This is a genomic window from Metallibacterium scheffleri (assembly GCF_002077135.1).
Lineage (GTDB): Bacteria > Pseudomonadota > Gammaproteobacteria > Xanthomonadales > Rhodanobacteraceae > Metallibacterium > Metallibacterium scheffleri.
Genome location: NZ_LDOS01000005.1, coordinates 230,687 through 286,359 on the forward strand (window position 1 = coordinate 230,687; position 55,673 = coordinate 286,359).

At 63.2% G+C, this 55,673-nt stretch carries 57 protein-coding genes and 5 pseudogenes (2 of these 62 running past the window's edge); 29 read left to right on the top strand and 33 right to left on the bottom strand.

The window, feature by feature from the left end:
- From Mschef_RS16275 to Mschef_RS17480, 14 genes and pseudogenes are all read left to right on the top strand, one after another.
- Window positions 1–915, top strand: the end of a protein-coding gene (locus tag Mschef_RS16275; RefSeq protein WP_081130276.1) for a S8 family serine peptidase. Its footprint begins 1,878 nt before the window's first position; the window shows 915 of its 2,793 coding nt (coding positions 1,879–2,793); its start codon lies beyond the left edge, outside the window; its stop codon occupies window positions 913–915.
- 507 nt (window positions 916–1,422) lie between these two features.
- Entirely contained in the window at window positions 1,423–1,758 is a 336-nt protein-coding gene (locus Mschef_RS17475) for a hypothetical protein (RefSeq protein ID WP_136256304.1), read from the top strand.
- A 69-nt stretch (window positions 1,759–1,827) separates the two neighbouring features.
- The gene (locus tag Mschef_RS16285; protein WP_136256305.1) at window positions 1,828–2,637 is read left to right on the top strand and encodes a peptidoglycan-binding protein; all 810 of its coding nucleotides are present in this window, start codon (window positions 1,828–1,830) and stop codon (window positions 2,635–2,637) included.
- A gap of 10 nt (window positions 2,638–2,647) precedes the next feature.
- On the top strand, window positions 2,648–3,238 hold the full coding sequence (locus Mschef_RS16290; RefSeq protein WP_081130278.1) for a hypothetical protein: 591 nt from the start codon (window positions 2,648–2,650) through the stop codon (window positions 3,236–3,238).
- Between the two features lie 12 nt (window positions 3,239–3,250).
- Window positions 3,251–4,078: a thiol:disulfide interchange protein DsbG gene (dsbG, locus tag Mschef_RS16295; RefSeq protein ID WP_081130279.1), complete on the top strand. Its 828-nt coding sequence runs from the start codon at window positions 3,251–3,253 to the stop codon at window positions 4,076–4,078.
- A 5-nt stretch (window positions 4,079–4,083) separates the two neighbouring features.
- Complete coding sequence (locus Mschef_RS16300) at window positions 4,084–4,443, top strand: hypothetical protein (protein ID WP_136256306.1); 360 nt, start codon at window positions 4,084–4,086, stop codon at window positions 4,441–4,443.
- Window positions 4,444–4,512: 69 nt separating this feature from the next.
- Entirely contained in the window at window positions 4,513–4,935 is a 423-nt protein-coding gene (locus tag Mschef_RS16305) for a lytic transglycosylase domain-containing protein (protein ID WP_242426583.1), read from the top strand.
- A 6-nt stretch (window positions 4,936–4,941) separates the two neighbouring features.
- Window positions 4,942–6,003, top strand: coding sequence for an AAA family ATPase (locus tag Mschef_RS16310; protein WP_081130282.1), 1,062 nt, complete (start codon window positions 4,942–4,944; stop codon window positions 6,001–6,003).
- 1 nt (window position 6,004) lies between these two features.
- On the top strand, window positions 6,005–6,211 hold the full coding sequence (locus Mschef_RS16315; protein WP_081130283.1) for a ribosome modulation factor: 207 nt from the start codon (window positions 6,005–6,007) through the stop codon (window positions 6,209–6,211).
- Complete coding sequence (locus Mschef_RS16320) at window positions 6,204–6,560, top strand: DUF192 domain-containing protein (RefSeq protein WP_210772034.1); 357 nt, start codon at window positions 6,204–6,206, stop codon at window positions 6,558–6,560. Before Mschef_RS16315 ends, Mschef_RS16320 begins: the two co-directional genes overlap by 8 nt.
- Window positions 6,557–7,150 (top strand): hypothetical protein, encoded by a 594-nt coding sequence (locus Mschef_RS16325; protein WP_081130284.1) that lies wholly within the window; start codon window positions 6,557–6,559, stop codon window positions 7,148–7,150. The genes Mschef_RS16320 and Mschef_RS16325 overlap by 4 nt, the downstream gene beginning before the upstream one ends.
- A 127-nt stretch (window positions 7,151–7,277) precedes the next feature.
- Window positions 7,278–7,553: pseudogene (locus Mschef_RS16330) on the top strand (HepT-like ribonuclease domain-containing protein); the annotation flags it as partial.
- A 161-nt stretch (window positions 7,554–7,714) separates the two neighbouring features.
- Window positions 7,715–7,948: a hypothetical protein gene (locus tag Mschef_RS16335; RefSeq protein WP_081130286.1), complete on the top strand. Its 234-nt coding sequence runs from the start codon at window positions 7,715–7,717 to the stop codon at window positions 7,946–7,948.
- Between the two features lie 40 nt (window positions 7,949–7,988).
- Window positions 7,989–8,744: a hypothetical protein gene (locus tag Mschef_RS17480; RefSeq protein ID WP_136256308.1), complete on the top strand. Its 756-nt coding sequence runs from the start codon at window positions 7,989–7,991 to the stop codon at window positions 8,742–8,744.
- A gap of 579 nt (window positions 8,745–9,323) precedes the next feature.
- On the opposite strand, the gene Mschef_RS16350 is transcribed toward Mschef_RS17480, so the two are convergent.
- The 6 genes from Mschef_RS16350 to Mschef_RS16375 form a co-directional block, all read right to left on the bottom strand.
- Window positions 9,324–10,070, bottom strand: a complete 747-nt coding sequence (locus Mschef_RS16350) for a hypothetical protein (protein WP_136256309.1) — start codon at window positions 10,068–10,070, stop codon at window positions 9,324–9,326.
- A gap of 182 nt (window positions 10,071–10,252) precedes the next feature.
- A complete protein-coding gene (locus tag Mschef_RS16355; protein WP_081130290.1) occupies window positions 10,253–10,612 on the bottom strand; it encodes a DUF6573 family protein in 360 nt (119 codons plus the stop codon).
- An 11-nt stretch (window positions 10,613–10,623) separates the two neighbouring features.
- Complete coding sequence (locus tag Mschef_RS16360; protein WP_210772035.1) at window positions 10,624–11,130, bottom strand: JAB domain-containing protein; 507 nt, start codon at window positions 11,128–11,130, stop codon at window positions 10,624–10,626.
- A 179-nt stretch (window positions 11,131–11,309) separates the two neighbouring features.
- A complete protein-coding gene (locus Mschef_RS16365; protein ID WP_081130291.1) occupies window positions 11,310–11,615 on the bottom strand; it encodes a hypothetical protein in 306 nt (101 codons plus the stop codon).
- A gap of 50 nt (window positions 11,616–11,665) precedes the next feature.
- A complete protein-coding gene (locus tag Mschef_RS16370) occupies window positions 11,666–12,073 on the bottom strand; it encodes a hypothetical protein (protein WP_081130292.1) in 408 nt (135 codons plus the stop codon).
- Between the two features lie 79 nt (window positions 12,074–12,152).
- Window positions 12,153–12,563: a hypothetical protein gene (locus Mschef_RS16375; RefSeq protein WP_081130293.1), complete on the bottom strand. Its 411-nt coding sequence runs from the start codon at window positions 12,561–12,563 to the stop codon at window positions 12,153–12,155.
- A 474-nt stretch (window positions 12,564–13,037) separates the two neighbouring features.
- Here Mschef_RS16375 and Mschef_RS16380 point away from each other — a divergent pair, with 474 nt between their 5' ends.
- On the top strand, window positions 13,038–16,004 hold the full coding sequence (locus tag Mschef_RS16380; protein ID WP_136256311.1) for a Tn3 family transposase: 2,967 nt from the start codon (window positions 13,038–13,040) through the stop codon (window positions 16,002–16,004).
- 28 nt (window positions 16,005–16,032) lie between these two features.
- On the opposite strand, the pseudogene Mschef_RS16385 reads toward Mschef_RS16380, so the two are convergent.
- The 8 genes and pseudogenes from Mschef_RS16385 to Mschef_RS16425 form a co-directional block, all read right to left on the bottom strand.
- Window positions 16,033–17,001, bottom strand: a pseudogene (locus Mschef_RS16385) (tyrosine-type recombinase/integrase); the annotation flags it as partial.
- Between the two features lie 419 nt (window positions 17,002–17,420).
- Window positions 17,421–18,476, bottom strand: coding sequence for a DMT family transporter (locus Mschef_RS16395; RefSeq protein ID WP_081130296.1), 1,056 nt, complete (start codon window positions 18,474–18,476; stop codon window positions 17,421–17,423).
- A 404-nt stretch (window positions 18,477–18,880) separates the two neighbouring features.
- Window positions 18,881–21,484 carry a heavy metal translocating P-type ATPase gene (locus Mschef_RS16400; RefSeq protein WP_081130297.1) on the bottom strand — a complete coding sequence of 868 codons (2,604 nt, stop codon included), beginning with the start codon at window positions 21,482–21,484 and terminating at the stop codon, window positions 18,881–18,883.
- Window positions 21,484–21,921, bottom strand: coding sequence for a MerR family DNA-binding protein (locus tag Mschef_RS16405; protein ID WP_081130298.1), 438 nt, complete (start codon window positions 21,919–21,921; stop codon window positions 21,484–21,486). The genes Mschef_RS16400 and Mschef_RS16405 overlap by 1 nt, the downstream gene beginning before the upstream one ends.
- 103 nt (window positions 21,922–22,024) lie before the next feature.
- Window positions 22,025–25,216: an efflux RND transporter permease subunit gene (locus Mschef_RS16410; RefSeq protein WP_081130299.1), complete on the bottom strand. Its 3,192-nt coding sequence runs from the start codon at window positions 25,214–25,216 to the stop codon at window positions 22,025–22,027.
- On the bottom strand, window positions 25,213–26,691 hold the full coding sequence (locus Mschef_RS16415) for an efflux RND transporter periplasmic adaptor subunit (protein WP_081130300.1): 1,479 nt from the start codon (window positions 26,689–26,691) through the stop codon (window positions 25,213–25,215). Before Mschef_RS16415 ends, Mschef_RS16410 begins: the two co-directional genes overlap by 4 nt.
- On the bottom strand, window positions 26,688–27,968 hold the full coding sequence (locus tag Mschef_RS16420) for a TolC family protein (RefSeq protein ID WP_081130301.1): 1,281 nt from the start codon (window positions 27,966–27,968) through the stop codon (window positions 26,688–26,690). Before Mschef_RS16420 ends, Mschef_RS16415 begins: the two co-directional genes overlap by 4 nt.
- A 72-nt stretch (window positions 27,969–28,040) precedes the next feature.
- Window positions 28,041–28,445 carry a hypothetical protein gene (locus Mschef_RS16425; RefSeq protein ID WP_081130302.1) on the bottom strand — a complete coding sequence of 135 codons (405 nt, stop codon included), beginning with the start codon at window positions 28,443–28,445 and terminating at the stop codon, window positions 28,041–28,043.
- Between the two features lie 153 nt (window positions 28,446–28,598).
- Here Mschef_RS16425 and Mschef_RS16430 point away from each other — a divergent pair, with 153 nt between their 5' ends.
- Entirely contained in the window at window positions 28,599–29,732 is a 1,134-nt protein-coding gene (locus Mschef_RS16430) for a transposase (protein WP_210772036.1), read from the top strand.
- 138 nt (window positions 29,733–29,870) lie between these two features.
- On the opposite strand, the gene Mschef_RS17860 is transcribed toward Mschef_RS16430, so the two are convergent.
- The gene (locus Mschef_RS17860) at window positions 29,871–30,008 is read right to left on the bottom strand and encodes a hypothetical protein (RefSeq protein WP_168708861.1); all 138 of its coding nucleotides are present in this window, start codon (window positions 30,006–30,008) and stop codon (window positions 29,871–29,873) included.
- 508 nt (window positions 30,009–30,516) lie between these two features.
- Window positions 30,517–31,080: pseudogene (locus Mschef_RS16440) on the bottom strand (Tn3 family transposase); the annotation flags it as partial.
- Between the two features lie 119 nt (window positions 31,081–31,199).
- Here Mschef_RS16440 and Mschef_RS16445 point away from each other — a divergent pair.
- Entirely contained in the window at window positions 31,200–32,390 is a 1,191-nt protein-coding gene (locus Mschef_RS16445; RefSeq protein ID WP_081130305.1) for an IS4 family transposase, read from the top strand.
- 30 nt (window positions 32,391–32,420) lie between these two features.
- Here Mschef_RS16445 and Mschef_RS16450 read toward each other — a convergent pair.
- The 3 genes and pseudogenes from Mschef_RS16450 to merR all read right to left on the bottom strand — a co-directional run.
- Window positions 32,421–34,307: pseudogene (locus tag Mschef_RS16450) on the bottom strand (DUF4158 domain-containing protein); the annotation flags it as partial.
- A gap of 31 nt (window positions 34,308–34,338) precedes the next feature.
- A pseudogene (locus Mschef_RS16455) lies at window positions 34,339–35,283 on the bottom strand (site-specific integrase); the annotation flags it as partial.
- Window position 35,284: 1 nt separating this feature from the next.
- On the bottom strand, window positions 35,285–35,692 hold the full coding sequence (gene merR / locus Mschef_RS16460) for a mercury resistance transcriptional regulator MerR (protein WP_081130306.1): 408 nt from the start codon (window positions 35,690–35,692) through the stop codon (window positions 35,285–35,287).
- Window positions 35,693–35,762: 70 nt separating this feature from the next.
- Here merR and merT point away from each other — a divergent pair, with 70 nt between their 5' ends.
- The 6 genes from merT to Mschef_RS16490 all read left to right on the top strand — a co-directional run bounded on the left by merT (window position 35,763) and on the right by Mschef_RS16490 (window position 40,362).
- Entirely contained in the window at window positions 35,763–36,113 is a 351-nt protein-coding gene (gene merT / locus Mschef_RS16465; RefSeq protein ID WP_081130307.1) for a mercuric ion transporter MerT, read from the top strand.
- Between the two features lie 12 nt (window positions 36,114–36,125).
- Window positions 36,126–36,404: a mercury resistance system periplasmic binding protein MerP gene (merP, locus tag Mschef_RS16470; protein ID WP_081130308.1), complete on the top strand. Its 279-nt coding sequence runs from the start codon at window positions 36,126–36,128 to the stop codon at window positions 36,402–36,404.
- The gene (merC, locus tag Mschef_RS16475) at window positions 36,404–36,817 is read left to right on the top strand and encodes an organomercurial transporter MerC (RefSeq protein WP_081130309.1); all 414 of its coding nucleotides are present in this window, start codon (window positions 36,404–36,406) and stop codon (window positions 36,815–36,817) included. Before merP ends, merC begins: the two co-directional genes overlap by 1 nt.
- Window positions 36,818–36,913: 96 nt before the next feature.
- The gene (gene merA, locus Mschef_RS16480) at window positions 36,914–38,605 is read left to right on the top strand and encodes a mercury(II) reductase (protein ID WP_081130310.1); all 1,692 of its coding nucleotides are present in this window, start codon (window positions 36,914–36,916) and stop codon (window positions 38,603–38,605) included.
- A 13-nt stretch (window positions 38,606–38,618) separates the two neighbouring features.
- Window positions 38,619–38,981, top strand: coding sequence for a MerC family mercury resistance protein (locus Mschef_RS16485; protein WP_081130311.1), 363 nt, complete (start codon window positions 38,619–38,621; stop codon window positions 38,979–38,981).
- Between the two features lie 28 nt (window positions 38,982–39,009).
- Window positions 39,010–40,362 carry a dihydrolipoyl dehydrogenase family protein gene (locus Mschef_RS16490; RefSeq protein ID WP_081130312.1) on the top strand — a complete coding sequence of 451 codons (1,353 nt, stop codon included), beginning with the start codon at window positions 39,010–39,012 and terminating at the stop codon, window positions 40,360–40,362.
- A 113-nt stretch (window positions 40,363–40,475) separates the two neighbouring features.
- Here the strand turns inward: Mschef_RS16490 and Mschef_RS16495 are convergent, their stop codons facing one another.
- The 6 genes from Mschef_RS16495 to Mschef_RS16515 all read right to left on the bottom strand — a co-directional run bounded on the left by Mschef_RS16495 (window position 40,476) and on the right by Mschef_RS16515 (window position 43,497).
- Window positions 40,476–40,988, bottom strand: coding sequence for a hypothetical protein (locus Mschef_RS16495; protein ID WP_081130313.1), 513 nt, complete (start codon window positions 40,986–40,988; stop codon window positions 40,476–40,478).
- Window positions 40,985–41,554: a peroxiredoxin family protein gene (locus Mschef_RS16500; RefSeq protein ID WP_168708862.1), complete on the bottom strand. Its 570-nt coding sequence runs from the start codon at window positions 41,552–41,554 to the stop codon at window positions 40,985–40,987. The genes Mschef_RS16495 and Mschef_RS16500 overlap by 4 nt, the downstream gene beginning before the upstream one ends.
- Window positions 41,554–41,817 carry a hypothetical protein gene (locus Mschef_RS17490; RefSeq protein WP_136256314.1) on the bottom strand — a complete coding sequence of 88 codons (264 nt, stop codon included), beginning with the start codon at window positions 41,815–41,817 and terminating at the stop codon, window positions 41,554–41,556. The genes Mschef_RS16500 and Mschef_RS17490 overlap by 1 nt, the downstream gene beginning before the upstream one ends.
- A 95-nt stretch (window positions 41,818–41,912) precedes the next feature.
- The gene (locus Mschef_RS16505; RefSeq protein WP_081130315.1) at window positions 41,913–42,605 is read right to left on the bottom strand and encodes a glutathione S-transferase family protein; all 693 of its coding nucleotides are present in this window, start codon (window positions 42,603–42,605) and stop codon (window positions 41,913–41,915) included.
- Complete coding sequence (locus tag Mschef_RS16510) at window positions 42,602–43,099, bottom strand: hypothetical protein (protein WP_081130316.1); 498 nt, start codon at window positions 43,097–43,099, stop codon at window positions 42,602–42,604. The genes Mschef_RS16505 and Mschef_RS16510 overlap by 4 nt, the downstream gene beginning before the upstream one ends.
- Window positions 43,096–43,497, bottom strand: a complete 402-nt coding sequence (locus Mschef_RS16515) for an ArsR/SmtB family transcription factor (RefSeq protein WP_168708863.1) — start codon at window positions 43,495–43,497, stop codon at window positions 43,096–43,098. The genes Mschef_RS16510 and Mschef_RS16515 overlap by 4 nt, the downstream gene beginning before the upstream one ends.
- A gap of 222 nt (window positions 43,498–43,719) precedes the next feature.
- Here Mschef_RS16515 and Mschef_RS16520 point away from each other — a divergent pair, with 222 nt between their 5' ends.
- Both Mschef_RS16520 and Mschef_RS16525 read left to right on the top strand, forming a co-directional pair.
- Window positions 43,720–44,280 carry an outer membrane beta-barrel protein gene (locus Mschef_RS16520; protein WP_081130318.1) on the top strand — a complete coding sequence of 187 codons (561 nt, stop codon included), beginning with the start codon at window positions 43,720–43,722 and terminating at the stop codon, window positions 44,278–44,280.
- A gap of 82 nt (window positions 44,281–44,362) precedes the next feature.
- On the top strand, window positions 44,363–44,695 hold the full coding sequence (locus tag Mschef_RS16525) for a YnfA family protein (protein WP_081130319.1): 333 nt from the start codon (window positions 44,363–44,365) through the stop codon (window positions 44,693–44,695).
- Window positions 44,696–45,077: 382 nt separating this feature from the next.
- Here Mschef_RS16525 and Mschef_RS16530 read toward each other — a convergent pair whose 3' ends face one another.
- From Mschef_RS16530 to Mschef_RS16565, 8 genes are all read right to left on the bottom strand, one after another.
- Complete coding sequence (locus Mschef_RS16530) at window positions 45,078–45,851, bottom strand: hypothetical protein (protein WP_242426578.1); 774 nt, start codon at window positions 45,849–45,851, stop codon at window positions 45,078–45,080.
- Between the two features lie 89 nt (window positions 45,852–45,940).
- Entirely contained in the window at window positions 45,941–46,804 is an 864-nt protein-coding gene (locus Mschef_RS16535; RefSeq protein ID WP_081130320.1) for an FTR1 family iron permease, read from the bottom strand.
- Window positions 46,805–46,808: 4 nt separating this feature from the next.
- Window positions 46,809–47,138 (bottom strand): cupredoxin domain-containing protein, encoded by a 330-nt coding sequence (locus Mschef_RS16540; protein WP_081130321.1) that lies wholly within the window; start codon window positions 47,136–47,138, stop codon window positions 46,809–46,811.
- A 241-nt stretch (window positions 47,139–47,379) separates the two neighbouring features.
- On the bottom strand, window positions 47,380–47,613 hold the full coding sequence (locus Mschef_RS16545) for a hypothetical protein (RefSeq protein WP_081130322.1): 234 nt from the start codon (window positions 47,611–47,613) through the stop codon (window positions 47,380–47,382).
- Between the two features lie 27 nt (window positions 47,614–47,640).
- The gene (locus Mschef_RS16550) at window positions 47,641–47,883 is read right to left on the bottom strand and encodes a hypothetical protein (protein WP_081130323.1); all 243 of its coding nucleotides are present in this window, start codon (window positions 47,881–47,883) and stop codon (window positions 47,641–47,643) included.
- 73 nt (window positions 47,884–47,956) lie between these two features.
- A complete protein-coding gene (locus tag Mschef_RS16555; RefSeq protein WP_081130324.1) occupies window positions 47,957–48,436 on the bottom strand; it encodes a hypothetical protein in 480 nt (159 codons plus the stop codon).
- A gap of 11 nt (window positions 48,437–48,447) precedes the next feature.
- On the bottom strand, window positions 48,448–49,563 hold the full coding sequence (locus Mschef_RS16560; RefSeq protein WP_081130325.1) for a HigA family addiction module antitoxin: 1,116 nt from the start codon (window positions 49,561–49,563) through the stop codon (window positions 48,448–48,450).
- A 20-nt stretch (window positions 49,564–49,583) separates the two neighbouring features.
- A complete protein-coding gene (locus Mschef_RS16565; protein ID WP_242426579.1) occupies window positions 49,584–49,904 on the bottom strand; it encodes a type II toxin-antitoxin system RelE/ParE family toxin in 321 nt (106 codons plus the stop codon).
- Window positions 49,905–50,227: 323 nt separating this feature from the next.
- Between Mschef_RS16565 and Mschef_RS16570 the strand changes: the two genes are divergently transcribed.
- The 4 genes from Mschef_RS16570 to Mschef_RS16585 form a co-directional block, all read left to right on the top strand.
- Window positions 50,228–51,253 carry a DNA-binding protein gene (locus tag Mschef_RS16570; protein ID WP_339325997.1) on the top strand — a complete coding sequence of 342 codons (1,026 nt, stop codon included), beginning with the start codon at window positions 50,228–50,230 and terminating at the stop codon, window positions 51,251–51,253.
- 352 nt (window positions 51,254–51,605) lie between these two features.
- Complete coding sequence (locus Mschef_RS16575) at window positions 51,606–51,977, top strand: hypothetical protein (protein ID WP_081130328.1); 372 nt, start codon at window positions 51,606–51,608, stop codon at window positions 51,975–51,977.
- A gap of 5 nt (window positions 51,978–51,982) precedes the next feature.
- On the top strand, window positions 51,983–52,990 hold the full coding sequence (locus Mschef_RS16580; RefSeq protein WP_136256316.1) for a hypothetical protein: 1,008 nt from the start codon (window positions 51,983–51,985) through the stop codon (window positions 52,988–52,990).
- 495 nt (window positions 52,991–53,485) lie between these two features.
- Window positions 53,486–55,673 carry the 5' portion of a DEAD/DEAH box helicase family protein gene (locus Mschef_RS16585; RefSeq protein WP_081130330.1) on the top strand. Its footprint extends 1,958 nt past the window's final position, so the window shows 2,188 of its 4,146 coding nt (coding positions 1–2,188); it begins with the start codon at window positions 53,486–53,488; its stop codon lies beyond the right edge, outside the window.

The window sequence follows — 55,673 nt, forward strand, 5'->3', positions numbered from 1 at the left end:
ATTTACGGGACCACCCGGCTGCTGGAAGTACAGCAGGCCCTCGACACCGATCAGACGCTGGCCGATCGCGTCAATGCGCTGGGCGATGGCACGCGGCCGGGCGTGTGGATTCAGGCCACGGGCGGCTCGGGCACTTCGCGGCAGGCCGGCACGGCCACGGCGCACGACAACCTGGGCGGCGTGATGGCGGGTGTGGATGTTCCCGTCGCCCGCCACATCCAGATCGGCGCCGCGCTGAGCCGCAGCCACCTCGATGCGACGCTGGACGGTCTCGCTGGCCGCATCGATGGCGCACTCGACACCGTGGCGGTCTATGGCCGCGCCGGTCACGCGCAGGGTGTCTATCTGTCGGGCCGCGCCAGCGAAGGCCGACTCACCGCCAACATCGAGCGCACGGCGCTGCTGGGCAACTCCCTGCAGAGCCTGGCCAGCAACCGGCGCGACACGATCACGGCGGGCACGCTGGAGCTGGGCGACGCGCTGGGCCACTGGACGCCGTACGCGGATCTGACAGGCATCCGGCTGCACCAGGCGGCGTTCACAGAAGCGGGCGCATCCGGCTTCGGCCTCACCGCGGCGGCGCAGAGCCACACCGCCAGCTACGCCACGCTCGGCCTGCGCTACGGCACGGGCTTCAACTGGGCGTTGGGCCGCAGCAGCCTGTCCGGCTGGCTGGCCTGGCAGCGCGTGCTGTCGGGCGCGAACCTCGGCTTCACGGCGGCTTTCGCCGGCACGCCGACGGCCACGTTCACGGCGCAAGGCCAGGACCTCGCGCGCAACACACTCGAGGGCGGCGTGGACCTCGACACGCGCTTCAACCATACCTGGTCCGGCTTCATTGACCTGGGTCTGGCACGGGCGCGCGGCAGCAACGTCAGCAAGCTCGCCAACGTCGGCCTCGAGGCGCGGTTCTGATGTCCCCGATGGACGCCAGCATAGCTGGCCTTCGCGCAGCGCCTCGTGGCCTGCGCGAAAGGCTCGGGCCGCGCACGACCATTCCCTTCGGGTACGTTGTGGACGGACCGCATGGACATGCTCATGTGTTCACTCTGGCAGATGTCGAGATCTGCATTGCTGCGCTATGTCGCGACAACGGCGACGACCCCGAGGACTACACGGCCACAGAGGTCTTGGCTCGTGCTGCCTGGTCCGCAGAATGCAAGCTAGGCGCTGCGTTGCACATTGAGCGCGGAAAGTGTCTGGCCATGGCCAGCTGTATCGAATGCGGTTGCGACGATTTGCATGCCTGCGCTGAGGGATGTTCTTGGCTTCGAGTGGACCGCAAAACCGGACTTGGGCTGTGCAGCATGTGCACTAGTCGGTTGGCGGATTGGGACGCCGGGAACAGAACGCTGGCATGGAATACCAGTAACTCGGTTTGAGCTTGCCAAGCCCATCGTAATGACAAAAGGAGATTTCGCAATGCAAATGAAGCGCCTGCTGGCGCCGATCATTCCACTAAGGCTCAAGGCGATAGGGTTCAAGGCGATTGAGACGCTGTGCAACACGCGCGGTAATACTGGTGGACTGATCAAACGAATTGACGAAAACCGCGAGCTCTTGGAGGTGTTGCAGCGCGATGCGCCAGCATTTCTTGCAGATCATCCTTGGGTTGTCGGGTGGATCGCTTCGAATGACGCGTTTTTTGTCCAACTGAATGACGTCATTAGATCGCGACGACCCGGTGTCAACCGGGCTTATCCGCGCCCATGGCCGGAATTGTCTACTGGCAGCGATGCTACTTCAGTGGTGGATTGACAGTGGCGCGAGGCGCATGCCGAAGCGTCTTCATGCCTGGCTTACTGGTGCGAAAAAGGAGATTTAGCAATGCAGATGTTGAAGAACTCGAAGCGCCTGCTGGCGCTGGTCATTCCACTGGCGCTCAGCGCCTGCGCCACCATGCAAATGGGGCAGGGTGGAACCGCCGCATCGGGAACGGCCGCCGGCGCCAGCTCAAGCGGCGCCAATTCGCAACTGGTCCACTGTCCAGCCCCGCTGGGCACCTTGGCGATCGCTGAACACCAGCAGGACTCTTGGTACCAGCTGCTGACGACGACCTACGGCTTGCCTGACCCCGCGCCGGTGCTGGACTTGATTGCCCAACAGTCCAACTGTTTCATGATCGTCAACCGCGGTCAGGGCTTCAATGAGTCCATGGAGGAGCGCCATCTCGCGCAGTCCGGCGCATTGCGCCGTGGCTCAAACTTTCACAGGCACCAGATGGTCGCCGCTGACTACACGATGGTGCCGAGCGTGACGTTCTCCAACAACAACGCCGGCGGCGTAGCGGCAGGCGTGCTGGGCGCGTTCGTGCCCTATGTCGGTCTGCTCGCCGGCGGCATGAACGTGAAGGAAGCCAGCACGATCCTGACGCTTGACGACAATCGCTCCGGCATCCAGGTCGCCGCCGCCAGCGGCAGCGCGCGCAACTTCGACTTTGGCGGCTTTGGCGCCCTGTTCGGTGGCGCCATCGGCGGTCTCGGCGGCTACCAGAACACAGCACAAGGCAAGGTGGTCGTGGCGGCCTTCGTGGACAGCTACAACAACATGGTCAAGTCGCTGCAGAACTATCAGGCACAGCACATCGCCGGCGGACCCGGCAAGGGCGGTGCGCTGAAAGTGCAGGGTGGCGGCTGAGGCTTGATCGATGGCCGACATTGGACATGCGCCTTCCACTGCTGATGAATCGCTGCTTCGAAGCGATGCCTCGGCGGCTGGGCAAGAAACGCAACTCAGTCTTCACCCGCGCACGCGTGAACTGGTCGAACGGTTCGCGCGTGCGCTGATGGAGAAACTCGCGAAGGCCGAGTGGAAGTATGGATACAGCGATGGCTGGGCGTCCGATGGCTGGCTTGACGTCTGTCGCGCGGATCTGATCCTGCACGTCGCCAAAGGAGACCCGCTTGATGTTGCGGCCTACTGCGCATTCTTATGGCACCACGGCATCTCGACACAAGCGCCTGGCGCAGCGCCGCCCTATGAGCTGCAGGCATTGCGTGCCTGCACGGAGGATGCATGTCGCACCGCTCTTGGCGATCCACGTACGCAGGGCGAGGCCATCGACTTCGGCGACTTGCACTGCACATCAGCCGCGCACATGTGCAGCGATGACGGCGTGGTCAACTACAGGGTTGTGATCGAGGAAGCCGACCCTTCCTGCGTTGGTTTGCGATCCATCATTTCAGAACATCTCGATGCCGCAGGATTCAGCGGCGTCGAGGTCGTCATTCAGTGGTGAAAGGAGTAGGTCATGCGGAGTATTCAATCAGTCATGGGTGCGATGATTCTGGTGCTTGCACCATTCGTTGCAGCGACAGCACACCCCCTCACGCAGCAGCAGGCCAATTCAGCGGTGCAGCAGGCCAGCCACAAGCTGGCCAAGGTGTTGCGGACCTTCAAAGGCCCTGGCGGGCTGACTGGTGCGGTGATCGAGGGTCCAGACGGAACACGAAACATTGCGTGGGTCACGGCGGATGGCAAGGCGGTCGTGATCCACGGCGAGCTGGTTGGCCTGCAGGGTCAGGACTACACCCAAGGGGCCATGTACGACGAGCGCCTGTTGCTCTCGCCGGCGGTTGCCCTCGAGGCCGCGGCATCGCCGTCGACACACTCGATCCTGATCGGGTCGAATCCGAAGGCGCCCATTGTGACGGCGTTCTTTGACCCGAACTGCATCTTCTGCCATCTGCTTTACAAGGCGATCGATCCTTACGTGACTGCCGGAAAGGTTCGCGTTCGTTTTGTTCTGGTTGGCGTGATCAAGCCTGATTCGCTGGCGCGCGCCACGTCGATGCTGATGGCTCGTGACCCTGCAAAAGCGCTGGCGGTGGATGAAACAAAGTTCAACCGGGCTCATGAGGAAGGCGGCTACCCAATCGATGGGCTGCTAGATCCTGCGCTCACAAATGCGGTGAAAGCGAATGGCAATCTGATGGCCAAAGCGGATGGTCACGGTACACCGACGCTGCTCTATTGCAGTGCCAGCGCGAAGTCTGTCCAGTTGGCATCCGGTCTGCCGCCGGATATGGCCCGTTTCGTCGCGGATGTCGCTTCGGGCTCTTCCGCAGCCTGCAGGTGAATGCTGTGAAACCCATCACGCTGCCATCGTTCGGTGAAGTCTTGATGCCCAACTGGCTGACGGACGCGCCATTGATTCCGGATGGGCTGGTCCTTGGTTACTACCCGGATGACCTGGATGCGGCCTGTAGCCACATCGACTCGATCCTGACAAAGCGCATGCGCTCCACGGGGCGATTGGTGGTGATTGTCAGCGACGATCTTCGGATCGTCGCTGGGGCAGCCACGACACCCGCCATCACGGCCATCCTGAAGAAGTACGGCGCGGCGAACCAGGCAGGTCGCTATTCGCGCGGGCACGACATGGCGTGCCTGCGCGACGACATCGCAATGACGGCCAAGGCCATCATCGACTCACGTAGCTAGGACTCGCGGAAAGGATCGCAGATGGATCATCAACGGCGGTGCGCAGCGAGGTTTCTGGCGATCTTGATCGTGGCCATCTCTGCCGCGCCGTCCTCGCACGCAGCGCAGCCGAGCGTGATCCCGTATCGCGCGTGTTTCGAGAGTGCGGGGCGCTACTACGGGATCAGCCCGGTGCTGCTGGAGGCGATCGCGTTGAAAGAGTCGCGGATGAATCCTCTGGCCATCGATCACGATGCCGATGGGTCGTATGACATCGGGATCATGCAGATCAATTCGAGCCACTTGGCCGAACTGGCGCGCCTCGGGTATCCGCCCCAGGTGCTGTGGACTCCCTGCGCGAACATTGCCGCTGGCGCATGGGTGCTGGCCAACAACATGCGCCGCATGGGCGTGACGTGGAGCGCCGTCGGCGCCTACAACTCCAGCGATCCTCGGATCGGCGCTCGATACGCCTATGGCGTAGCCCGCTATGTGATGGCACTGGAACGCTGAAGGAGAATGGTCATGGATGGAACCGAAGTGCAGTCAAACGCCCAGCGCCCCGCCGGTGCTGCGGAAGCATCCGCCGCGCAAGCGCCAGCAGTTGCTGTTCGCCGGCGGCGCGCGGCTGGTGCCAATCTGAGCCTGCTGCCGCGTATCTTTGAAAGCTTCGTGTGGAACCAGCGCGACAAGGCGCTGGAGCAGGGCAAGGAACTGGCGAAGCAGATCGAGAACACACACCCTGCCGTGGCGCAGAGGCTGATGACGGTGCTCGCGCGCGCGTTGATGCCAGCGAGGTTGCCGCCTACCTTGCCCGAAGGCCTGGTGGAGATGTCCACACCGCGCCATGCGCTTGATGCCGTAACCCTGACCGATCAGGTCCGTTGCCGATGCCGCGACATCATCACCGAACACGCTCGGCAGCATGACCTCGCCGCTTTCGGTCTCACGCCTCGGCACAAGGTGTTGTTTTACGGGCCGACCGGGAACGGCAAGACAATGCTCGCCGAAGCGCTCGCCTGGGAGCTTGGCCTGCCGTTCCTGGTCGTTCGTTATGGCGGGTTGCTCGACAGTTACCTCGGCTCGACCGGCAAGAACCTGGACAAGGTCTTCGCCTACGCTCGCACCGCACCGTGCGTGCTGTTCATCGACGAATTCGATGGCATTGCCATCAAGCGCGGTAGCGGCGAGGACGTCGGCGAGATCCGACGCGTGACCAACCATCTCATGATCGAGATCGAACGTCTTCCGGCCAGCGTCGTGCTGGTTTGTGCCACGAACGCCTACGGCTTGCTGGATGAGGCGATCAAGCGGCGCTTCGACTTTGCCATCGCGATTCCTTCGCCAACCCGTGATCTGCGCCTGCATCGCGCACGCGATGAACTGCGACCCGAGCTTACGCCCGGCCACGATCTGTCGGCCTACGCGGAGCGGATCGCTGATCTCAACCTCGAGAACCTGCACTTCGTCACGGAGCGCTGCCGCGAACTGAGGCGCGACCTGGTGCTCAACGCTGGCGGCGGGATCGACGAACTGGCCTCAGCTCGGCGAGGCGAATCATTCCTGCTTGATGGAGTGTGAAATGGAGAGGTTCTACAAGAACAAAGCGCACCAGCGCGCGTACGAAAATGGATACAAGGCTGCCCAGAGTGATGCGCCGTTCTGTCCGTACGGAACTGACAACAGGTCATCGCTGGACTTCCGTCGTGCATGGATGCGTGGCTACGATGAGGCGTGTGCTGCAACGTGCGAGCGCGTTGGTGATGCCAAGGTGGTGCGCCATGCGTGACGCCCAGCTACTCGATGCGCGTGGCCGTGTGATCGCGCGGCTGATGATCTGCACCAGCCTGTGGGAACGCATCCGCGGCCTGCTCGGCCGACCCGAGCTCGGCCCCGGCGAGGCATTGCTGTTGGACCCCTGCAAGGCGGTTCACACCATAGGGATGCGTTACCCGATCGACATTGTGTTCCTCGATGCCGACAACCGCGTGGTGCGCATCAAGCCGGCGATGAAGCCCCTGCGCAATACCGAATGCCGCCAGGCGCGGCGCGTCATCGAGTTCAAGGCTGGCGAGGCCGCCAGGCTCGGCATCGACGTCGGCTGCACACTGGACTGGATGGATGGATCGCCTGTATGAGCGGCTACTTCTCTGAAGTTGAGCAAGAGATGGCTGCTCGCCGCGCAGAGATCGGGCTGCCGTTCAATGCCGGCGCAATCGCTACATGGATTGCGAATCAACGCGACGTCGTTGCCGAACTCACCGCGGAGCGTGACAGGGCGCAAGAGGTCGCCGACAGTCTGGATGCAAGCGATGAAGTCAGTCACCTCGAGGATGAGAATTTCGAGCTTGCGACCAGCGTCGATACTCTCAAGGCCGTGGTCCAGTGCCTCAAAGAGGCGATCCGCCAAGATCCAGGCTCCCAGCGGTTACTCGCCACTGCGTCCGACATGCTCGATGACATGCCGATACTGGGCGTGTGTGACACAGACCTCGTGCGGGCCTATCTGGAAGGGGCGGTGTGCGTCACTCTCAGCGGCGACATCGTTCCGCTTTCCGTCCAGGAATTTCTGTATTTGAATACTTCGGTAGCGCATCGACGGCGCGTGACGGTCTATCGGAACGTGCTCCACCACCCTGAGCACGGTGCCGCGCCATGGCTGCTCTGTTATTCGCTTGACATGCCGCTGGTGACCGTCGAGCATTGCCACGCTGCCGACCCGGCCTAGCCTTCCGCGGGACATGGCCTTGTGCAAATCGCCCTGCATGGTACTGATGGATTCACGACGCTGAGGCCCCATGACCCCCTGAAATTCGGTTCTACCGAGCCAACGACCTCTCTGAGGCGGTTCCGGTATGACGAAGGCGCTGCGCGTTCCCGACTATCTCGGACACATCCTCAAGGCCATCGAGCGCTACACGGACGACATGGACGAGTTGGCGCTCCTCGGCAACGAACTGGTGCAGGATGCCGTGATCAGCAACATCGAGATCATTGGCGAGGCGTCGAACAACATTCAGCGTGTGGATGCCGAGTTCGCTGCGCTGCACGAGGACATCCCTTGGCTGGTCATGTACACGATGCGCGACCGCGTCTCCCACGGCTACGACAAGGTGGATCTGGAAATCGTCTAGCAGACGATCCAGAGTGATCTGCCAGGCCTCTATGCACAGATTCAGGGCGCGCTGACCAGCTTGCACAACCAGAATCCCGAATGGGATGGAACCATGAACCACGTAAACGACGCCGCCTGATAGGCATTCTACCCCGCCGCATGGAAAGATCAGCCGCCATGAATTTCGATTGCACGACGCGTAACGATATTGCGTTCCAAGCAGCCGCTGTACGCGGCCCTCGGCAACCTCCGCACGTCAGCGTGCAGGGGCTGCTTCCCCCGCCAGCGGGCTTCGCGTTCGTACTAACGCTGACCTACGAGCAGGCGCTTGCCATGCGCGAGGCATTGGAAGGTGCGATCGACCTTATCGAGGCCGAGGTGGCCGAAGCGGAACGATCGATGCACCACTGACCGTGTAAGTCAGCCGGAACTCAAAGGGGACAGATCAACGATGGACGAAGCAAACAGTGGCGCGGCGTGGCGCCGCCGAGGCCAGCGTGCCGCAGAGAAGGTAGGGTTCGCCCTCCCCGCAGGCATCACGATGAAACGCGGGCCGGCGTCTGAGGGCACGGCTTTCTACTTTCGCCATCAGGAACTCGGTGAGTTGGGACGCGCACGTGTGATCCACGACGGGCGTGGCCACAGCCGCTTCGTGGGTGAAGTGGCGGGCGATGAAGCAGATCCGCAGACCGCCAAGCGAGCTGAACTGCTTGCCCCTCTCATCGAGCGGCTTCATCACGTGCTGGACGAGGCAGCAGGTGTAGCCCACGTGCCAGCTCCCCCGTTGCCCACGCCCAGAACGATGACGTCGGAGTCGAGTGGGAGGCTGCCTATCAAGCTCATGCAGTGCGAGCGTTGTGGGAAACCTGTGGCCCGGTTGATCTTCGCGCCGACAGGAACGCATGGCCGCGGCGAGTTCGAGGATGTGGCACGCATGACGTTCGCCCTTTGCACCGAGCAGCCTTTGCCAACGTGGATCGTTGGGCCGGGAAATCCCGTGGACATATTGACGGCCGCCGACCCGATGGAGATTCGCTCGATGGTCATGCCGATCTGGCCAGAGCATGGTGCGCTATTCGAAAGTTCGCCGTCTCAGTTCAACTGCACCATCCGAGCGCTGCAAGACAGCCACTGCGGCCAGCCGCCGAAGGCCATCGTAATTCGTGCCTTCGCCTCGGCGATTTCACCTACTCGGGGGGAAAGGTGATGCTGGAAGTTTGCTCCAGAGCCCGGAGTGTCGATTGCATTCGTTGGTGCTGATTGCGCCTACAAGAATCTGCACTGATGTTTTCAGACAATAAAGTCCGACCAATTCAAACTGCCAATTGCATGATTCTTGGTCATGTGTCATCGATCATCGAGGTTCAACCGTTTGGGGGATGGCATCGGCTGACTTCTCGCTCCGCCTTGCGGCGTCGCCCTTTCGGGCACGAGGCGAGATCGCCCCGGGTATGACGCACCTGCCTTCCCGCTTATGCCTGTCGGATATACGCCACGTCGTCTGTGCAAGTACCGGGCTTTGGCCTTTCTTGCTGCCTCACCCCAACGTGTCGCCTCGTATCCGCTTCCTGTTCGTCAGGCCAGCGTTTTGCTTCCGGCTTCCTCCAGACGCCCGGTCACCCGAAGCGCCCTTGCCTTCCGCTAACCCTTCCCCTTGCCGGGTGGGTAGATGACTCTCACCTCCAAGCAGGTGCGCCCTGCCGGGCACACAAAACAAAACCCCACGCGCATGAACGCGCGTGGGGTTTGAATTGACAGGAATATCTCTGACCTGCCGACCTGTTCCCTACAGAGTCGGCTTGCTGCCAAAGTAGCGGGTCAGCTCGGAGAGCCGCATTAGCCGCGCCCCATCCGACTGCGCTTGTTGAACGATGCGTGCGGTTGCGTCGTCGTGAGGGTTCTTGCCCTCGATCACGACTGTGTCGTCGCAGAACTCGGCGAAGGTGAGACCTTCTTTCGCTTTGCTCAACGCCATCATGCGCGCGTCGACAACGACGGTAGAATCCGGTGATGGATACTTCGCCAGCAACTTGGCGAGTTGATCGCGAGTAACGATCTGCTCGTTGAGCATCTCGATCAGCTGCTCGCTTGCGAATGCCGGCGTGCACTCGAAAGCGTCCATGACGGCATCCTCGGCCTCCATGTCAATCAGCGTCTTGAAGTCGCTTGGGCTGCACGGACCATCGACTGGATACTTGAAGCGAACGAAGTAATCCGCATCACCATCATCACGATCGGCATCCTTCTGTTCATTGACCGCGACCGCATAGCCATGGATGTTACCGATGGCCAGGCGATTTTGCGTCGAACGATACCCAGGCCACTCGGTCTCGAAGGCCTTGTGCGACATGGCGTTCTTGATCAGCTGAAAGCATGAATCTTTCGCAGCGAACACGAATATCCGAGTGCCGTTGCCGTTGTCGTTCGTGTCGATATTCCTCGGTGCTGACGAGAACGTGATGAGCTGTAGCAGGTCGAGCATGTTCACCGCGCTCTGTTTCTGAAACTCTTCCCGGCTTGCTGATGCACCCATGATGGGTCTCCTCTGAAATCCCGGAAACGCTCCGGGTTGCGGTTTGCGCGTGTCGCGCTCACTGCGGCAGGGTCATGCCCTTGCCTGGTTCCACGCGCGAACGAAGGACCAGGCAAAAGCACGGCGAGTCGGCCCTGGGAATCCCCAGGGCCGGTCGCGCGTCTTGATAGGCTGATGATGCCTCAATCTTCGTTGGCAAGAAGCACCGTAAACACGGGTTCGCCACGATCGCCAGGACCAATCATGAGCTTGCATTGGACTTGGTGCGCGTCGAAGAACACGATGCTGTCGTTGCTCTTGCCAGCACGCCGTATGGCGACCAGTGCGTTCAGGAGCATCTGCTGGATCCGCTCGAGACGCATGTCGGGTGATGCCAGATCGCCGTGACTGCCGTCGATGACTTCTGTCGAAACGCCATGTGTCATGGCGGTGTGCGCGTGGAATCCGACCTTGGATGCTGGCGCTGTGATGTCGATCAGTACGCCATCGTTGAGCGCATCTTCGCGCGAGTAGGTATAGACCAAATCCGTATCTTTGAACATGATCGCGGACCTCACAGGAGACCGTTTTCAGCGAAACTGTAAGCCGTTTCGCCGACAACGATATGTTCGATGACTCGAATGTCGAACAGCTCGAGCGCATGCTTGATCTGCATGGTCAGCACCTTGTCGCACGCGCTCGGCGTGGTGTCACCGGAGGGGTGCTGGTGGTAGAGAACGACAGCGGCCGCATTGTGCTTGATGCATTCGGCAACGACTTCACGTGGATAGACCGATGCACCGCCAATCGTTCCGCGGAACATATCCTGGTGCGCGATGATTCGGTGCCTCTGGTCGAGGTAGATGACCCCGAACACTTCGTATGGTGTGGATCCAAGATGGGCCTTGAGCCAGTCTTTGGCGCCTTGCGGGTGCAGCATCGAACCGTGGCGCATGTAGCGCTTGGCCAGAATCGCATCGGCCTTGGCCAGTATGGCTTCTTCGTCTGCACGATTGGATGATTCCGCATCCGGCGTGTAGGCGGGCGCAGACTCGCTTTGAATCATGGCGGGCTTCGTCATGATGATGTCTCCAAGAAATCCGGGAACCGCTCCCGGTGGCGGCGGACGCGATGCGCGTCAACACCGTGCGGACGTCCATGCCCTGACCCTGATGCTGGCGTGCCAGCGCCAGGGTCAATGCACGGAGGAACAGGGCAGGGTGAAGGCGATCTCCGCCTCACCCTGACCTGCTGCCTCAATCAGGCCGGTTGGCCTTGGTAGTGATGCATGAACGCGATGCGCAACACTTCCGGGTTGCATCCCGCCTTCAACGCGGCGCGCTCGTACATCTCGATGATCGGGACGGTTTCACCCTTGTCCATCTGCTCGATGTAGGCCGATAGCGCTTGGAGTGGCGTGCGCTGGGCTTCATCCGCCTCGCTGACCGTGTTCTCGCCCGAGATCGCGTTGATGTAGCCGTGACCGGACTCGAGATCAAATGGCGTGATGTGGCGGAAACCGCATGCTTCGCAATCCATCTCGGGCATGCCATCGTACTCATCCATCCACGTCTCTCCACACCGCGGGCACTTGTAGCAGTTGATGTAGATGACGCTCATGACCAGATCTCCGGCGTGGGGACGAACAGGGTCCAGTCTCCGAAGTAGGTTTCGGAGGCGGGCACGTGAACCATGTCATCGACATAGCGCGCCTCGAGCACCATGCCGGCGTCGTCCCAGACGTGCCAGCCTGTAAGCGCCTGCGCGTGCTGGAACGCCTCACGGCTGATGAAAGTCACCTTGACGTGATAGCGCAGCGTGCTGCCTGCGGCACGCACGCCCTGGATCGCCATTTCGATGTCTTCGTCTTCGCCGGCACGCTGCTTGCGGCCGTGCGTCAGCCCGATGCAGAGACCGAGCGCGAGACGTTCGGCGATGCGCTCGATCTGCGTGACTTGTGGCCGAACAGCGCTGTCGGGAGGCGTATTCTGCTCGACGAATCGAGCCTTGCTTAGGAAGCTCATGGTGTTCTCCGATAGGGAGTGCACCAGCCCCTCGCGGGGTTGTATGCACCCCGTGTTGGTTGTTGAAGGACTCGCCGGCTCAGGCGGCCAAGGACTCGATGAGATCCTTGCTCGGGATGTAACGGCGGTGGCGACTGGACCAGTGCGCGAGGTACTTCACATCGGCCGCCGACCACTGGCCGTTGGCATAGGTGTAGATGTACTCGACGCCGAGGCCAAGCGCATGCCTGGCCAGATGATCGGATCGACTGACCTCTTGCGGCCTGACGACGTACCACGGCTCGTTTTCGTCGCGATGGTATGCAACGCACTCGGCAGGAGAATCGCCGAGCGACGACAGATCGCCGAGCGCGATCAGGGCCTCGACTTGCTGCGGCGGCATGTAGTGCTGGCGAAGCATTTCGAGTGCATGGGCGCCCTGCATGTGGACGTAGATGGTGATGAAGCCACCGTGCGGTTGCCGCACGGCGATGATGGCTCTTGTGGACATGAGATGAACTCTCTGAAAGTCCGGGATCGCCCCGGTAGCGTCGATGCGCGCATGCGCACGAAGTCACCTTTGAGATGCGCCCTGAGTCAAGGCGCACGTCGAAAGTGCCTTCGAGATTTCCAGAGGGTAAGGAAAGACCGCCGGCGTGATGGCGGCGTTCGCAACGATGCGTCTTGAAGACGCAACTGGATCAGAAACACGCCAATCGTGGGCGGCTCACGGCCTTGCGGCATGGGCAGATTAAGCCCGTCGAGCTTGCACTGTCAATGGTGATGCTCGTACGTGGATCTTGCAGTACACGGTGTTCGAATGCTACTTTGAACATGGGGCAGTGACAGGGAAGCTGTAATTTGCGGCCAAATTTCATCTAATGCATTGTTCCTATGAATGTTCTGGACAGTACGATGAAATTGTCCGAAGCTGCCGATTCGGCAGCCCCGCACCTCTCAGCCTCCCTGCCGCCTGGATATGGACATGAAGCGGACGTGGAGCGAGCCCGAGCTGGAAGAATTTTGGACGTTGTCCCCCGAAGAGCTGGTACTTGTCACGGACAAGCCAACCCCGCGCCGCCTTGGCTTGGCGATGCAGCTCAAGTTCCTGCAAGTCGACGGCCAGTTTCCGGGTAGTCGTCACGATGTTCCTGCAGCCGTGGTACGGCATCTTGCCGATCAGCTCGATGTTCACCCGAAGCATGTCGCCAACTATGGCATGGGGGGCCGGTCAGCTCAGCGTGATCGAGTGGCTATCCGTCAGTTTCTCAACTACCGCGAGGCCAACGATTCCGACAACCGCCGTCTGGTGACGTGGCTTTGCGACGACATCCTCCCTCGCGCTCCGGACACGCAGTATTTGGACGATCTGGCCATCGGCTGGTTGAAAGAGCAGCGTGTCGAGGCACCTGTAGCCGCCTATCGCCAGCGACTGATCCGTTCGGCGATCAGCCGCTTTGAAGACCAGTTGTATGAAACGATCGTGTCCCGCCTGTCTGAAGCCTCCAAGCAACAAATGAATCGGCTGCTTGAAGTCGATGCTGAGGTGATCAACCTCCCCGGCACCGAGGAAACACGCCGAGCGGCGACATTAAACGATCTGAAATCTGATCCGCGCCGGCCAAGCCTTGATAGCATGTTCGACGAGGTCGCCAAGCTCCAACGCATCGACCAACTGCAGTTGCCGCCGGATCTCCTAGCAGGCGTTGCTCCCCGTCTCGTGGATCAGTATCGCCGACGTGTCGCCACGGAGCCGCCGAACGAATTGCGTAAGCGTGTGGATGGCACACGGCATGCCCTGCTGGCCATCTACTGTTGGCAACGCCGGCGCGAAATCCTCGACGGGCTGGTCGAGTTGTTGATTCATACGGTCCACCGCATCAGTGCCACGGCGGAACAGCGCGTCGAGAAGCAGATGTTCGATGATTTCCGCCGCGTGCGCAGCAAGAACGCCGTCCTGTTCAAGCTGGCCGAAGCGGCGGTTGATCATCCCCAAGGTGTCGTACAGGAGGTGCTCTACCCCGTGGTCGGTGAGCAAACCTTGCGCGACCTGGTCAAGGAATTCAAGTCGAGCGGTCCGATGTTCAAGACAGTCGTGCACACCGTCATGCGCGCCTCGTACAGCAATCACTATCGCCGGATGCTGCCGCTCCTGCTCGATGCGCTGCCGTTTCGCTGCAATAACGACGCGTACCGCCCGATCATGGCGGCATTGAAGTTGTTGCAGTCCTCGCGCGGCCAGCGCTTCCAATATTTCAAGGCGGACGATTCCCTTCCGATCGAAGGCGTGATCCGGCCGAAGTGGATGGAGATCGTCATCGAAAAGGATACGGCTGGTGAATCTCGCGTCAACCGCATCAACTACGAGATCTGCGTACTGCAATCATTGCGTGAAGCGCTGCGCAGTAAAGAGATCTGGGTGGACGGTGCCGACCGTTTCAGGAACCCTGACGAGGATCTACCGAGCGATTTCCGGGAAAACCGCGACGCCTACTATGCCGCGCTGAAACTCACCACTGATGCGGCACCGCTGGTGGACTCCCTCAAACGGGCGATGACCGAAGGTTTATCCATGCTCAACGACGGCATGCCTGGCAATGAAAAGGTTCGCATCCTGCAGCGCGGCCCCCATCGCCTGAGTGTTACGCCCCTGGATGCGCAACTCGAGCCGGTCAACCTGACCGCGCTCAAGGAGGAGGTTGCAGCACGATGGGCATCGACAGGCCTGCTCGACGTCCTCAAGGAAACCGAGATTCGCATTGGCTTCACTGAAGCCTTTCAGACGGCGGCATCCCGCGAGACGTTGGATCGTGCCGAACTGCAACGGCGCTTGCTGCTATGCCTGTACGGCTTGGGCACGAATGCTGGGTTGAAACGCGTGCTCGCCGGCGACACCCAGATCACCTACAAGGAGTTGCTGTACACACGGCGCCGTTTCATTGAGAAGGCGTCCATGCGTAACGCCATTGTCCGTGTCGTCAACGCAATCTTTGCCGTACGCCAAGTGGACCTTTGGGGCGAAGGCACCACAGCGTGCGCCTCCGATTCCAAGAAGTTCGGTGCCTGGGATCAGAATCTCATGACGGAGTGGCACATCCGCTACGGCGGGCGTGGCGTGATGATCTACTGGCACGTCGAAAAGAAGTCGGTGTGCATTCACTCGCAGCTCAAGCGGTGCTCGTCGTCGGAGGTGGCCGCCATGATGGAGGGCGTCCTGCGACACTGCACCGACATGACGGTCGAGAAGAACTACGTCGATACCCATGGCCAGAGCGAGGTGGCCTTCGCTTTCAGCTACCTGCTCGGATTCAAGCTGCTTCCCCGGCTGAAGTCGATCAACAAGCAGAAACTGTACGTTCCCGAAGCCGGCAGCGCCGCCCAATACACTGCACTGCAGCCGATCCTGACACGCCCGATCAACTGGGATCTGATCACGCAACAGTACGATGAGATGGTGAAGTACGCCACCGCGTTGCGAGTGGGCACGGCCGACTCTGAATCCATCCTGCGCCGGTTCACGCGCACCAACGCCCAACATCCGACCTATGCGGCCCTGGCGGAGCTGGGGCGCGCGGTGAAAACGATCTTTCTCTGCCAGTACCTGCATTCGGAGGCGTTGCGACGGGAGATCCACGAAGGCCTGAACGTCGTGGAAAACTGGAACAGCGCCAATGGCTTCATCTTCTATGGCAAGAGCGGCGAAGTCGCTACCAATCGCCTGGAGGATCAGGAGATCTCCGTGCTGGCGCTCCATCTGTTGCAACTGAGTCTGGTTTACGTCAACACCCTGATGATCCAACGGGTACTGGCCGAGCGATCATGGCGACGACGCCTGACCCCCGAGGATCGGCGAGGCCTGACACCGCTGTTCTACCTGCATATCAACCCGTATGGGCGGTTCGATCTGGACATGAACACGCGATCGGAGATCGAGGAGACGCTGGCCGCCTGAACCGTTATGGTCACATGGATAGGTGGCCAGGAGCTGGGGGAAGTGACAGCAGCGGACCGCTCGCCGCGAGGCCTGATTCGATCCTTGCGCGCGCGAACGGATCGCCGCCATCAATGTAACGCATGGCCGAATGCACGTCTTTCCAACCGACGTATTCCATCAGCGCTCGGACGTCCCAGCCATTCGTGTTGGCCCAGCCGGCGAAGCCTCTTCGCAACGAATGGCTGCTGTAATCGTCGGGCGTCGGCAGTCCGGCATGGGTAAACAAACGCCGCAGTAAAGCGATCAAACTGTTGGGGTGCAAGGGCACCACCGCGATACGTCCCCAGCGATCGACGCGGCGAAACAGCGGCCCCTCCACGAGGCCGGCCGCGGCAATCCACGCCGCCGTGGCAGTAACCGGGCACCACCGTGACAGGGCTGGTACCGGATAAGTTCGTCCAACATTTTGACGATCACTCTTGCTCTGCGCCAGGAAGCAGGTCATGCCTTCACCGGGTACCAGGTGCAGGTGCTCGACCTGGACCCGTAGCAGTTCATCGCCTCGAAAGCCCCGCCAGAACCCCAGCAGCACCAACGCGCGATCTCGCGTGTGTCGCAACACGGCGGGCTGATCGCCACGATTGCGCGCCGTGGTGATTGCGGTATCCAACCAGTCCGACACTTGACCCAAATGGGCGAGCTGCAACGGTGTGGCGCGTTTCTCGATGCTCGGATGCAATGCCTGAATACCCTTGAGCGCCATGCGCACGATCGGTGCGCGCGTGGGGTCGGCGAAGCCGTGGTCGCGGTGCCAGAGCGCCAAGGCAGCGATCCGGTGCCTCAACGTGTTGACCGACAACTGATCGGCGTACTCGGCAAGGTACCTGGCGATTTGATCGGCGGTCGACGGCAGGTGCCCGCCGGCCTCGATTTCGAAATGCCGGATCGCGCCTTCGTAGCTGCGGCGGGTATTGGTGCGGGTGGCCGCGTCGAGATACTGGTCGAGCTTCGTCATGCGATGTTTTTTACCTCCAGCGATTCTTGGCCCCTACCGCACCATTGCCGAATCACCTCCCAGAGGTTGTTTCTACATGGGGTGATCGCATTCGAGCAGTCGGCCAGCAGCCATGACTGCCTGCATTGAGCGCAGCGCGCGGTGATCATGCCACCAACATGGGTACCCCCGATCTGCGCTTCATCTCACCCTGCCACCGGCATGGAAGGTTGATCTGATCCTTGAATGCGCGGTTGTCCATCAGCCGTGCTCCGCGGAGTACGTTCTCGACATCGATCACGGCAGCGTCCACCACCACGCCGACTGCCACGATGAGACCGCCGAGCTGTAACCGCGACTGAGAGATCAAGGCGGTTCGCAGCGCGGACCTGCCGGATGCCGGAGACACGTAGGCCAAACCGCACCATGTGCCGCAGACTTCAGTGTCCGTGACGGTGATGCGAGTCTGGATAATGCGGATGGCTGTGGATGATCTGTTCGTGCACGTGTGGATGGGTGTGCGGCTCCTGACCATCCCACGGGAAGTCGTGTGCGTGGAAATGATGGACGTCATGGCGGTGACGGTGGTTGTGCGCCAACACCGCGTGCTCATGTTCGTGTACGTGCCGCTCGCTCACGTGCAGCCATACGCCGATGGCCATCAATGCACCCGCCAGCAGAAAGGCGAGGCTGCCGTGTTCAGTGAAGAGTGCCATCGCGAGCGCGGCACCCAGGAAAGGTGCGGTGGAAAAGTAGGCGCTGGTTCGCGCCGTACCCAGATGACGCAAGGCCAGCACGAACAGGACCAGGCTCAGGCCGTAGCCGATGAACCCGAGCGCCCCGGCGGCCAGCACGGGCAGCAGGTGGGGGAAGCGATAACCCAAGGCAAGCGCGATGGCGATGTTGATCGTGCCCGCAACGCCCCCCTTGATCGCCGCGATTTGCACCGGGTCGCTGCCGGCCACTGCGCGGGTCAGGTTGTTGTCCAGCGCCCAGCACAGGCAGGCGCCAGCGATCGCCAAGGCGCCCCAAGGCACGCTGACCCCGCTCCGGCGCTGCCACGACAGCAACACCGCACCCGCAACAATCGCCAGCATGCCCAGCGCCACGCGCCGATCCACGTTCTCGCGAAACACCGCCCATGCCAGCACGGCGGTGAGCACGCTTTCCAGGTTGAGCAACAAGGCTGCGGTCGAGGCCGTCGTGCGCGCAAGACCCAGCATCATCAGCACGGGACCGAGCACGCCGCCGAACAGCACGGCGCCTGCCAGCCAAGGCGCATCGCGGCGCGTCAGCGAAGACTCGGCGGCAGAATGTCTGAGCCCGCGACGCAGCGCCATCCATGCCAACAGGCCGATGCCCGAACCGGCATAGAGCACGCCGGCCAGCAGCAGCGGTGACATGCTGCCGAGCAGCAGCTTTGCCAGCGGTGTGCTGATGCCGAACAGCGCGGCGGCCGCGAGTGCCTGGACAATGCCTTGCGGAAACGGTCTCATGGGATGCACGTGATTGGGTGGCGCTACTTGGCATATACACCAACTGGGCAATTCCTTGTTCCACTGCCACATGCCGAGGCGGGCTACCCGGCAGCGATTTCCACCCACACCCTTTCGCTCCGCTCCCGGCGGTCACCCATGCTCCCCGGCCACCTCATTTCCCACACCCTGGCTGTGGCGCGATGAGGCGCTGAGTCTGGCGATTGCCCCTGCCGGTCAGGGTCGGGCTGTCCGACTCGCCAGCGTGATCGAGGGCAGCGACACTGGCCTCACAACTCAAGATCAGCGAGGAAAGCGCGGCCCACCTTATGGCGCAGCTCGCCAAAAAGGGCAAGGTGCACTTGAGCGCTCGAGCATCGGTGGCCACCCGTCGCACTCGTGCTTCAGCGCGCAGCGCAGGCTGTTCAACCCGTCAAAGGCGCCTTGCGCAGACGCAGCGCGTTGCTGACCACCGACACCGAACTCAGGCTCATCGCCGCCGCGGCCAGCGCCGGCGACAGCAGAACGCCGAAGAACGGGTACAGGATCCCGGCCGCGACCGGAATGCCGATGCTGTTGTAGACGAAGGCGAAGAACAGGTTCTGGCGGATGTTGCGTACGGTGGCGCGCGACAGGGCCCGCGCGCGCAGGATCGCGGTCAGCTCGCCCTTGACCAGGGTCACCTGCGCGCTCTCCATGGCGATGTCGGTACCGCTGCCCATGGCGATGCCGACGTCGGCCGCGGCCAGCGCCGGCGCGTCGTTGATGCCGTCGCCGGCCATCGCCACGCGCCGGCCTTCGGCCCTGAGAGCGACGATCACCGCGGCCTTGTCGGCCGGCGACACCTCGGCATGCACCGCGTCGATGCCCAGCGTTTTCGCCACCGCCTGCGCGGTGGTGGCGTGGTCGCCGGTCAGCATGACGATGCGCAGGCCGATTGCGTGCAGGCGGCGGATCGCCTCGGGCGTGGTCGGCTTGATGCGGTCGGCGACCGCGACCAGCGCGGCCAGCGCACCATCCGCGGCGAGGAACATCACCGTGGCGCCTTCGCCGCGCAAGGCCTCGGCGCGTGCGCGCGCCGCGGCGTCCACGCCGACGCCCAGCTCGTCCATCAGCGCGAGGTTGCCCAGCGCGGCGGCGCGGTCGCCGACGCGCGCGCGCACGCCGCGACCGGTCAGCGCCGCGAAGTCGCGGACCTCGACGACGGTCAGTTTCTCCTGCTCGGCGGCGCTGACGATGGCGCGCGCCAGCGGATGCTCGCTGGAGCGCTCCAGCGCCGCGGCCAGCGCCAGCGCCTCGGCGCGATCGAAGGCACCAAAGGCGATCACTTCGCGCAGTGTCGGCTTGCCCTCGGTCAGCGTGCCGGTCTTGTCCACCACCAGGGTGTCGACCTCGCGCAGTGCCTCGATCGCAGCGGCGTCACGGAACAGCACGCCGGCCTGCGCGCCGCGCCCGGTCGCGACCATGATCGAGATCGGCGTGGCCAGCCCCAGCGCACAGGGGCAGGCGATGATCAGCACGGCGACCGCGGCGATCAGCGCATTGGCGTAACGCGGATCGGGGCCAAACGCCGCCCAGGCGACGAAGGCCAGCACGGCCACCGCCACCACCACCGGCACGAACCAGGCGGCGACGCGGTCGGCCACGCGCTGCAGCGGCGCCTTGCTGCGCTGCGCCTGCGCGACCAGGTTGACGATCTGCGCCAGCAGGGTATCGGCGCCGACCTTGTCCGCGCGCAACAGCAGCGTGCCGGTCTGATTGAGTGTGGCGCCGGTGACGCGATCGCCGGTGTGCTTGTCCACCGGCAGCGGCTCGCCGGTCAGCATCGACTCGTCGACGCTGCTGGCGCCTTCCAACATCACGCCGTCGACGGGAATCTTCTCGCCGGGACGCACGCGCAGGGTGTCGCCCACGCGCACCTCCGCCAGCGGCACGTCGGCCTCGCGGCCGTCGGCAGCGACGCGATGCGCGGTCGTCGGCGCCAGACCCAGCAGGGCCTTCAGCGCCGCGCCGGTGCGGCGGCGTGCGCGCAGCTCGAGGAAATCGCCCAGCAGCACCAGGGTGACGATCACCGCCGCGGCCTCGAAGTACACCGCGACGCGGCCATCGGCGCCGCGAAATGCCGGCGGAAACAGTCCGGGCGCGGCGAACGCGATCACGCTGTAGGTCCATGCTACGCCGGTGCCCAGCGCGATCAGGGTGTACATGTTGGGCGACCACGGCCGCAGTGATCTCCAGCCGCGCGCGAAGAAGCTGGCGCCGCCCCAAAGCACGACGATGCTGCCCAGCAGCGCCTCGGTCCACGCGGCGAGCGCGTCCCACGGCGCCGGCAGATGCACACCGAACAGATGCGGGCCCATCGCCACCGCGAACACCGGCAGGGTCAACGCGACGCAGATCCAGAAACGCCGCACGAGATGCGCCAGCTCGCCGCCGTCATCCGTATCCAGCGTCGGCAGCAGCGGCTCCAGCGCCATGCCGCACTTGGGACAGCTGCCGGGATGGTCCTGGCGGATCTCCGGATGCATCGGGCAGGTCCAGATCGAGCCAGCCGGCTCGGCCGTTGCCGGCGCGGCTTCCGCGGGCCGCAGGTACTTCGCGGGATCGGCGTCGAACTTGTCCTTGCAGCGCGGATTGCAGAAAAAGTACGTCGCGCCGGCGTGCTCGCTGCGGTGCTTCGCGGTGGCCGGATCGACGCGCATGCCGCAGACCGGATCGATCGCCGTTTTCGTATCGACCACGGTCGCACCATGGGCGTGATCGCCGTGCGTGTGGCCCGCGTGCGGATCGTCCGCCGCGTGGCGATCACCACCCGCGCAGCAGGACGCGCCAATGGGCGGTGCGGGTTCGACGCTGGTTTGTGCGCCGCCGCTGCATGACACATCCGCGGCAGACGCCGCAGAGACATCCGTCTTGGAACCAGCACAATATCTGCCAGGCGTCGGAGCCTGCGCGTCATGCCCGCTGGTGTCATGTGCCCCGTCAGGGTCGGCATGCGAATGCTCGTGGCGATGTTCGTGGGTATTCATCACGTCTCCTCGTGGCTCAGTGCGGCCAGGATCGGGCAGCTTTCCAGCGCGCCATGACCCGGGCAGGTATCGATCAGGTGCTTGAGGCCGCGCTGCACGCGCTTGAGTTCGCGGATGCGCCGATCGATCTCGGCCAGGCGCGTCTCGGCGCGCTGCTTGACGCCACGCACGCCGCGTGCGCGATCGGCCGACAACGCCAGCAGTTCGCGAATCTCAGGCAGGGTGAAGCCCAGCTCCTTGGCGCGACGGATGAAGCGCAGCCGTGCCACCGCGTCAAGCGTGTAGTCGCGATAGCCCGACAGGCGCCGCTCGGGCTCGGGCAGCAGACCCTCGCACTCGTAAAACCGAATGGTGTCAATGCCGACGCCAGCGGCGCTCGCGACACGGCCAATGGTCAGATGCGGGGTTTCCACGGTGGCTTGAAGAAGGGTGTTCATGTGGCAAGCCTAAACCCTTGAGTAGGGTCCGGAGTCAAGCATCTGCGCCCAAGTGCCGCATTTGCCCCCGGCACGGGCACGGATCGCAATCGGCCCGCGCCCGTCATGGCGACGCCGCGTGCGACGCCCGCATTGACGTCACCTCCGGCTCCGCGCCCAGCGGCCGCCCGGCGCGCAGGCGGCGACGCTCGAGCAGCCGGTAGCCCACCGGGATCACCAGCATCGACAGCAGCGGCGCGGTGATCATGCCGCCGACCATCGGTGCGGCGATGCTGCGCATCACCTCCGAGCCGGCGCCGTGGCCGAACATGATCGGCATCAGGCCAGCCAGGATCACCACCGCGGTCATGGCGATCGGCCGCACCCGCAGCACCGCGCCGGCGTCGATCGCTTCATCCAGCGCCAACTCATCGGCGCCGCCGGCCTCCACCCGTTGCCGCCACGCGTTGCGCAGATACAGCAACATCACCACGCCCAGCTCGGAGGTCACACCCGCCAGCGCGATGAACCCGACCATGGTCGCCACCGACACCGGGTGCCCGAGCAGCCACACCAGCCAGATGCCGCCGACTAACGCGAAAGGCAGCGTCAGCATGATCAGCAAGGCCTCCGGCACGCGCCGGAACACGCTCCAGATCAGCACGAAAATGATCAGCAGCGTCAGCGGCACGATGGTCTTCAGCCGCTGCACGGCGCGCTCGAGGAAAGCGTACTGGCCGGCCCACTCCAGCGTGTAGCCCGGTGGCAACACGACCTGCCGGTGGATCGCATCCTGCAGGCGCGCCACCACGCCACCCAGGTTGCTGCTCGAGTTATCGATGTAGACGTAGTTGGCCAGTTGTCCATCCTCGCTGGTCAGCATCGAGGGGCCGCCGATCACGGACACCGTCGCCACCGCCTCCAGCGGCAATTGCGCGCCATCGGGCGCGACGATCAGCAGGTGGCGCAGCGCCGAGTCGCTCTGCCGCTGCGCACGCGGATAGCGCAGCACGATCGGAAAGCGCTCGCGACCCTGCACGGTCTCGCCGATGGGATCGCCGCCGACCGCGGTGGCGATGATCGCCTGCAGGTCGGCCTGGGTCAGGCCGTAGCGCGCCGCCGCGTCGGGGCGGATGCGCACATCGAAGTAACGTCCGCCGTTGCTCTGATCGGCGGCGGCCGAACCGACCCCGCGCACGCGCTGCGCGACGCGCACGATCGCGTTCGAGAGACGCTGCAGCACGGCGGGGTCCGGGCCCAGCACCTTGATGCCGATCGGGCTCTTGATGCCGGTCGACTGCATCGACACGCGGTTAGCGATCGGCGGCACGAACAGCGGCGTCAGTCCGGGGATGCCGCGTACCGCCTGTTGCAGCCGGTCCTGCACCTTGGCCATGGTCATGCCCGGCGGCCACTGGCTGCGCGGCTTGAAGGTGATGGTGGTCTCGAACATGTTGATCGGCGCGGGATCGGTGGCGGTGTGCGCACGGCCGGCCTTGCCGAACACCGTCGCCACCTCGGGCACGGTCTTCAGCAGGCGATCGGTCTGCTGCAGCAGTTGCGCGGCCTTGCCGTAAGACAGTCCCGGCAGCGCGGTCGGCATGTACAGCAGGGTGCCCTCGTTGAGCGGCGGCATGAACTCGCTGCCGAGGTGCAGCAGCGGCCAGGCGCTGGCCGCCAGTACCAGCGCCACGCCCAGCAGCACCGCCCAGGAGCGCCGCAAGGCGCCGTGCAGCAGCGGCCGGTAGCCGCGGATCAGTGCACGGTTGAGCGGATTCTCGCCCTCGGGACGGATACGGCCGCGGATCAGATAGCCCATCAGTACCGGGACCAGCGTCACCGCCAGCGCGGCGGCGGCGGCCATCGCGTAGGTCTTGGTGAAGGCCAGCGGCGAGAACAGCCGGCCTTCCTGCCCCTGCAGCGCGAATACCGGCACGAAGGACAGTGCGATCACCAGCAGGCTGACGAACAGCGCCGGCCCCACCTCGGCGGCCGCTTCGGCGATCACCTCCCAGCGTTCGGCGCCCTCGGGGGCGCACCCGTGCTGCTCGTGCCAGTGCTCCAGATGTTTGTGCGCGTTCTCGATCATCACCACCGCGGCATCGACCATCGCGCCGATGGCGATGGCGATGCCGCCCAGCGACATCAGGTTGGCGCTGACGCCCTGGTAATACATGACCAGAAACGCCGCCAGCACCCCCAGCGGCAGCGTGATCACCGCCACCAGCGAGGAGCGCAGGTGCCAGAGGAACAGTCCACACACCAACGCCACCACCAGGAATTCCTCCAGCAGTTTCTCGCGCAGGTTGTGCGCGGCCTCCAGGATCAACTGCGAGCGATCGTAAGTGGGCACGATCGCGACGCCCTTGGGCAGGCTGCGCCGGAGTTGCGCGATGCGCGCCTTGACCGCCTCGATTGTTTTCAGCGCGTTGGCGCCCTCGCGTTCGATGACCACGCCGCCGACGACCTCACCCTGACCATCGAGATCGGCAATGCCGTTGCGCAGCGTCGGCCCACGGCGCACCACGGCGACCTCGCCGAGCCGCACCGGCACACCGCCCGGTCCGGTCGTCAGCGGAATCCGGTCGAAGTCTTCGCGGGTATGCAGATAGCCGATGCTCTGCACCATCAGGTCGGCCTCGCCCTGCGAAATCACTGAGCCACCGGTGGCGCCATTAGCCGCGCGCACCGCGCTCGCGACCTGGGGCAAAGTCAGTCCGTACGCCGCAAGCTTGACCGGATCGACCACGATCTGCCAGGCGCGCTGCATGCCGCCGATGCTGGCCACCTCGGCCACGCCCGGCACGGTCTTGAGCTGGTAGCGCAGATACCAGTCCTGCAGCGCGCGCAACTGGCCGAGATCCATCGTGCCATCGCGGTCGACTAGTGCGTACTCGTAGACCCAGCCCAGGCCGGTGGCGTCGGGCCCGAGTTCCGGGTCGACGCCCTGCGGCAGCCGCGCGCGCGCCTGGCTGAGATACTCCAGCACCCGCGAGCGCGCCCAGTACAGATTGGTGCCGCTGTGGAAAATCACGTACACCAGCGAATAGCCGAACGAGGAATACGCGCGCACGGCTTTGACATCGGGCACGGAGAGCATCGTCGTCGCCAACGGATAGGTGAGCTGGTCCTCGACCACCTGCGGCGGCTGCCCGGTCCAACTCGTCTTCAGGATGACTTGCGTGTCGGAGAGGTCGGGCAAGGCATCGAGCGGGATGTGCAGCGCGGCCCATACCCCCCAGCCGGCGAGCAGCAACGCGCCCATCAGCACCATGAAGCGGTTGCGGATGGCGGCGCGGATGATGGCGACGATCATGGCGTGTGTCCTCCCGTGGACGCCGGCATGGCCATGCCGGGCATGGACGAATGCTTTGCAGGCGCCGGACGCTCATCCGTGCTCCGATCCTTGGGTGGGAGAGGCGGGTTTGCCTTGCCTCCTGCTCCTGCGGAGTGCGCCGTGCTCCCTTCTCCCGTCGGGAGAAGGGTCGGGGATGAGGGTTCGGCTTCGACGTGGCGCTGCGCATGCGCCGGACCCTCACCCCTGCCCCTCTCCTGGGGGGAGAGGGGTTCGGGTGGCACGGTCAGGCGCTGCAGCGCGCCATCGAGATTGGCCTCGGAGTCGATCAGGAACTGGCCCGAGGTGACCACGCGCTCACCACCCTTGAGGCCTGCCAGCACCTCGGTATAGCCATCCGCCGAGCGGCCGATGCGCACCGCGCGTGGCTGCATGCGGCCATCGCCGAGGTCGAGGATCACGCGATTCTGCACGCCGGTGCTGATCAAGGCCTCATCGGGTACCAGCGGATGCGGCGTGGTGCCTGCGATCGCCAGGCGCACCGTCGCGTACATGCCCGGTGCCAGCGTGCCGTGCGGATTGTCCAGCGCGATACGCGCGGTTTCGGTGCGCGTGCGCGCATCCACCTCGGGCAGCAAAGCCTCGACGTGACCGACAAAGATGCGCCCGGGAAACGCGTCGACTTCGATGGCGACCGGCGTGCCCGGGCCGATGCCGGCGACTTCGGCTTGCGGGATCGCGGCATCCAGCCATAGCCGGGCGAGATCGTCGATGCGCAACAACGTCGTGCCGGCCGCCACCTGCTGGCCTTGGCGCACGTCCAGCGCGCTGACCACGCCGGAGACCGGCGCGCGCAGCACGATGCCGCCGTCGGTCGAACGCGATGCGCCATCGATCTCCTGCGCGCTCAGGCCGAGCACGCGCAGGCGCGCGCGCGCGGCGGCGCGCAGCGCGCGCGCATCGACCGACTGCGCATGGTCCAACACCTGGTATTCGGCCAGCGCCGAACGCCAGGCCGGCGCCAGCAGCTCCGCCAGCGGCTGGCCGGCACGCACGTGATCAAACGGTGCGCGCATGAACAGCCGAGACAGCACGCCGTCGGTGCGCGCGCTGACGACCACCGAGCGACGACGATCCCAGGCCAGAACGCCTGGCACACGCAACTCCTGGTGCAACACGCCGACACGGATGACGCTGGTGCGCATGCCGAGGTTCTGCTCGACAACCGGGCTGATGCGCACCAAGCCCATACTCGTACCTGACCCGCCCGCATACTTCGGCACCAGTTGCATACCCGGCATCAGCGGCGATGGCCCGGGATGGTTGAAGTGCGTGGCGGGCTGCATCGGGTCATACCAGTACAGCACTTTGCGTGCAGGCTGGGCGCCAGACGTTGGCGCGGCACTGCCGTGATCGCGCGTTCCGAGGACATAACCGGCGGCTGCAGTGACGCCCAGGGCCGCTGCCAGAAGAATAAAAACAGATGTGCGGCTCATTGCGCGTACTCCGGTAACAGGTAGGCGAGTTCGGCCCAGCTCTCGCCCCAGGCCTTGAGCGCCTCGACATAGTCAAGACGGGTGGCGATTTCGTCGCGGCGCGCCTCCAGCCAGGGCTGCAGCGAGGCGCCGCCGCGGTAGGCCGCCAGCGCCGCCGCACTGCGGTCGGCCGCCAGGGCCAGCAGCGTGTCGCGATCGCGCCGTACCTGGCGGCCGTAGCCCTGCCAGGTCGCCAGCAGACGCTGCACCGCCTCGACCTGCGCGCGGCGGGCGTTTTCGCGCTCGGCGCGCACGGCCTCGAGGTCGGCGCGGCGGGCCAGGATGTCCTGGTCCTCGCGATGGGCGGGGAACAACGGCAGACGCACGCCCACCAGCAGCGTAATCATATTCGGCAGGCCGGGTGCTCGCGCGCCATAGTCCAAGCCCACGCTCCAGCCTGGATGCTTGCTGGCGCGAGCGCTCTGCAGTGCGGCCTCCGCGCGGTCTTCGCGCGATTCCCAGTCGAGCAGGGGTGCCTGCTGGTCGGGAGTCTGCAGCAGGTGCGCGTCGGTGACCGGGAGCCGCGCGAAGTCGGGGGACGCGGCCAGATCCGCGCTTGCCGCTTCGCTTCCAATCCAGCGCGCCAGCGCGGCGCGCGCGGAGGCGACGCCGGCGCCGGCAAGGTCGAGCCGATTGGCCAGCTCGGCCTGCGCCGCTTGCGCCGCGAGGACGTCCGTCACGGAACCGGTGCCGCCGGCCAAGCGCGCCTTGGCCACGACAATGGCCAGCGCGTTCTGCCGCTCCAGTCCCTCGATCTGGTCGCGTGCCTGCTCGGCGGCCCACAGGGAAACCCAAGCCGCAGCCGCCGCTTGTCGGGCATTCAGGCGTGCCTGCTCGGTTTCCGCATTGGCCGCGGCCTCGCCCGCACGCGCACCGGCACGTTCCGCGGCCAACTGGGTGCCGGAGGGGATCTCCTGACTGAGCCCCACCGTGCGCATGGTCATGGAATCGGCGGCGGTGCTGAAGGCGCCAGGCCCTTGCACCGTCAGGTTCTGCACCCCGAAGGTAAGGCGCGGATCGGGCCAGCGACCGGCGCGATTGCGGTCAGCGCGGGCGGCATCCTCGCGAGCACGGCCCGCCCGCACCAGCGGCGCGCGCTCGACGGCCAGTATCACCGTCTGTTGCAGGGTCAGCGGCGACGCGGCCCATGCCGGAAATACCGTCAGCGCCAGCAGCGCGGTCGCGCATTGCAGGTGAAACACGACGCCACGGCGGCGCCGGCGATCGAACACGAACATGGCAAGTCTCCATCGGGCGGAACGCATCCGGCACGCGCTCGGCGTGGCCGGTCACGACACACGAGGGAGGGTCTAGATCAGCAGGACGCAGCAGCGCGGCGGCGGCGATGCGCCGAGATCAACGGCCGCGCGATCGTCGAGACGCGTCGACGGCGGGACTGGAGTGATCGCCAGCACCGGCGGCTGCGGCGGCAACGCCAGCGCGGGCACCATGGGCGCGCGCGCGTCCTGCGGCGCCGGTGCCGGCTGTGCGCAATGCTGCACGCACAACGCGCGCGCATGCTGAATCATGCTCGTCATGCCGTCGCAACCAGGCATGCTCGCCATCGACTGCATCGCCGCCTGCACGGGTACCGCGGCCTGCGGCAGCGAACAGGCGTACGCCACCAGCGCCAACTGCTGGAACAGCAGCGCGCACAGCGCCAGCAGTGCAATGCGCAGGCGCGTGCGGCGGGCGAAGTGCGGACGGTGACGCATGTTTTGGATACTAACTCAAGACAAGACTGTGGAGGTAGTTGCGAAACTCCCCTGAGCGCCTGAATTTCTTCGCTGCTGACGCGAAAAAAAGGAGTGCGGGTGGTGCCATTGAAGGCAAAATGTGGGGTATCGAATCTCACAGATCACCCGCCCATGAATCATAAGCTGCGCGCCCGTCTTTCTCAATTCCACACCCTGTTCCAACACGAGCTGGTGCCGCTCACCGAAGCGAGCCTGGGCGTGCGGCTGACGCCGAAGCTCGAGCAGTTGCTGCGCATCTGGGAGATGGTCCAGATCGAGCGTTTCGTGCCGGTGGGTCGCGGCTGGGTGGGACGGCCGGCGCGCGAACGCACGGCGCTGGCACGCGCGTTCGTGGCCAAGGCGGTGCTGGGCTTGCCGACCACGGTGGCCCTGATGGAGCGCCTGCGCGTGGATGGGTGCCTGCGGCGGCTGTGCGGTTTTGATGGGCGGCGCAAGCTGCCCGGCGCATGGCTGTTCTCGCGCGCCTTCGCCGCGTTGGCACAACAGGACGTGGCCGGTGCGGCGCATGCGGCGTTGATCAAGGCCCAGCTGGGCGATCAGCTGATCGGCCACATCGCGCGCGACGCCACCGAGATTCAAGCGCGCGAGAAACCGGCCAAAGCCCAGCCGCCCGTCGCCGCACCGCCACCGCGTAAACGGGGACATCCGCGCCAGGGCGAGAAGCGCCCGCCGGTACTGACCCGCATCCAGCGCCAGATGCAAGGCATGAGCCTGAGCGCGATGCTGGCCGACTTGCCGCGTGCCTGCGACGTCGGCAGCAAGACCAATAGCAAGGGCTTCAAGTCCAGCTGGATCGGCTACAAGCTGCACCTGGATGTGGCCGATGGTCAGATTCCCATCAGTGCGCTGGTCACCGGCGCCAGCGTCCACGATTCGCAAGTCGCCATCCCGCTGGCCACGCTGACCGCCGCGCGCGTGACCAGCCTCTACGATCTGATGGATGCGGCGTATTGCAGCCCGCTCATCCGCCAGCACAGCCGCGATCTGAACCACATCCCGTTGATCGATCACGACCAACGGAAGTCCCCAAGGGACAACCCGCGTGGCGGGCAGAAGATCGACTTCGCCCCGCATGCCGCCGAACGCTTCAAGACCCGTACCCAGGTCGAGCGGGTCAATGCCCGCCTCAAGGACGAATTCGGCGCGCGCTGGCTGCGCGTGCGCGGCCACAGTAAGGTCACCGCGCACCTGATGCTGGCGGTGCTGGTGCTGGCGGCCGATCAACTGCTGCGCCTGGTCACCTAGCCGCTGGCGGCGCTGACGTGACGGCACCACGGGCCAGCGGCTCGGGCCTGCGCGTGTCCGCGGTACGCCGTTTTGCGCAAGAAACCGCCGCAAAACGCCGATCCGGGCACCACACCCGGCCCCTCGGCGCCCGCCGCTTCATCCGGCGACGTTCACCGCATGGCTTCGCGGGAATTTCGCAACTTGCTCTACAGAGAAGGCGTAGGTTGCATTCAGCACGCCTGACGGCTTCGTTCCTACCATGACAGGAAGCGCGCCGGTGGCCTTGTCATCCATGAACGTCCGGTACTGCGCGAGCGAAACCTGTACGCCATAGGCGTGAGCGGCCGTAAGCAATGGGATGGACGCCCCCACCCACCCGGTTGTCGCACACACAACTTGTCGATGTCACGATCACATACGCCGACGTGGCCCAGGACCTGGACCTCGCCCAGACCGACCGAGTACGCCGCCACGATGCTGTCCTTGTGCACATCCAGACCGACAAACAAAGTGCTATCGTTTTTCATGCTGACCTCCGCGGTGAAAACCGTTGATGGGCATAGCGTCACCTCGCTCCTGCGGCTCTGGCTTCTGGCTAACCCCGCTGGCATGCACACGCGGTTAGACTCCCGGCATCGCATGAATGCAGGTGCAGGAGGAGGTCAGGATGCGTCTATCTGTCGCCATGCGGGGTCTGTTGGCGGCCCTGCTGCTGTGTTTGCTGCCGGCAGCCGCGTCGCGTGCGGCGACGGTGCTGCGCGTGGCCTATGCCGGCTCGATGGGCGTGGTGATGGATCGCTATCGGTGATTTGAAGCTGACCAAGGAATCGACCTTCGTACGCAGATCGCGGTAGCGCGGCGCGAAGCGATAACCGAACGCGTGCAGCACCCAGAAATTCACCTGATTGGTGCCATGGGTGTCGGTCGAATGCTGTTCGGGCTTGATCTCGGAAGTATTGTTGAACAACAAGTCGAACACGTAATGACTCTCGTGCTCGTGGGCACCGATGACCTGTCCGTTGATCGGCACATGGTTGGCCACCACCGTGCAAACGCTGACACCTTTTTTCATGCCGAAATACTTCGGTGAGTGCCGCGCGTTGATCGTGTCGATTTGGGTTTCGATCCGCTGACCGTCGCTGCTCGAATGCAAGTGGTTGCCGATGTTGAAAAGATGGAACGCCGACAACTGTGCCGTTGCATTGCTGATGGCGTCGTTGGCGCCGCGTATGGTTTCTTGCCGCAGGAAGCTGCGGGCAGTGGCCAACAAGGAGGCGTGGCTGAGACCGGAGACTTCGGCCATCTTCCACAATCCCATATTGGTACCCATGGCGACGATGCAGGCGAGAATCTCGCGGGGGTCCGGTGCTGAGGTTTCCCCACATCTTTCCTCTAGCCATCAATGAGTTGGCTTGCTGAAGGTGTTGGAGTGCGCGCATCGACACTGCGAGACTGGCGAGTGTCGAGATCACCAGAGGCAGGCCGATGCGCGCGAGCGAAGTGTTGCACAAGATGTTGGCACCGACCGAGCTGCGGCTGGATGCGCGGCTGTGGCGGCGCCTGTGTGGCGCGGTCGAGGCGCTGGTGCGCAGCCGGCAGGTGGTGCTGATGGAGCTGGCGCGCCAGTATCCGGGTGCAGCGCGTGTGGCGGCGCCGCTGAAAGCGCTGGACCGGCTGCTGTCGAACCGGCGCCTGCAGCAGGCACGCGGTGCCTTGTATGGCGCGGCGCTGCAGCGACTGTGGCCGCGTTGCCGGACGGTGATCGTGGTGGACTGGTGTGTGCTGAAGGCGGACGAGTCGCTGCACTTGTTGCGCGCGGCGCTGCCGGTGGGCGGTCGCGCGCTGCCGGTGTGGGATGAGGTGCACGGGCAATCGCAGCTGGGCCAGGCCACGGTGCACACGGCCTTTCTGGCGCACCTGCGGCGCTTGGTGCCCGTGGACAGTCGGCCGATCGTGGTGACCGATGCCGGCTTCCGGATGCCGTGGTTTCGCAGTGCCGAGGCGCTGGGGTTTGCCTGCATCGGCCGCGTGCGCGGGCTGACTCAGGTGCGTCCCGTGGGCGAGCAGGAGTGGATGCCCGTGCAGGCCTTCGTCGAGATGGAGGATGGCCAGTTGCTGGACTTGGGGCTGTGCGAGATCAGCAAGACGCAGCCGCAGCGGGCGCGGCTGGTGGTGTGCAAGCGGCCGCCGCGTGGACGCAAGAACCTGGGTGTGCATGGCCGGTCGCGGCGCAGCAGCGCAGCGCGGGCGCATGCGCGTGGCGCGCGTGAGCCCTGGGTGCTGGCGGTTTCGCCAGCGCTTGCGGATCTCAGCGCCGAGGAGGTTGTGCGCGACTATGCCCGGCGCATGCAGATCGAGGAAAGTTTCCGCGATCTCAAAGACCCTCGGCATGGGGCGGCCTTGCGCCATTCGCTCACGCGCAAGGCACCGCGCATGGAAATCCTGATCCTGCTGCATGCGCTGGCCAGTGTGCTGGCGTGGTGGCGGGGTCTGCTGGCACGGCAGCACCAGCAGGACCAGCGGCTGTTGGCGCATGGTCAGGCCATCCGTCGTGCAGCGACACGTGCCACCTTGAGCCTGTGGCGTATCGGTTGGGAGCTGCTGCGGCGCGGCTGGCCGCCCGACAGCGGTGACCGCGGCGCACCGGCGAACCCCTGGAGGCCGCGACTGGCATGAATGCGGCCATCAAAGATGTGGGGAAACCTCAGGGTCCGGTGGCTGTTTGACGTAGCGTTCCAGCACATGCGTGAACGCTCCCAGAAACCCCGTGTTTCCGGCTACAAACCACAACAGATCGGCAATGCCAATGCCGGGAATTTGCGCGTAGAACGGGCTGTTGAGAGACTCGTCCAGAGCAGGATAGATCAGGTTCCAGCGTCGTTTGTCGCCCTTGCCGCGGACCGTGATGTGTGCATTGTCGCCATCGGCGATGTGGGCGTTCACCGTTTGAAACTTCGCGTCCAGCTGAGTGCGTAGCGCGGCCAAAGTGTCCTCAATAGGGGCCTGCAGGATCGGGGCATCGAGGTCGCGCAGTACCGCCTCTTTGTCGATCCAGCGCTCATCACTGATCAGATCATCCTCGAAGCGCCGGTATTCGTTGCTGTCCTTGACGAATACATCACCGGCCTCCATCGCGTCGCACAACAATCGATAGACCAGAAATTCGTACCGATCAACGTCGAGCCGCTTGGCTCGTCCTTTTCCTTCCGCGGTGGTGAACAGATAGCCACGCAACCGCTTGGGGATAAGGTCGACCGGAAACGTGGTCGGATCGATCTGGCGTGGGGTATGCCCCAGTCGCAGATGGCCTTGCAGGAAGTCGACGGCAGCCATGAGGGGCGCATGCTCGACCCTGCCGGCGAAATCCAGATCAGTGAATAGGTGACGCAGATTTCGTTTGAAGGTCGGCGAGAGCGTGGTGTAGTACGCCCACTGGAAGCCGACCTTGTCGAAGGCGATGTTGCGCATGTAGTCGGCCACCAGCGGAATGCGCTCGGGACCAAGGTAGCTAAACGCTTTGGCTTTCACCGTCGCGAACGCGGCATCATCAGGAATCGTTTCGTCGACAAACAGTTGAAGTACCTCACCGGCGGCCTGCAGATGCTCACTCGCGTCGGTCAGTGCTTGCCGCATCGCTTCTTCACTGGCCAGCTTGGCCTGCTTGCCGTAACCCTCCACGCGAACCATGAACGCTTCGATCAAATGGTCGTTTATCTGCCGGTAGCGATGGTAGGCGAAACACAGCAGGTACAGCCGTGTGGTGGCCGGCGCCATGCGCTGCAGCTTGTAGACGGTGTAGTACATCACCAGGGAAGCGAAATATTTGCCACTCTCCTGCGAGATACCTGCCGCTGCCAAAAATTGCTGAGCGAACGCATGCAACGGTTGGAAGAGCTGGCGTCGTTCGACTTCTTGCTTCAGCGCCTTGTAACTGAAATCGTTCGGCTCGTGTTTGAGCGCGCTGATTCGATACATGGATTCATCGGCTTGCAGCAATGCGTCGAGCTGGCTGCGGATATCGGGCGTCAGCGCCTGTTCCAGCAAACTCGCCAACCGCACGCGCTCGTTGGTGACCACCAAACCGATGATGTCTTGGAACGTGCTGTACGCCGGTGTGACGAGGCGTTCTCGCTCGACGTAGTGGAGCGCTTCGCGCAGCAGGTAGCGCGGTTGAGTCGAGCGCATGGCGATATGCTGGATGCGCTCAACCAGTGCTCCCCGTGCGGAACGGTTCCACGGGCGAACATCGAGTAGTTGCAGAACGAGCTTCTGCAGTGCGACACGCGTCGGTTGGGTGGGGGACCGAATGGCCTTCCAGGGAATATCCGGGAAATGCCGCGCGAGGATGTGATTCACATCCTCGCGCACGGCTTCCGGTTCGATGTCGAAGAACTGCCGTTTGGCTTTGAAATAACCCAGCTGCAGCACCAGATACACACCAGTCGTACCTCGACGCGCTGCTACCACCGCGTGTTCGGCTGCACTTAGATCGAAGTACAGCGCTCGCTCGTCGTCAGTGAAGCGTGGCAGACCGTACAGGTCATCGATTTCTTCGCCGGCCAGGATCGCCAGGCGGTGCGGGTTAGCCGTCATCGTGCCCCACGTGCAACGTGATCTTGTCGGCTAGCCCGCGTTCGATGCGAGCTTGCGCAAACGGGTCGTTCCCGTCGAGATAGCGCATGGCCGAGTGCACATCTTTCCAGCCGACGTATTCCATCAACGCTTTCACATCCCAGCCGTTGGTGTTGGCCCAGCCGGCAAAGCCACGGCGCAGCGAGTGACCGCTGTAGAGGTCCGGGGTGGACAGGCCGGCCAGAGTGAACAAGCGGCGCAACAGGGGAATGATGCTATTGGCGTGCAGCGGACGTTCCGGTACGTGTCCCCAGCGATCGACCTGGCGAAATAACGGCCCCTGAGTGAGCTGCGCGGCGGCGATCCAGTCCATCGTGGCCGTGACCGGGCACCAGCGCGACAGCGCCGGAACGCGAAACGTGGTGCCCTCGTGCTGACGATCGCCCTTCGTGCGTGGAAGGAAGCAGGTCATGCCCTGACCCGGCACGAGCTGAAGATGCTCAACCTGCAGGCCAATCAACTCGTCGCTGCGAAAGCCTCGCCAGAAGCCGAGCAGAATCAGGGCGCGGTCGCGCCGGTACCGAAGAGCTGCGGCACCGTCGTTACGTCCTTGCGCATGGTCGATGGCCAAGTCGAGCCAATCGACCACCATGGCCAGTTGGGTCAGTTGCAAAGGCTCGGCCCGCTTTTCCATCGCCGGATGCAGGGCCTGGATTCCCTTGAGCACCTGTTTGACGACGGATGCGCCGGTCGGATCGACAAAGCCCTGCGCAGTGTGCCATTGCGCAAGTGCAGCGAGGCGCTGTTTGAGTGTATTGATCGACAGCGTGCCGGCATAGGTGACGAGATAGCGCGCCACACTGTCTGCGGTGGCCGGCAAGTGACCACCCCAAGTGACTTCGAAATGACGTACGGCGGAGGCGTAGCTGCGCCGAGTATTGGCGCGTGTCGCGGCGGCGAGGTACCGATCGATCGATGGCGGCGGCGAATCACTCATCTCAACGGCTGCGCAACGAGGCGATCAGCGGGCAGGCAATCGTGCCCTGGTGCGAACTGCACTGAGCCACCAGACGAGACAGAACGGTCTCCATGCGCTTGAGGTCTTTCAGGCGCGCGCGCACGTCAGCCAGATGCCGCGCGGCGAAGGCCGCCGCCTCGCTGCAATGGGTTCCGTCCTCCAACGTGAGCAGTTGCGCGACTTCGTCGAGACTGAAACCCAGTCGCTGCGCAGACTTGATGAACTTCACCCGCTCCACGTCCGCGCGGCCATAACGGCGTATGCCGCCGGGCGGGCGTTGCGGTTCGGGCAACAGCCGCTTGCGCTGGTAGAAGCGAATCGTCTCCACGCCGATTCCGGCGGCCTTGGCGAAGGCGCCGATGGAGATGTTGTCCAGATCGGTATTCATCGGCTTGACTCCGTACTTGACTACGGGAATACGATAGCTTATCGACAGTTAGCGTGAAACAGGAGTTGCCATGTCTGAATCTTCCGGCCGCAAAGGTGCGCTGGCCCTTGGCGGGCTTGCCGCCATCCTTGCCTCCACTTGTTGCCTCGGTCCACTGGTACTGGTTTTGCTGGGGTTTTCAGGCGCGTGGATCGGCAATTTGACCGTGCTGGAGCCGTATCGGCCGATCTTCATCGTGGTGGCGGTGGCGCTGCTGTGGTTTGCGTACCGCCGGATCTTTCGCCCCGTTGACGCCTGTCGGCCGGGAGAATTGTGTGCCATCCCGCAGGTGCGAACGACCTACAAGATCATTTTCTGGGTTGTGCTGGCGCTGGTGCTGGTCGCGCTGGCGTTTCCCTATGTTCTGCCACTGTTCTACTGAAGGAGACCTGTCATGAAAAAGCTTTCTCTGCTCATTGTCCTTGCCGCCGCCGTCAGTGCACCGGCCTGGGCCGCCACCAAAACCGCTACCTTGTCGGTGCCTGGCATGACCTGCGCTGCCTGCCCGATCACGGTCAAGACGGCGTTGTCCAAGGTTCCTGGTGTCGAAAAGACCCAGATTCTGTTCAACCAGCGCAAGGCCATCGTCACTTATGACGACAGCAAGACCAGCGTGGCCGGATTGACCAAGGCGACGACGGACGCCGGCTACCCATCGACGCCGGTGCGCTGATGGCCGTGCTCGCACGAGTCGCCGACAAGGCCGGCCTGGTTGGCAGCATCGTCTCCGCGGCGGCCTGCGTGAATTGCTTTCCCGCCTTGGCCAGCCTGGGTGCGGCGATCGGGCTGGGTGTGCTCAGTCCGTTCGAAGGCGTGTTCATTCGCATCGTGCTGCCGCTGTTTGCCGGCATCGCGTTGCTCGCCAATGCGCTGGGCTGGATCAACCATCGCCAGTGGTGGCGCACCGTACTCGGAGTGCTCGGGCCCATCGTGGTGTTGACCGCGGTGTTCCTGATGCGGTGGTCGGGCCACCGGACAGGCTGGCTGCTGTATCCGGGGCTGGTACTGATGGTGGTGGTATCGATCCGGGATCTGATCTCGCCGGCGCCAAAGGTCTGTGCGACACGCGAATCGAACCACGGCTGAAATTTTCCATTCGCCAACCTGTTGACGAACTCCACACTCGCGCTCGGTTGGCCGTGCGCCGGACGGCCACGGCCGCAACCCAAGGTGATGACACGCATGAATCAGCAAAATCGCTTGAATGAGCAAACACTCCAGGTCACCGGCATGACCTGTGATGCCTGCGCTGGCCACGTGCAACAGGCGCTCTCTTGTGTTTCGGGTGTGCATGCGGTGCAGGTGGATTACCCGGCTGCCACCGCCCGGTTGCAGGTCGACGCGGCGCTGGCCATGGTAGTGCTGAACGCGGCGTTGCCACCCAGCTACCGGGTGCAGGCACGCGACGATGATGGGCGTGTTGGTGCGACTGTGTCCGGCGGCAGTTCAGCGCATCCCGCGCGGGATGGTTCGGGTGCCGGCCTGCACATCGCGGTGATCGGCACCGGCGGCGCGGCCATGGCCGCCGCGCTCCGGGCCGCCGAGCGCGGTGCACGAGTGACCGTGATCGAGCGCGGCACGGTCGGCGGCACCTGCGTCAATATCGGTTGTGTGCCGTCCAAGATCATGATCCGCGCCGCCCACGTGGCTCACACGCGGCGCCACAGTCCGTTTGACGACGGCATCTCCGCCTCGGTTCCGGCGATCCGTCGCGACGTGCTGCTCGCCCAGCAGCAGGCGCGGGTGGAAGATCTGCGCCATGCCAAGTACGAGAATATCCTCGACGACAACCCCGCCATCACCTTGCTGCGCGGCGACGCGCGTTTTGCCGACGAGCACACGCTGAGCGTGCGCTTGGCCGAGGGCGGCGAGCGCACCATCAGCTTCGACCGTTGCCTGATCGCCGTGGGTGCGCGGCCGGCGCTGCCGCCGATCCCTGGCCTGAAGGAGACGCCGTACTGGACCTCCACTGACGCGCTGGCCGCCGACCATCTTCCGAAACGTCTGCTCGTGCTCGGCGCGGCCGTGGTCGCCTGCGAGTTGGGCCAGGCCTATGCACGGCTGGGCAGTGCGGTGACGATGATCGCGCGCAGCGAGCTGTTCTTCCACGAAGACCCGGCGATCGGCGAGGCCATCGGCCAGGTATTTGCCGACGAGGGCATCCGCGTGTTGCGCCAGACCCAGACCCGTTCGGTTCGGCACGAAAACGGCGAGTTCATTCTCGACACCAGCAGCGGTGAATTGCGTGGCGACGCGCTGCTGGTGGCCACCGGCCGCACGCCGAACAGCGACACGCTGGAGCTGGCCAAGGCCGGCGTGCACTCGGCGAAAAGCGGCGCCATCGCAGTGGACGCGCAACTGCGTACCTCAGCGGCGCACATTTACGCCGCTGGCGACTGCACCGACCAGCCACAGTTCGTCTATGTGGCTGCTGCGGGCGGCACCCGCGCGGCGATTAACATGACCGGCGGTGACGCCACACTGGATCTGTCGAGCATGCCGGCGGTGGTGTTCACCGAACCGCAGATCGCCACGGTGGGACTGAGCGAAGCCGAGGCGCACCTGAAGGGCATCGAGACCGACAGTCGTACGCTGAGCCTGGACAACGTGCCGCGCGCGCTGGCCAACTTCGACACGCGAGGCTTCATCAAGATCGTGGTGGAAGCGGCCAGCGGTCGGCTGCTCGGCGTGCAGGCGGTGGCCGACGGCGCCGGCGAGCTGATCCAGACCGCGGCGATCGCGCTGCGCGCCGGGATGACGGCGACCGAGTTGGCCGACCAGCTGTTCCCGTACCTGACCATGGTCGAGGGGCTCAAGCTGGCCGCGCAGACATTCAGCAAGGACGTCAAGCAACTGTCCTGCTGTGCCGGTTGAGGGAGACCATTGCATGAAAGATCTTTTCAAGCAGCTTGGCAGCCTGCTCGGCGCGCTGTTCGCAGCCGCCTGCTGCCTGGGTTTGCCGCTGCTGCTGAGCGCGCTGTCGGCGGCCGGGCTGGGCTTTCTGATCCATGACGCGATCTTGATCCCGCTGCTGCTAGCGTTCGTGGGCTTGAATCTGTGGCTGTTGTGGCGTGCCACCGGCGGTCACGCGGATCGACGCCCGTTCAGGCTGGGCGTGATCGGCGGTGTGCTGGCCGTGGTCGGCCTGTACATCCATCCGCTGGTCGCCACGCTGGGCCTGCTGTTGCTGGTCGTCGCCAGCGGCTGGGATTTTTTCAACGGACGGCGTGCGCGGAGCTGCGTCACCTGAGCACGCTGCCGTTCGACAGGAGACTTGCATGACCTCATCAAGCTACGACCTCATCGTCATCGGCAGCGGCACTGCCGCCAACGTCACCGCCTTCAACTGCCGCAAGGCCGGCTGGTCGGTGGCGGTGATCGACCACCGACCGTTCGGCGGCACCTGTGCACTGCGCGGCTGCGACCCCAAGAAGATGCTGATCGCCGCCACCGAGGTGATCGACGGCGCGCAGCGCATGGCCAGCAAGGGCGTGCTCGGCAGCGTCTCGATCGACTGGGCCGCGTTGCAAAAGCACAAGCGCAGCTTCACCGATCCGGTGCCCGGGCATCGCGAACAGGCCTATGCCAAACAAGGCATTGAGGCATTCCACGGCCGTGCGCGATTCAGCGGTCCCAACCGTGTCGAGGTCGAGGGCAGAACGCTTGCGGCAAAGCACATCGTCATCGCTGCCGGAGCCGAACCGGTTACGCTGCCGATCGAGGGTTTCGAGCATCTGGCGCTGAGCGACGACTTCCTTGCGCTGGAGACACTGCCCGAGCGGCTGGTGCTGGTCGGCGGCGGCTACATCGGCTTCGAGTTCGCGCACATCGCTGCGCGCGCCGGCGTGAACGTCACCCTGATCAACCGCGGCGAGCAGCCACTGGCCGGCTTCGATCCGGATCTGGTCACGCTGTTGGTCGAACGCACCCGCGCGTTGGGGGTGGACATCAAGCTCGGCCACGAGGTCAAGGCGGTGCGCAAGAGCCCCAACGGCTTCGAGGTGATCGCCGAAGGCCCGCACGGCCACGTGGTGATCGACACCGATCTGGCCATCCACAGCGGCGGCCGGAAGCCGGCGCTGCAAGCACTGGACCTCGATGCCGCGGGCATCGCGCATGACAAGGGCCGACTCACGCTGGACCCGCACTTTCACAGCACCACCAACCCGTCGGTGTACGCCGCTGGCGATGCCGCCGGTGGCCCGTTGCCGTTGACTCCGGTAGCCGCGATGGAAGCCCACGCCGTGGTCGACAACCTGCTGCATGACAAGCACGCGACGGTGGATTACACCGGCATCCCCAGCGCCGTGTTCACCCTGCCGGTGCTGGCCCGCGTCGGCCTGCTGGAGGCCGAAGCCAGGGCACGTGGCCTGCGCTTCAAGGTCGGCCACGCCAGCGTGCCGGGCTGGTTTACCGCCCGCCGCGTCAACGAGCCGTGCTACGGCTACAAGGTGCTGGTGGAAGAAGGCAGCGGGCGCATTCTCGGCGCCCACCTGATCGGTCCGGATGCCGCCGAGGTGATCAATCTGTTCGGCTTTGCCATGCGCAGCGGGCTCGGTGCGGATGCGATCCGCCACGCCACCTTTGCCTACCCCACCGCGGCATCGGATATTGAATCCATGCTGCCGTGAAAACCCAGCACAGCTGTGCCTGGCTCGCACAAGCGCACACGCCCGATAAGGAGAGTGCCAAGTTACCCGTTACGCGAGAACACCTTCGACTTGCGGGCGGCCATGTCTGAGGATCAGTCGATCCGACAACTCGGCCCCTGCATCGCGCGACGGGCATTCTGATACAACGCCAGCAACATCAATATCAGCGCCGTCAGCAGAAACATCGTCTCGTGCCGGGAAATAAAACCCTGCAGCGGGCCAGGCAAGGCAGTGGCCATCGCGGGCCAAACCGATGCCATCAAACCGAACAGGATCGGTAGGATGGGGCTACAACACAGCAAGGGCGTCAACAGGCCCAGCAGTGCACCGCCGGTCGCCAGCGTGCCGCGTGCGCGCTGGCCCTCGCGCAACACGAACACCATCAGCAACACGGTGAGCCCCAGCGAAAGACTCATGGCCAACGCGAACAATCCCGTTTCCACGCTCAGGAATCGCAGGTTCATCCAGCCAAGGTGTCCACCCGTCAACGAGGCCGGCAGCGCGATTGCGTACACCGGCGCAAAGATGAGGAACGCCACGATCGCCGACCATCGCGCCGCCCTGTCGCGGGCGGCGCGTCGAAGCGCACCGAAGATGATCGTCACGGCCGAGACTCTCCAGCGTGGGCCTTGGCGAAGTCGAGAATCTTGTTCAGGGTGATCGAGGGCGCCGTATCAACGGTTTGGATCCGCCCGTTCGCATCAATCAGATAATAAATATCGGGGTAATGCCTCGGGTTGTAGACCCGCTCCAGACCTTGCGTGGCTTCGCCTAGCGACACGTTCGCCTTCATCAGCGCGGGGGCGTTTTGGGCGACGAAGCTCGCGATGTCCGGCCCCGTGACGCCCCCGTTCTGGTAGGTGCGCAGAATCACCACGTGCAGGCCACTGGCGCGTAGCTGATCCACGTGGGCGTTAAGACTGGACAGGCCAGCGGAACAACTGCGACACCATGTGGACAGCAACCAGACCATGCTGGCGTGGCCCTTGAGCGTGGCGGTGCTTACCGTCTGGCCGTGGGTGTCCGTATAGGTCGCCGTGGGCGCGATCGGCGTGTTTGTCGCTGTCGCCGATGCGCTGATGATCATGAAAATACCGAGCAGCAGCCACGGCAGCAGGATGCGTCGCGGGCCGGTACGTTGATTCTTGAAGGTGTTGACGCTCGTGAACATCAGGCATTGTCTCCCGTGGGGGTGCAGCATCCGCGTTGATGGCATCCTGATTTTGATTTACGCCGGATCCCTGCCAGTGCACCAAGCGCGCCCAGTCCCACCAGAAGCGCTGCCAACACAACCGGCCAATGGGCACCAACGCCGTGAAGCAGGGCCAGGCCCACGCCCAGCCCACCGGCGAGGGTCAATGCTGGCAGCGCGCAGCAGAGCACGGCCAGCACACCACCCACCAGACCTACCGCAACAACTTTGCTTTCTTTCATGGGGTTTCCTCCGTAGGAACATTGCGCCGCGTGATGCGTACCAGCAGCACCATGGTGGGCTTGATGAATGTTTTTATTCAGTCGCTCTGGCGGCGTCACACGGAGCCCGCCGTCGACCCGTTGTGTGCCAGCAGGATGCCTTCATCCGTATCGGGCTCGGCACGGGCATCCTTGGACCGGACCGGCGTGTCCAGCATGGCAAAGCCGCGACTCACCGCAGGCCGCGCCATCAGTCGCTGATACCACGCAGAAACATTCGGGTAGTCCGTCAACGACAGGTCCCAACGCTGCAAAGCGCGCAGCCATGGCACCAGGGCGATATCAGCAATCGAGTAATCTCCGCCCATGAAATCCCGATCCTTCAGCGCATCGTTCATGACGCCGAGAAGGCGCAGCACCTCATCCCGGTACCGTCCGAACGCATACTCATCGCGCGGTTCGTGACGTCGAAAATGGTTGTACTGCCCCGCCATCGGCCCGACGCTGCCGACCTGAAACAGCAACCATTGCAGCACCGCCATGCGTGAGGCCGGGTCAGCCGGCAACAACGCGCCGGCTTTCTCCGCCAGATGAATGAGAATGGCACCCGATTCGGCGATCGTCTGCCCCGTATCGGTATCGACGATCACCGGAATCTTGCCATTGGGGTTGAGCTGGCGAAATGCCGGGGTGTGCTGGTCGCCGGCACTCAGATCCAGTGTATGCAGCCGATAGGGCAAGCCGGTTTCTTCCAGCATGATCGTGGCTTTGCGCCCGTTCGGCGTACTGGCGGCGTAGAGCTCGATCACGCCGAGGGCGCCTTCCCTTTCCCTGACGCCTCAGAGCGGAACAGCCAGCGGCAGCTCAACCACAGGAAGAAAACGAACAGAAGGTGTGCGACCAGCGTGGCCACGATGCCTTTGGGTCCCGCTACGGCGGTGGCGGCGATGCCCCAGCCGACCAGCGGCGTGATCACGAAGATGGCGAGCAGCCACAGCGCCAGGCCAAAACTCAGAATCGGCCAGAACCGCAGCCAACGAGCGGGTGCCAGCATGATGAACAGTACTGACCAGCCGGTGACGTAGGCCAGATGAAACAGCATGCCTATCGGTAGCGGCAGTGCGCGACCGAGCACCCACTCCGCGAATGCCAGGCCCAGCGGTTTGGGCAGTGGCGACAAGCCGGTTTTCATACCGATAGCCATGATGGCGGCCGCAGCGATACTGGTGATCACTCCGGCGGCGACAGCTTTCCAGAAGCGCTTGAGCGTGACGGGGGGCTTCGATGAGTGCAAGGCAATCATGGTGGTGTTTCCTTGATTTTGGGGGTGGCGATCGTTGCCAGTCGGATGGGTGTTTGCTTCGGCGGACACTGCGGGCCGCAACCCGTCGCCACATCCCGACAACAGGTGTCATCGAGGTAGACGATCAACTCGCGCATGGTGTTCAGGCGCGCTCGGTAGATGGTTTGTTGGCCCGCGCGCTGTGCCGTCACCAAGCCTGCCTGCTTGAGACGGTTGAGGTGAAAGCTCAACGCGTTGGGTGCCAGGTTCACCGCAAGACCCAAGGTACCGGCCGGCGCGCCGGCCGGCCCGTACGCCATCAGCTCACGAAAGACCGCCAGCCGGACTGGATGGCCGAGGGCCGTCAGAAGGTCGCAGGCATGTTGGCTTTCCATTGCCGAAGAAGTTTGTTGGGGCATCGGAGGCATCACTTGGTGGGTTGCAGGTTGCTTGTCGAAACCTATGGGTGAATCTATTAGAGATCAATATTACAACTATTATTGACTAGTAGCAATAGATCAAATATTGTTGAACAACTGATCGCTACTTTCGCCCCGGCTACCTTGTCCGCCGCCAGCCACCTCGATCAGCGAAGGCCTCAGAGGGCCGCCGTATTTTTAACGTCTATCAGGAGATCACTCATGAAAAATCGCACCCTAACGATCGTCGCTGCAGGCCTGCTCGCACTCGCGGGCACAGCAAGCGCACAGACGCCGCAAACCTCCTTTCAGGGTTGGTACAACGGCGCCAAGACCGGTTACAGCCAGACCTCCGGCGACGCCGTCAACAGCACCGGCTCATGGACGCTCGGCTATGAGCTGGGCTACAACTGGCAAAGCCAAGGCGGGTTCGTATTTGGCCTGGACGGTTACTATGACTACAACGCCGCCACCGACCATGATGTGAGCGGGACAACAGGTCGCCTCAGCATCGGTAGTCAGGCCTACGGGATGGACACGAAGTACGGCTGGGCCAGCGGACCGGTGCTGTATTACGCCAAGGTCGGCTACGGTGGTCTGAGTGGCATGGGCGACGCCAGCGGTAGCGGCTCGGGATTCCACGGCGGTCTCGGGATCGAGTACAAGTTCACGCCGAAATGGAGCGTGACCGGCGAATGGCTTTACGAGGCCGGCAATACCGGTCCGGCCAATGCGTCCCTCACGAACAACAACTTCACCGTCGGCATGAATTACTACTTCTGACGAAAGTTGTTACTATGGCTCCTCCCGCGGAGGCTCCATTGCTCGTGAGCTGGCGCCTCCGCTGAGCGGTTAACCTGAAAGCATGCGTATTCTTTTATCTTCTTTGTGGTTTCTTCTTGCCGGCCTGACCGAGATTGGCGGCGGCTATCTGGTATGGCTATGGCTGCGCGAAGGCAAGAGCGCCTGGCTGGGCCTGCTCGGCGCATTGGCATTGGCGCTTTACGGCGTCATTCCGACCCTGCAACCCGCCGGCTTTGGCCGGGTCTACGCGGCGTACGGTGGCGTCTTCATCGTGCTGTCGCTGGCTTGGGGCTGGGGCGTGGACCGCGCCGTTCCGGATCGATGGGATGTCATCGGCGGGCTGCTGGCGTTGCTCGGTGCCGGGATCATAATCTATGGGCCGCGGGGCGCATGAGTTGCGGGGAAAAGTGGACGCTTCGTCCATCCTTGACGGGTGATAGCGGCCCTTCGTTCGTAAAGCAACATTGCTCACAGGCTGCCGCGTAGCTGGCTGATCCAGAGCATCGGTCACAGCAGTCAGAACAGCCTCATCCCTCATGCCATTTCTTGGTGTCGTAGCACATCCAGATGATGCGACACGCAATCGGGGCCGCGGTTCGCGGCCGAGGCCATGACCACGATGGATTTGCGCTCGCGCCCGCTCAGTGGACACGGCGCAAACGTGAGAGGGTACACAGGCCGAGATGATGCTGCAGCGCAGGTAAGTCGAGGCCGTGCACGCTCATGGGTCCTATCTCATGATGGGGCGAGTCATCCAAAGATGATTCGACTATCCATCAGAAGAACTCGTACTCCACCTGAGCCAGCCACGTTCGGCGGGGTGCCGCCGCATTGAGACCAAGCACCACGCCAAATCGGTATTCGAGACTGCTGGTGGTGCCGGGGACATGCCATTCGCCAGCAACGATGGGACCGGCCTGATAAGCATGGTCAGCGGGACGCCCATACGCTTCAATGCCGGGACGGAAGGCGGCAGACACCGCGTAGGTGCCCGAGTAGCTGTAACGAAACTCGTATTTGCCACTGGCGCCCGCACCGACCTGTTTCTCCCAAATGGCATTGAACCGGTGGGTGAACCGACCAACCGTCTTCTCGACCAGCGGTCCGAATTCGAAGGCATCCTGTTTGTCAGCGACAATCTGGTGTTCGTACGAGGCCAGAAATCCGAAGTCAGCCCAATATTCACCCGGCTGGGTGAACTGGAACGTGTTCTCGAACTCGTAGCCCAACAGGCGCCCAGAGCCTCCCGGTTCCTTCTCATAGCGTGTGAGATAAATTTCCGGCTTCCACCAATCGGTGAACGCGTGGGAAATCGAGAGTTCGGCCGCGCGGCCGCCGTTGAAGTCAGCGCGCGGATCACTGTAGCTATAACCGCGCAGCTCGATCTCCGACTGGGTGGCGAGAACGTGCGGCGAATAAACGATGAAATCGTCTGCCTGGACCACGCCGGTAGCGAGTAGCAGGATCGCGCCTATCGTCAGAGTGCGCGAACGCCGGCCGCGGTCGTGGGGTCGTAGAGCCGGAGATTTTCGAGAGAAGGATGGGGACACGAGGTGGCTCCTGGGATGACGATTCAAGACACACGCTCCCGTCCGGCGGCACCTGCCGGGGATACGAGCGAGCAACAAAAGGGGATGGGTTAACGCAAGGACTCGGAAGCTGGATCCGCAAGTGGCGAGCGCATCCTTGGTGAGGGCGACGGCGAGGTTCGGCTTAGTCGCTGCATGCCGACGACCAACAGCAGCAATGTAGTGGCGTAAAAGACCAGCTGAATCCCCGACGGGTGGGCGTCATAGCCGATGAGGATGCCCAGCGTCTGACCGGCCAGCGAACCGTTCGACAGCAGCCCGGAGGTATCCCACACCTGAGTTCCCCAAGACGGCAGCAAATCGCCTTGCACCAGAAAGCGTGCCGCGGTGGACGCCAGTCCTGATGCCAACAACACCAGCATCCCGTTGGTGACGGTGAAGAAATGCTTCATCGGGATCCGCAGCAGGCCGAAATACAGCGCGAAGCCAAGCAGTGCCCCACTGCCCACGCCCAAGGCGATCCCGCCCGCCAGTCCGACTGCGCCGATACCACCGATGACCATGCCGTAGAGGAACAACACGATCTCGGAGCCTTCGCGCAGCACGGCAATCGCCACTACCGCCAGCAACAGCGTCAGTGAGCTGGAGCCTGCCCTGACCGCGCTGCCGACGGCTCCCATGTGCTGCGCCAGTTCGCGGCCATGTCGGGACATCCACACCACGTGCCAGCCGATCATCAGAACGGCAGACAGCAACACGCACGCGTTGAAGATTTCCTGGCCGGAACCACTGGCCAGACGAGCGATAAGCGAGGCCCCCATGGCCACCAGCAGGGCGCCGGCGATGCCCAATCCAATGCCTGCGGTGACAAACCATCCCCGTCGCGCCACACCACGGGTGGCAGCACAGACGATGGAGACGATCAAGGCCGCCTCCATCACCTCACGAAATACCAGTAGCGCTACGCCAAGCATGCGATTACTCCGCGATCAGCCGGCCTTGAGCCGTGGCTTGATGGAAGTCGCCGAAGAATCCGTAACTACCGGCACGCAACGGCCCAACGTACACAGTGATGCTGCTGTTCGGCAGCACGATTTTCTCGCGATTGAAGTCCGTGCTCTCGAACTCTTCTGGAGTGGGATCCTCGTTGCGTACGATGAGCTTGAACTTGGTTCCAGCGGGAACCTTCAATTCGTCGGGTTGATAGACGTGGTTCTTCACGACCAGCGTGAAGGTCGACAAGTCCCGGGCGACCGCCGTACCCGTCATGCTCAGCAGCAAGGTTGCAGCTATAAGGGAGAGCTTCATCGAATTCGTTTCATCGTGCGGAGTTGTTGCAAACAATAACCGTTCGTATTTGCAACGTCAACACCCGTATTGACTCTCGCTCACCACCGGCTCCTAGTGAAATCGACCAAGCCGCTATCGTGGTGTCAGTGCCTCAAGGCGAAGCGTCCCCGTAGGAAAGTATTCGGCGCGGACTCGCCGCCGTAGGCCGCCAGATGATGGGCGACCTTGCCGCCGCCCGCCAAGTGGCAGGGACGTCCTATTACTTTTGCTGCGCAAAGACCAGCAACTGCGACTCGATCTTGCCAACCCCTGGCGCATGCTGATGATGGTTTTGGGGCGGCAAGGTATGGCCTTTGGCGATACCGATCTCGTCGCCACAGGAGACGCAGCGATAGATCCCTGCATTCCCTGCCGGAGATCCCGGTGCATGTCTAGTGTCATACGCTGAGTGGTCGGAATGGTGCAGATAGTCGCCGTACTTGTACTGAGCCATGCTGCTCCCTCCTGCGCGTTTCGGCGCTTACTTCGTGGCTTTTTGCGTCAACACGCTGCCGGCCATCGATTTCGTCGAGGTGCTAGCACGGCCATCGTTCAAGGCTTTGGCTGCCGTACGCGCCGTGGTGGCCGACGACTGCTTGGTCGTGTGCGCCTGGGATAGGGTGCTACCCGCTAGCGATTTCGCGATCTTGCTCGCGCCGGGATCGCGCAGCACGGATGAGGCGGTCTTGGTCACTTTGGATCCGGATGATTCGTTCTTCGCCATGCCATGTCTCCGCCAGTGAATCGGAAAGATCGCCCCAAGCCTCCACTGGTGCCAGGGACGGAGGGCTACGAGGTCAGGCGACCTTACGTGGCAACTGCTGCAACTCCATCACATCCAGCGTAAAGTCGAGTGGGATCTGGATCGGCACGGTAGGGCAACGCTTGTCGTTGTAGACGTCGACGTCGGTCGCCAGTTGCACGCAGTCGCCAACGATCTGAAGGCGGCGCTGCGCGAACGATTTGACGAAGTGGGTGTGGGGCGCGTTCGGATCGTCGAGGTCCGCCCAAAGCGACAGCATCTGAGTGCCGCGTTTCTGGGTCGCCGCATGTTTGGCGCGATAGCGGCGCCCGAGGCGATCGACTCGGTATTCCTCGCGAAAGACTTGGGCGATGTCGGTGGCGATCGCGTCGATGACGGTCTTGACGCTGGGCTTGTGAAGACCGTTGCGGAAGGCCCATTCGGCGACTGCGTGCGGATCGAGCAACGCATCGGACCCGACTTCGGCCTTGTAGCGCTCGACGTACTCTTTGACGGCATTCGTATAACCAGACATGTTCCGCTCCTCTATACCGTATGAACCATACCCCAGCCATCGGTCAGCGCCGACGATGTCACCGCGTGCCGCACTTTGACCTGGAACTTGCGAAACAGGTCGTAGCGGCCGAGTCGCCGCTGCAATTGGCCAACCACCAGGCCGGGATGCACGTTGAGACGCTGCGCAAAGAGCACGACCCGTTCTCCGGCGAAAATCGGTGCCACGCGGGCCACAAACCCGGCCATCTCGTCCTGCGCCACGCAAAACTCGGCCGCCTCGGCGTTCGCCACCACTTCCTCGTCATTGATCTGGTCGGTTGCCGTGCCTTCCATGTCTTGGTCCAGGATGTATCCGCGTTCCCGACCATGGCGGCGCAGCACGTGCTCCAGCTCATGACGCAGTACGAACCAGAAGTTGTCGATGCGATCCAGTCGCAACGACATCGCCACTACGGGCTGCAGGTCGGTGAGCCAGAAGCAGGCGCCGTCGATCTTGGAACCCAGAATGGGCTCCACAATCACAAAGCGTACGCCGCACTCGGCCAGCACCCGAGCGACATGACGTGTTTCCTCGGGCGCCGACAAGAGCGCCGATAGCCGCGGCAAGGCCTGCCGCAACGCGACTTCGGTGTACGGGGCGATCACCAGCTCAGACGCAATGTGGCGAGCCCGGCACAGCCAAGCCAGCTGCAACATGCTGGGCAGGTCGTGGGCCTCGGTTTTTTTGGCGGCGTGGCAGAACGGGATGTCATCGTCCAAATTCTTCACGTCAAAAAACGTGAGGAACTGCTGTTCGAGCACGTCAATGCTTTTGGTCGCTTCAATCCAGCCGCGCTTGATCATCTCGCGTACCGGAAACCGCTCGTAAAGCTTGGCGCGCCGAGCGATCAGGCCGTCGGTCGAGCGGACCCTGGACAGCTGATACTGGCTTTCCAGATTCATCCACAACTCCGGGCCGGTACCCAGCGAGTCGCCCAGCTGGATGGCCGTTTCCGGCGTAATCGCCTTCTTGCCGGCGATCAGCTCATTGATCAGCCGCACCGGACGGCCGATGATCTCTGCCAGCTCGGTCTGCGACCAGCCGCGAGCCTCCAGTTCGTCGCGGAGAAACTCACCCGGTGGGAAGATTTCAGCAACAGTGTTCATGGGGTCATCCTCGGGAAAGGTTAGTGATAATCGATGATAGAAATGATCACGACCGTTTTACCGTCCTCGTCTTGCCGCACACGCAAGAGCAGTCGCCATTGATCGTTCAATCGCATCGAACATTGACCGTCCCGGCCTCCTTTCAGCTTTTCATAATGTAGGGACTTCATGGCATAAAAAGCGCGCTCGTCGACTGACGCACGGATGAGTTGCATCCGCTTTCGGAACGCCTTGACGATGGCAGCCTCGTAGCCGGCCGTGAATCCCGGGTCTGCCTCAAGCCTCTTGAGCGAGGCGTCTTCAAAATCCACATCCATGGTCAGACAGACTAGCGACTTCATTTACGCACGTCAATGACCTTATGAGACTAAGTGTAATAGCTGACGTATACGTGTTCGAGATGAGCAACGCCAAGCGATTCCTAGGCTGCGGCGCGGGCTCAGTCTGGAACGGGCGCCAACCCGCCGTCGCTCGGAAACGCCGTTTACGTACTGCCGACAGCGCCAAATTCGCCTCCAGACTAGCTAAGGCGGGATAATCCAGTATTATCCCGCCTGAGTTTTAGCGTTTCTCGTGGTCACGCCTTCATCTTGAATAGTATGTAATTACGTGGTATGTAATACATTACGAAATAACACGGAGACGTGCCATGGCGCGCGGTGGCTTGTACAAGACCGACATCGAGAAGGCTCGTAACAGCTTATTGGCTCAGGGAAAGCACCCGTCCGTGGACGCGGTGCGGGTGGCGCTGGGCAACACGGGCTCCAAGAGCACGATCCATCGCTACCTCAAGGAACTGGAGACCGAAGATGCGCAAGGCGTGGGCGCCAAAGTGGCCGTCAGCGATGCGCTGCAGGACTTGGTCAGCCGGCTCGCCGGCCGGCTGCACGAGGAGGCCGAGGCCCTGATCACGGAGGCCCGAGAGCGTTTTGATGCCCAGATCAAAGAACGCGACGCCGGGCTCGAGCGCCTGAAACAGGAGGCGGCAGCGCTCAGCGCCCAGTTGCAGCGCACCGAGGTGGCCCTCCAGGCGGAGAGCCAGCAGCGAGCCCAGGCCGAACAAGCGCTGCAGGCGAACTCGGTGCTGATCAGCCAACTGGAGGAACGGATTGCCGGCTTGACGGCCTGGCTCGACGAGCGGGATCGCCACATCGAATCGCTGGAGGAGAAACACACGCACGCCCGAGAAGCCCTGGAACACTACCGCACGTCAGTGAAGGAACAGCGCGACCAAGAACAGCGCCGGCACGAGCATCAGGTCCAGGCGTTACAGGTCGAGCTGCGGCAAGCCAACGAAGCGCTGACGAGCAAGAATCACGAGCTGATGCAGCTCAACCGCGAGAACGCGCGGATGACGGAACAACTGGGGCAACAGGGGAAAGAGCTTCAGCAGGCCCACAGCGACTTGCGGCGGCTGGCTCTGCAACTCGATGAGCACAAGGCCTTGGCGCAGGAACATCACGCCTTGCAGGCCCAGTGGGCACAGGCGCTGCAGACCGGCGAGCAGCTGCGCACGGAACTCGCGGCCGTCCGGAGGGACCTTGAGAGCGAACGCGAGCATCGGCGCCAGGCGGAGTCGAACGCCATTGGCCTCACCGCGCGCATCCAGGTTCTGGACGAGATGCTTGTGAGGATCCAACCGGCGCCCGCAACGACTGCGGATAGCCGCGGCAAGGCCATGAAATCATAGGCAAGCGCGGAAGGCGCGCTTCACATAAATTGTTTTTGAATACAATGGATTAAATGAAATTTGGCCGTAGATTGCAGCTTCCCGGTCACTGGGCCAACATGCCTTCTGGCCGTGATCCGTCCACGATCGACGTGAGTTCTGCACAACCACTGCCTGTGCCTTGGTTGAGTTCACGCCAAAGAAGCGTTCGAGCCTTGCTCGGCGCCTATACCTGACCAGGTTTTCCATTCGAGGCCTCGCGCGAGCGCGTGCAAATGCGCGTGCTCGCGCGAGCCCCTGCTTGGCTCACCGGTATCGGCGCAATCGCGCCATACGCCAGCCGGAGCGATTCCGGCTTTTCAGGAGAGTGACCATGAGCAAGTTCGTGGTTTCGTATGAATTGCCCTATGTCCACCATGTCCGTGTCGGCATCGAGGCAGAGGATGCAGAACGGGCGCGCGCTGCCGCCGAAGATCTGTTCAACAGCGCTGACCTGTGGAATGACACACCCGACATGCCGTTACTGATGGACGAGTACGAAGAGGATGGCGATGCCGGCACCGTGCTCGAATTCGAAGCTGTCCATGTTGAGGAATGGCCGGACATCGACGGATCGGTCAAGGAGATCCACCGCCATGGTTCTGCGGATGCATTCGTTGCAGCATTCCTCGAGTGGGAGCACAACGGCGCGCCGGTAGACGAATTGGACAGCTTGGTCGCCCTGGCCAAGCTGGCGAAGCGGTGACGACCATGGGAGCTACGGTCGCTGTTTCGCGCCGCGTGGGTGCTTTCAATTCACGCGGCGAAATCATCTACGCACTGTTCGAGTCGACCTACGAGTCGAATGTGCACCCACACACGGCGCACGAGAGCATCGTGGCGTTCGGCAACTTCGCCGAGGTGCTGCGGTGGGTTGTGATTGCTTGCGGTGTTACCTGTGGCGGCATGCTTCGCAGCCGCGGCGGGGACTTCACACCACACGGGTACTTCGGGCTCTGGATGAAAGCCTTCGATGATGCTCGCGAGCTTCTGGATCAGCCTCTGCATATTCGTGCACGGCTGAATCAGGCATTCGAGCCTGGACGTGAGATCGAGCGGACTGCTGTGGTTTGCCGAGGGCTACGTGCATGTGGCATGTCCGAACAGGCAGATGCCTACGAGCGTGGCGAGGACGTCGATCTGCGTTTGTATCGCGATACGGATCTCCTAAGAGCGATTCTTTCCACGGGAAGCGGCGGTGAGGCCAAGCTGCCTGCCTGGCGATCCGGGATAGATCCGCTGCTAGGTGATTTCGATGCGCGCCTCAACCCCACGGCAAGAAGCGGGGCATCGCCAATTCCTGGCATGGCGGCATGCTGGGTCGATGGTGAGAACTACGTGGCTTTCGTGGATGGCCTCGGCCAGTTCTATGGGTGGCGTTACGCCATCATGGAGTCGCTGGTGAACGCCATCGTGTATGACGCTCACTTGATCAATGGTGACGGCTACCGGGTGCTGAATGCGCTGGGCACTGCGCTGGATCGTGCTCTTGAACAGGCGCGTGAACGTTCAGCAGAATCGGGCGACCTCGAGATCGAGGTATCCGCTCAATGCGATGAGCTTCCAGCATGGAAGCGCAGTCGATACGACAGCGTCGCAGAGCGGCTCGGAAGGCGCTTCACGCTCAGGGAGGCGCGGAGTGCAGGGCTGGTTCTCGACGCCTGCTCGATTCGGCCTGCCGCTCGTTTCATCCGGCCACGCAGTACGCTGTTCGCGTGAAGAAACTAACCCGCCAGGCGCTTGTGCTTGGCGGGTTTTTTTGGTGTTCGCGGTAGGAATGCATGTTGCCACGCACCCCCGCACCCACGTCAGATCCTTCCTCTGACTGCGGCGCGAGAGCGCTCGCTGCAAAATTACCGTGGCATACGCGATTTATGACTCGTGCCTGTTGACTCCGCGTCGCCATGTGTCATCCAATAGATCGGTCATCGCGCCATTTGGGCGTCGATTAAGCATAGGGATGGGCTCTTCCATGTTCATCCGCACATCCACCGAAATGCCAAGGCACGTCGTGGCCAGACGCCGCTGCGCTTCTGCCTGCACTCCGGTTATGCGGGCATGGCCGATTCGGCAGCAATCGAGTCTCATCGAAGCCCATGAATTTCGTCACACGCGCTCTTCCCGCCACCTCGAGGACCGCGCCGCAGGGCCACATCTTAGCAGTCTAGCAACGAGAGTAAACGTGGCGGAAGCTCTGGAGTAGATGCGAAGTTCATGGCACCTGAAAGCACATCTCCCCACAGAAAAGTCAGCAGCGGTGCGATTACGGCCAAAGCGATCAAGGATCTGGGACTTCCAGAGATTCATGGAGAGCCTCACGATGTCGTTCGCGGATATGGTCTTCTTGCCGAAGTCATCGGCCGCATTCGTGGTATGAAGCCAATTTCGGCTTTCCAAAAGCAGCGATTACCTGACGCGATCGCTACGTTGGTCGCCGCGTGGTCTGCGATCACTCCACCAGGAAACGCTTCAGAGCTCCTCGCGGCTGGTGTTGATGTCAGCCTTGCCGACGCATGGCTGTCATGGCTGCTTAGCCAACCGCCCGTGGCGTCTCGCATGGGGCCACAGGCAAGCGCAACGCATTCCGCCCTGTTGCGCTACCTGGCGAATGTTGAGCGCCTGACCAACTTGCGCGGGCTCGCCAGCGCGGACCTCAAAGGGGGTTCTCGCATCACCCTCGCGTTACTGCGCAACGGCGACTTTCGACCACTGCTGATCGCGCGCCCTCGTCGTCCTGTCGTGCTGCTGTCGATCCCATTGTCGAATAGCGCAAAGCGCAAGCGCATTGTCTTGGCATGCATTGATTGCCTTGTCGATGACGTTGGTGATGCCATCGCAGTACCAAAACCGCCCATTGTGGTGATGAATCATGAGGCGTTTTTCGACGATCAGCGAGAACCTTGCTTTGACTTCGACGTTGATGCTTGGGATGCGTTGCTCGGATCGTGGAGCACGGATGAAACGATGTCATGGGCTGCATTCATCCAGACATTCGAGCACCGTTGGGTGGACGCGTTTGGCAAGACCATCGAAGAGGCCCCAACACTGTTTGGTCGCTCCAGTCTGGCAGTTGAAGCCCATGTATTTGACATGGATGCAGTTCAGATTAGCGCAGTTGGCGAGATCTACTCTGCCCTCGCGCGCCAGCGCCACATTCCACCGCTGATTGCACAGGTGCTCACACCCGCCGCACCAGCGCGGGTTTGCCTCGAGACATCCCCGCGTGGTGAATTTCTTGGCCACATGGACACGCGCGGTGGCGGTGGTGCGCGGGTGTCGTTCCCGCTGGACCCGACACAACGGCTTGCAGCGGTCACGGCCGCTGCGCTTGGGCCTGCTTCGGAGCCGGCCATCGTGCCAGTCAACGGACCGCCGGGCACCGGTAAAACCAGTTTTCTACGCGCCGTGCTCGCGTCGTGGTGGGTCAGTGCAGCCTACGAAGGTCGCGCTTTCCCGCCCGTGGTTATCGCTACCGGCGCGACGAACAAAGCGATCTCGAACGTCATTGATGCGTTCGGTGATGTTGCAGATCCGACCCTCGGCGAATCGATCACGTCGCGCTGGCTGCCCGGGTTGCCGAGTTACGGATGGATCTGCCCATCGCAGACGGCGGCCACGAACTATCCGCAGCTCATGCACTTGACGGTTACCGGATCGAACGCCACTGCATCGGGTGCGGCCGCTCCATTCGCCCGCATGGCCGCGATCGAACTCGATTCCCTGGTTGAAGGCTACGTCTGCGCGGCGCGATCGTTGTTTTCGGGAACCGACATCGAGTCCGTCAACCACGCGGTCACGCACCTGCATGCTCAGATCAAGAAACGCGTCGAGTCCATGCGGCAGGAGCAGCGTGGATTTTCAAGCATCGTCGAGCGGTTATGCGTCATCGCCGAGCACGTTCGTGCATGGCCGCCAACGGCGCGTCGCTGCATGTCGGCCGAACATCAATCCAGTGAAGCTGAGCTTGCGTCGGCCAAGTCGCGCATCGCGCATTTTCAGACCTCGGAGCGCGCGGTCCAGTCTTGGCTGGCATCCGATCCATCGGGCCGTCTTTCGGCGCTTGGATTCGCGCCTCGGTTACGCGCGTGGTTGCTCCGTCGCAGCACTGCGGCGCATGAGCAAGCAGAACGACACGCCATGACGGCCTTGGCGGCGCATGGGACTCCCATGCCATCGACGCGACAGGAAGGTCAGCGACTGTTGGCTACAATCATCGCGGATCGCGCCGGTTTTGCGGCACAGGTGACATCGCTTGAACAACGGCTTCTGCAGATCAGCAAACAGGCGGCCGCACGCGCGGCGTTACGCCATGATTTGAGCCGTGTCATTGAGATGCTCCCGATCACACTGCGCTCGGGCTCCGGCCGCAGGTACGTCTGGCATGTGCTGCACGGCCGAGGCG

Coding starts and splice junctions, on each gene's coding strand:
- Mschef_RS16400 (WP_081130297.1), bottom strand. CDS start 21,484: ATGAATACCCACGAACATCGCCACGAGCATTCGCATGCCGACCCTGAC.
- Mschef_RS16525 (WP_081130319.1), top strand. CDS start 44,363: ATGCGTATTCTTTTATCTTCTTTGTGGTTTCTTCTTGCCGGCCTGACC.
- Mschef_RS17490 (WP_136256314.1), bottom strand. CDS start 41,817: ATGAAAGAAAGCAAAGTTGTTGCGGTAGGTCTGGTGGGTGGTGTGCTG.
- Mschef_RS16335 (WP_081130286.1), top strand. CDS start 7,715: ATGAATTTCGATTGCACGACGCGTAACGATATTGCGTTCCAAGCAGCC.
- Mschef_RS16485 (WP_081130311.1), top strand. CDS start 38,619: ATGAAAGATCTTTTCAAGCAGCTTGGCAGCCTGCTCGGCGCGCTGTTC.
- Mschef_RS16560 (WP_081130325.1), bottom strand. CDS start 49,563: ATGAACACTGTTGCTGAAATCTTCCCACCGGGTGAGTTTCTCCGCGAC.
- Mschef_RS16380 (WP_136256311.1), top strand. CDS start 13,038: ATGAAGCGGACGTGGAGCGAGCCCGAGCTGGAAGAATTTTGGACGTTG.
- Mschef_RS17480 (WP_136256308.1), top strand. CDS start 7,989: ATGGACGAAGCAAACAGTGGCGCGGCGTGGCGCCGCCGAGGCCAGCGT.
- Mschef_RS16350 (WP_136256309.1), bottom strand. CDS start 10,070: ATGGGTGCATCAGCAAGCCGGGAAGAGTTTCAGAAACAGAGCGCGGTG.
- merR (WP_081130306.1), bottom strand. CDS start 35,692: ATGAATACCGATCTGGACAACATCTCCATCGGCGCCTTCGCCAAGGCC.
- dsbG (WP_081130279.1), top strand. CDS start 3,251: ATGCGGAGTATTCAATCAGTCATGGGTGCGATGATTCTGGTGCTTGCA.
- Mschef_RS16325 (WP_081130284.1), top strand. CDS start 6,557: ATGAGCGGCTACTTCTCTGAAGTTGAGCAAGAGATGGCTGCTCGCCGC.
- Mschef_RS16545 (WP_081130322.1), bottom strand. CDS start 47,613: ATGGCTCAGTACAAGTACGGCGACTATCTGCACCATTCCGACCACTCA.
- Mschef_RS16285 (WP_136256305.1), top strand. CDS start 1,828: ATGCAGATGTTGAAGAACTCGAAGCGCCTGCTGGCGCTGGTCATTCCA.
- merP (WP_081130308.1), top strand. CDS start 36,126: ATGAAAAAGCTTTCTCTGCTCATTGTCCTTGCCGCCGCCGTCAGTGCA.
- Mschef_RS16395 (WP_081130296.1), bottom strand. CDS start 18,476: ATGAGACCGTTTCCGCAAGGCATTGTCCAGGCACTCGCGGCCGCCGCG.
- merA (WP_081130310.1), top strand. CDS start 36,914: ATGAATCAGCAAAATCGCTTGAATGAGCAAACACTCCAGGTCACCGGC.
- Mschef_RS16520 (WP_081130318.1), top strand. CDS start 43,720: ATGAAAAATCGCACCCTAACGATCGTCGCTGCAGGCCTGCTCGCACTC.
- Mschef_RS16415 (WP_081130300.1), bottom strand. CDS start 26,691: ATGAGCCGCACATCTGTTTTTATTCTTCTGGCAGCGGCCCTGGGCGTC.
- Mschef_RS16425 (WP_081130302.1), bottom strand. CDS start 28,445: ATGCGTCACCGTCCGCACTTCGCCCGCCGCACGCGCCTGCGCATTGCA.
- Mschef_RS17860 (WP_168708861.1), bottom strand. CDS start 30,008: ATGGATGACAAGGCCACCGGCGCGCTTCCTGTCATGGTAGGAACGAAG.
- Mschef_RS16555 (WP_081130324.1), bottom strand. CDS start 48,436: ATGTCTGGTTATACGAATGCCGTCAAAGAGTACGTCGAGCGCTACAAG.
- Mschef_RS16360 (WP_210772035.1), bottom strand. CDS start 11,130: ATGACGAAGCCCGCCATGATTCAAAGCGAGTCTGCGCCCGCCTACACG.
- Mschef_RS16420 (WP_081130301.1), bottom strand. CDS start 27,968: ATGTTCGTGTTCGATCGCCGGCGCCGCCGTGGCGTCGTGTTTCACCTG.
- Mschef_RS16320 (WP_210772034.1), top strand. CDS start 6,204: ATGCGTGACGCCCAGCTACTCGATGCGCGTGGCCGTGTGATCGCGCGG.
- Mschef_RS17475 (WP_136256304.1), top strand. CDS start 1,423: ATGCAAATGAAGCGCCTGCTGGCGCCGATCATTCCACTAAGGCTCAAG.
- Mschef_RS16540 (WP_081130321.1), bottom strand. CDS start 47,138: ATGAAGCTCTCCCTTATAGCTGCAACCTTGCTGCTGAGCATGACGGGT.
- Mschef_RS16355 (WP_081130290.1), bottom strand. CDS start 10,612: ATGTTCAAAGATACGGATTTGGTCTATACCTACTCGCGCGAAGATGCG.
- Mschef_RS16370 (WP_081130292.1), bottom strand. CDS start 12,073: ATGAGCTTCCTAAGCAAGGCTCGATTCGTCGAGCAGAATACGCCTCCC.
- Mschef_RS16565 (WP_242426579.1), bottom strand. CDS start 49,904: ATGAAGTCGCTAGTCTGTCTGACCATGGATGTGGATTTTGAAGACGCC.
- Mschef_RS16575 (WP_081130328.1), top strand. CDS start 51,606: ATGAGCAAGTTCGTGGTTTCGTATGAATTGCCCTATGTCCACCATGTC.
- Mschef_RS16580 (WP_136256316.1), top strand. CDS start 51,983: ATGGGAGCTACGGTCGCTGTTTCGCGCCGCGTGGGTGCTTTCAATTCA.
- Mschef_RS16375 (WP_081130293.1), bottom strand. CDS start 12,563: ATGTCCACAAGAGCCATCATCGCCGTGCGGCAACCGCACGGTGGCTTC.
- Mschef_RS16535 (WP_081130320.1), bottom strand. CDS start 46,804: ATGCTTGGCGTAGCGCTACTGGTATTTCGTGAGGTGATGGAGGCGGCC.
- merC (WP_081130309.1), top strand. CDS start 36,404: ATGGCCGTGCTCGCACGAGTCGCCGACAAGGCCGGCCTGGTTGGCAGC.
- Mschef_RS16510 (WP_081130316.1), bottom strand. CDS start 43,099: ATGATTGCCTTGCACTCATCGAAGCCCCCCGTCACGCTCAAGCGCTTC.
- Mschef_RS16410 (WP_081130299.1), bottom strand. CDS start 25,216: ATGATCGTCGCCATCATCCGCGCCGCCATCCGCAACCGCTTCATGGTG.
- Mschef_RS16515 (WP_168708863.1), bottom strand. CDS start 43,497: ATGCCCCAACAAACTTCTTCGGCAATGGAAAGCCAACATGCCTGCGAC.
- Mschef_RS16490 (WP_081130312.1), top strand. CDS start 39,010: ATGACCTCATCAAGCTACGACCTCATCGTCATCGGCAGCGGCACTGCC.
- Mschef_RS16365 (WP_081130291.1), bottom strand. CDS start 11,615: ATGGATGAGTACGATGGCATGCCCGAGATGGATTGCGAAGCATGCGGT.
- Mschef_RS16550 (WP_081130323.1), bottom strand. CDS start 47,883: ATGGCGAAGAACGAATCATCCGGATCCAAAGTGACCAAGACCGCCTCA.
- Mschef_RS16430 (WP_210772036.1), top strand. CDS start 28,599: ATGAATCATAAGCTGCGCGCCCGTCTTTCTCAATTCCACACCCTGTTC.
- Mschef_RS16405 (WP_081130298.1), bottom strand. CDS start 21,921: ATGAACACCCTTCTTCAAGCCACCGTGGAAACCCCGCATCTGACCATT.
- Mschef_RS16310 (WP_081130282.1), top strand. CDS start 4,942: ATGGTCATGGATGGAACCGAAGTGCAGTCAAACGCCCAGCGCCCCGCC.
- Mschef_RS16445 (WP_081130305.1), top strand. CDS start 31,200: ATGCGCGCGAGCGAAGTGTTGCACAAGATGTTGGCACCGACCGAGCTG.
- Mschef_RS16315 (WP_081130283.1), top strand. CDS start 6,005: ATGGAGAGGTTCTACAAGAACAAAGCGCACCAGCGCGCGTACGAAAAT.
- merT (WP_081130307.1), top strand. CDS start 35,763: ATGTCTGAATCTTCCGGCCGCAAAGGTGCGCTGGCCCTTGGCGGGCTT.
- Mschef_RS16290 (WP_081130278.1), top strand. CDS start 2,648: ATGGCCGACATTGGACATGCGCCTTCCACTGCTGATGAATCGCTGCTT.
- Mschef_RS16500 (WP_168708862.1), bottom strand. CDS start 41,554: ATGTTCACGAGCGTCAACACCTTCAAGAATCAACGTACCGGCCCGCGA.